55 protein-coding genes, 1 tRNA gene and 3 pseudogenes are annotated in these 51,682 nt (G+C 61.1%); 20 read left to right on the forward strand and 39 right to left on the reverse strand.

Features of this window, described 5'->3' with window-relative positions; genetic code table 11:
- Positions 1-46: 46 nt before the first annotated feature.
- Entirely contained in the window at positions 47-1,306 is a 1,260-nt protein-coding gene (locus tag HJC04_RS07915; protein WP_221145601.1) for an ABC transporter substrate-binding protein, read from the reverse strand.
- Positions 1,307-1,834: 528 nt separating this feature from the next.
- Here HJC04_RS07915 and HJC04_RS07920 point away from each other — a divergent pair.
- Genes HJC04_RS07920 through HJC04_RS07935 form a run of 4 tightly spaced genes read left to right on the forward strand, consistent with a single transcriptional unit; the run spans position 1,835 to position 4,229 of the window.
- Positions 1,835-2,719, forward strand: a complete 885-nt coding sequence (locus tag HJC04_RS07920; protein ID WP_210630567.1) for an N-acetylglucosamine kinase — start codon at positions 1,835-1,837, stop codon at positions 2,717-2,719.
- Complete coding sequence (locus HJC04_RS07925; protein ID WP_210630566.1) at positions 2,716-3,480, forward strand: GntR family transcriptional regulator; 765 nt, start codon at positions 2,716-2,718, stop codon at positions 3,478-3,480. The genes HJC04_RS07920 and HJC04_RS07925 overlap by 4 nt, the downstream gene beginning before the upstream one ends.
- A 59-nt stretch (positions 3,481-3,539) precedes the next feature.
- Positions 3,540-3,794 carry a type II toxin-antitoxin system prevent-host-death family antitoxin gene (locus HJC04_RS07930; protein ID WP_210630565.1) on the forward strand — a complete coding sequence of 85 codons (255 nt, stop codon included), beginning with the start codon at positions 3,540-3,542 and terminating at the stop codon, positions 3,792-3,794.
- A gap of 6 nt (positions 3,795-3,800) precedes the next feature.
- Positions 3,801-4,229, forward strand: a complete 429-nt coding sequence (locus HJC04_RS07935) for a hypothetical protein (protein WP_210630564.1) — start codon at positions 3,801-3,803, stop codon at positions 4,227-4,229.
- A 159-nt stretch (positions 4,230-4,388) separates the two neighbouring features.
- Here the strand turns inward: HJC04_RS07935 and metH are convergent, their stop codons facing one another.
- Positions 4,389-8,162, reverse strand: coding sequence for a methionine synthase (metH, locus tag HJC04_RS07940; protein WP_221145603.1), 3,774 nt, complete (start codon positions 8,160-8,162; stop codon positions 4,389-4,391).
- Between the two features lie 168 nt (positions 8,163-8,330).
- Between metH and HJC04_RS07945 the strand changes: the two genes are divergently transcribed.
- Positions 8,331-9,590, forward strand: coding sequence for an AGE family epimerase/isomerase (locus HJC04_RS07945; protein ID WP_210630562.1), 1,260 nt, complete (start codon positions 8,331-8,333; stop codon positions 9,588-9,590).
- A 63-nt stretch (positions 9,591-9,653) separates the two neighbouring features.
- On the opposite strand, the gene HJC04_RS07950 is transcribed toward HJC04_RS07945, so the two are convergent.
- The 8 genes from HJC04_RS07950 to HJC04_RS07985 form a co-directional block, all read right to left on the reverse strand.
- On the reverse strand, positions 9,654-10,277 hold the full coding sequence (locus tag HJC04_RS07950) for a DUF2799 domain-containing protein (protein WP_210630561.1): 624 nt from the start codon (positions 10,275-10,277) through the stop codon (positions 9,654-9,656).
- A 133-nt stretch (positions 10,278-10,410) separates the two neighbouring features.
- On the reverse strand, positions 10,411-10,905 hold the full coding sequence (locus tag HJC04_RS07955; protein WP_221145605.1) for a heme-degrading domain-containing protein: 495 nt from the start codon (positions 10,903-10,905) through the stop codon (positions 10,411-10,413).
- 80 nt (positions 10,906-10,985) lie between these two features.
- Positions 10,986-11,597, reverse strand: coding sequence for a flavin reductase family protein (locus tag HJC04_RS07960; protein WP_221145607.1), 612 nt, complete (start codon positions 11,595-11,597; stop codon positions 10,986-10,988).
- A 3-nt stretch (positions 11,598-11,600) separates the two neighbouring features.
- Positions 11,601-12,344, reverse strand: a complete 744-nt coding sequence (locus HJC04_RS07965; RefSeq protein ID WP_221145609.1) for an aspartate/glutamate racemase family protein — start codon at positions 12,342-12,344, stop codon at positions 11,601-11,603.
- A 1-nt stretch (position 12,345) separates the two neighbouring features.
- Complete coding sequence (locus HJC04_RS07970; protein WP_210630558.1) at positions 12,346-13,167, reverse strand: ABC transporter permease; 822 nt, start codon at positions 13,165-13,167, stop codon at positions 12,346-12,348.
- A 1-nt stretch (position 13,168) separates the two neighbouring features.
- Positions 13,169-14,083, reverse strand: a complete 915-nt coding sequence (locus tag HJC04_RS07975) for an ABC transporter permease (protein WP_221122648.1) — start codon at positions 14,081-14,083, stop codon at positions 13,169-13,171.
- Between the two features lie 156 nt (positions 14,084-14,239).
- The gene (locus tag HJC04_RS07980; RefSeq protein WP_221145618.1) at positions 14,240-15,538 is read right to left on the reverse strand and encodes a PotD/PotF family extracellular solute-binding protein; all 1,299 of its coding nucleotides are present in this window, start codon (positions 15,536-15,538) and stop codon (positions 14,240-14,242) included.
- 45 nt (positions 15,539-15,583) lie between these two features.
- A complete protein-coding gene (locus HJC04_RS07985; protein WP_221145620.1) occupies positions 15,584-16,672 on the reverse strand; it encodes an ABC transporter ATP-binding protein in 1,089 nt (362 codons plus the stop codon).
- Positions 16,673-16,941: 269 nt separating this feature from the next.
- On the opposite strand from HJC04_RS07985, the gene HJC04_RS07990 reads away from it, so the two are divergent.
- Entirely contained in the window at positions 16,942-17,652 is a 711-nt protein-coding gene (locus tag HJC04_RS07990; RefSeq protein ID WP_210630554.1) for a GntR family transcriptional regulator, read from the forward strand.
- 28 nt (positions 17,653-17,680) lie between these two features.
- On the opposite strand, the gene HJC04_RS07995 is transcribed toward HJC04_RS07990, so the two are convergent.
- The gene (locus tag HJC04_RS07995; RefSeq protein ID WP_210630553.1) at positions 17,681-18,091 is read right to left on the reverse strand and encodes a DUF4174 domain-containing protein; all 411 of its coding nucleotides are present in this window, start codon (positions 18,089-18,091) and stop codon (positions 17,681-17,683) included.
- Between the two features lie 315 nt (positions 18,092-18,406).
- Positions 18,407-18,790 (reverse strand): hypothetical protein, encoded by a 384-nt coding sequence (locus HJC04_RS08000; protein ID WP_038690240.1) that lies wholly within the window; start codon positions 18,788-18,790, stop codon positions 18,407-18,409.
- Positions 18,791-19,143: 353 nt separating this feature from the next.
- Here HJC04_RS08000 and HJC04_RS08005 point away from each other — a divergent pair, with 353 nt between their 5' ends.
- The 3 genes and pseudogenes from HJC04_RS08005 to HJC04_RS31655 all read left to right on the forward strand — a co-directional run.
- Positions 19,144-19,350, forward strand: coding sequence for a hypothetical protein (locus HJC04_RS08005; protein WP_210631590.1), 207 nt, complete (start codon positions 19,144-19,146; stop codon positions 19,348-19,350).
- Between the two features lie 25 nt (positions 19,351-19,375).
- Positions 19,376-19,615: a DUF2934 domain-containing protein gene (locus tag HJC04_RS08010; RefSeq protein WP_210630552.1), complete on the forward strand. Its 240-nt coding sequence runs from the start codon at positions 19,376-19,378 to the stop codon at positions 19,613-19,615.
- Between the two features lie 209 nt (positions 19,616-19,824).
- Positions 19,825-19,976, forward strand: a pseudogene (locus HJC04_RS31655) (GIY-YIG nuclease family protein); the annotation flags it as partial.
- Positions 19,977-20,418: 442 nt separating this feature from the next.
- Here HJC04_RS31655 and HJC04_RS08015 read toward each other — a convergent pair.
- Positions 20,419-20,613, reverse strand: coding sequence for a hypothetical protein (locus tag HJC04_RS08015; RefSeq protein WP_221145622.1), 195 nt, complete (start codon positions 20,611-20,613; stop codon positions 20,419-20,421).
- Between the two features lie 122 nt (positions 20,614-20,735).
- Between HJC04_RS08015 and HJC04_RS08020 the strand changes: the two genes are divergently transcribed.
- The 3 genes from HJC04_RS08020 to HJC04_RS08030 all read left to right on the forward strand — a co-directional run bounded on the left by HJC04_RS08020 (position 20,736) and on the right by HJC04_RS08030 (position 22,525).
- A complete protein-coding gene (locus HJC04_RS08020; protein ID WP_210630551.1) occupies positions 20,736-21,461 on the forward strand; it encodes a LuxR family transcriptional regulator in 726 nt (241 codons plus the stop codon).
- A gap of 210 nt (positions 21,462-21,671) precedes the next feature.
- On the forward strand, positions 21,672-22,337 hold the full coding sequence (locus HJC04_RS08025; RefSeq protein WP_210630550.1) for an acyl-homoserine-lactone synthase: 666 nt from the start codon (positions 21,672-21,674) through the stop codon (positions 22,335-22,337).
- Positions 22,334-22,525: a hypothetical protein gene (locus HJC04_RS08030; RefSeq protein ID WP_020921840.1), complete on the forward strand. Its 192-nt coding sequence runs from the start codon at positions 22,334-22,336 to the stop codon at positions 22,523-22,525. The genes HJC04_RS08025 and HJC04_RS08030 overlap by 4 nt, the downstream gene beginning before the upstream one ends.
- Positions 22,526-22,656: 131 nt before the next feature.
- Here the strand turns inward: HJC04_RS08030 and HJC04_RS08035 are convergent, their stop codons facing one another.
- On the reverse strand, positions 22,657-23,022 hold the full coding sequence (locus HJC04_RS08035; protein WP_221145624.1) for a response regulator: 366 nt from the start codon (positions 23,020-23,022) through the stop codon (positions 22,657-22,659).
- A gap of 195 nt (positions 23,023-23,217) precedes the next feature.
- Here HJC04_RS08035 and HJC04_RS08040 point away from each other — a divergent pair.
- A tRNA-Ile gene (locus HJC04_RS08040) sits at positions 23,218-23,293 on the forward strand.
- 12 nt (positions 23,294-23,305) lie between these two features.
- Positions 23,306-23,452, forward strand: a pseudogene (locus HJC04_RS32080) (DUF1236 domain-containing protein); the annotation flags it as partial.
- 45 nt (positions 23,453-23,497) lie between these two features.
- Here the strand turns inward: HJC04_RS32080 and HJC04_RS08045 are convergent.
- The 3 genes from HJC04_RS08045 to HJC04_RS08055 form a co-directional block, all read right to left on the reverse strand.
- The gene (locus HJC04_RS08045) at positions 23,498-24,655 is read right to left on the reverse strand and encodes a glycosyltransferase family A protein (protein ID WP_221145626.1); all 1,158 of its coding nucleotides are present in this window, start codon (positions 24,653-24,655) and stop codon (positions 23,498-23,500) included.
- 532 nt (positions 24,656-25,187) lie between these two features.
- Positions 25,188-25,814 (reverse strand): outer membrane protein, encoded by a 627-nt coding sequence (locus HJC04_RS08050; RefSeq protein ID WP_210630547.1) that lies wholly within the window; start codon positions 25,812-25,814, stop codon positions 25,188-25,190.
- 139 nt (positions 25,815-25,953) lie between these two features.
- Positions 25,954-26,148, reverse strand: coding sequence for a hypothetical protein (locus HJC04_RS08055; RefSeq protein ID WP_085778846.1), 195 nt, complete (start codon positions 26,146-26,148; stop codon positions 25,954-25,956).
- 250 nt (positions 26,149-26,398) lie between these two features.
- On the opposite strand from HJC04_RS08055, the gene HJC04_RS08060 reads away from it, so the two are divergent.
- Complete coding sequence (locus HJC04_RS08060; protein WP_168296739.1) at positions 26,399-26,542, forward strand: hypothetical protein; 144 nt, start codon at positions 26,399-26,401, stop codon at positions 26,540-26,542.
- Between the two features lie 33 nt (positions 26,543-26,575).
- On the opposite strand, the pseudogene HJC04_RS08065 reads toward HJC04_RS08060, so the two are convergent.
- Positions 26,576-26,827: pseudogene (locus tag HJC04_RS08065) on the reverse strand (GNAT family N-acetyltransferase); the annotation flags it as partial.
- 3 nt (positions 26,828-26,830) lie between these two features.
- Here HJC04_RS08065 and HJC04_RS08070 point away from each other — a divergent pair.
- Positions 26,831-27,004 carry a hypothetical protein gene (locus HJC04_RS08070; RefSeq protein ID WP_210630546.1) on the forward strand — a complete coding sequence of 58 codons (174 nt, stop codon included), beginning with the start codon at positions 26,831-26,833 and terminating at the stop codon, positions 27,002-27,004.
- 261 nt (positions 27,005-27,265) lie between these two features.
- On the forward strand, positions 27,266-28,003 hold the full coding sequence (locus tag HJC04_RS08075; protein WP_221145628.1) for an SIMPL domain-containing protein: 738 nt from the start codon (positions 27,266-27,268) through the stop codon (positions 28,001-28,003).
- 300 nt (positions 28,004-28,303) lie between these two features.
- Here the strand turns inward: HJC04_RS08075 and HJC04_RS08080 are convergent, their stop codons facing one another.
- The 5 genes from HJC04_RS08080 to HJC04_RS08100 all read right to left on the reverse strand — a co-directional run bounded on the left by HJC04_RS08080 (position 28,304) and on the right by HJC04_RS08100 (position 31,368).
- Positions 28,304-28,645, reverse strand: coding sequence for a hypothetical protein (locus HJC04_RS08080; RefSeq protein ID WP_221145630.1), 342 nt, complete (start codon positions 28,643-28,645; stop codon positions 28,304-28,306).
- A gap of 174 nt (positions 28,646-28,819) precedes the next feature.
- Entirely contained in the window at positions 28,820-29,125 is a 306-nt protein-coding gene (locus tag HJC04_RS08085) for a hypothetical protein (protein ID WP_221145632.1), read from the reverse strand.
- A 308-nt stretch (positions 29,126-29,433) separates the two neighbouring features.
- On the reverse strand, positions 29,434-29,856 hold the full coding sequence (locus HJC04_RS08090) for a secondary thiamine-phosphate synthase enzyme YjbQ (protein ID WP_221145634.1): 423 nt from the start codon (positions 29,854-29,856) through the stop codon (positions 29,434-29,436).
- Between the two features lie 114 nt (positions 29,857-29,970).
- On the reverse strand, positions 29,971-30,582 hold the full coding sequence (locus HJC04_RS08095; protein ID WP_259668818.1) for a DUF922 domain-containing Zn-dependent protease: 612 nt from the start codon (positions 30,580-30,582) through the stop codon (positions 29,971-29,973).
- A 66-nt stretch (positions 30,583-30,648) separates the two neighbouring features.
- Positions 30,649-31,368: a Crp/Fnr family transcriptional regulator gene (locus HJC04_RS08100; RefSeq protein WP_221145638.1), complete on the reverse strand. Its 720-nt coding sequence runs from the start codon at positions 31,366-31,368 to the stop codon at positions 30,649-30,651.
- Positions 31,369-31,500: 132 nt separating this feature from the next.
- Between HJC04_RS08100 and HJC04_RS08105 the strand changes: the two genes are divergently transcribed.
- Positions 31,501-31,746, forward strand: a complete 246-nt coding sequence (locus tag HJC04_RS08105) for a DUF6894 family protein (protein ID WP_085778853.1) — start codon at positions 31,501-31,503, stop codon at positions 31,744-31,746.
- Between the two features lie 216 nt (positions 31,747-31,962).
- On the opposite strand, the gene HJC04_RS08110 is transcribed toward HJC04_RS08105, so the two are convergent.
- The 15 genes from HJC04_RS08110 to dnaG form a co-directional block, all read right to left on the reverse strand.
- Positions 31,963-32,193: a DUF6894 family protein gene (locus tag HJC04_RS08110; protein WP_221145640.1), complete on the reverse strand. Its 231-nt coding sequence runs from the start codon at positions 32,191-32,193 to the stop codon at positions 31,963-31,965.
- An 87-nt stretch (positions 32,194-32,280) separates the two neighbouring features.
- A complete protein-coding gene (locus tag HJC04_RS08115) occupies positions 32,281-32,679 on the reverse strand; it encodes a DUF427 domain-containing protein (protein WP_221145642.1) in 399 nt (132 codons plus the stop codon).
- A gap of 81 nt (positions 32,680-32,760) precedes the next feature.
- A complete protein-coding gene (locus HJC04_RS08120; RefSeq protein ID WP_221124044.1) occupies positions 32,761-33,459 on the reverse strand; it encodes a B3/4 domain-containing protein in 699 nt (232 codons plus the stop codon).
- 2 nt (positions 33,460-33,461) lie between these two features.
- Positions 33,462-34,352, reverse strand: a complete 891-nt coding sequence (locus HJC04_RS08125) for a DMT family transporter (RefSeq protein ID WP_221145644.1) — start codon at positions 34,350-34,352, stop codon at positions 33,462-33,464.
- Positions 34,353-34,589: 237 nt separating this feature from the next.
- A complete protein-coding gene (locus tag HJC04_RS08130) occupies positions 34,590-35,384 on the reverse strand; it encodes an AraC family transcriptional regulator (RefSeq protein ID WP_221145646.1) in 795 nt (264 codons plus the stop codon).
- Between the two features lie 164 nt (positions 35,385-35,548).
- On the reverse strand, positions 35,549-36,334 hold the full coding sequence (locus HJC04_RS08135) for an APH(3')-II family aminoglycoside O-phosphotransferase (protein WP_259668819.1): 786 nt from the start codon (positions 36,332-36,334) through the stop codon (positions 35,549-35,551).
- Entirely contained in the window at positions 36,331-36,492 is a 162-nt protein-coding gene (locus HJC04_RS08140; protein ID WP_221124041.1) for a hypothetical protein, read from the reverse strand. The genes HJC04_RS08135 and HJC04_RS08140 overlap by 4 nt, the downstream gene beginning before the upstream one ends.
- Positions 36,493-36,595: 103 nt before the next feature.
- Positions 36,596-37,756, reverse strand: coding sequence for a DUF930 domain-containing protein (locus HJC04_RS08145; protein WP_405047647.1), 1,161 nt, complete (start codon positions 37,754-37,756; stop codon positions 36,596-36,598).
- Positions 37,757-37,848: 92 nt separating this feature from the next.
- The gene (locus HJC04_RS08150; RefSeq protein WP_011426192.1) at positions 37,849-38,142 is read right to left on the reverse strand and encodes a GYD domain-containing protein; all 294 of its coding nucleotides are present in this window, start codon (positions 38,140-38,142) and stop codon (positions 37,849-37,851) included.
- Between the two features lie 243 nt (positions 38,143-38,385).
- Positions 38,386-40,443 (reverse strand): RNA polymerase sigma factor RpoD, encoded by a 2,058-nt coding sequence (gene rpoD, locus HJC04_RS08155; RefSeq protein WP_210630535.1) that lies wholly within the window; start codon positions 40,441-40,443, stop codon positions 38,386-38,388.
- Positions 40,444-40,916: 473 nt separating this feature from the next.
- Positions 40,917-41,261 (reverse strand): GFA family protein, encoded by a 345-nt coding sequence (locus HJC04_RS08160; protein WP_210630534.1) that lies wholly within the window; start codon positions 41,259-41,261, stop codon positions 40,917-40,919.
- 10 nt (positions 41,262-41,271) lie between these two features.
- Positions 41,272-42,309, reverse strand: coding sequence for an L-threonine 3-dehydrogenase (gene tdh, locus HJC04_RS08165; RefSeq protein WP_210630533.1), 1,038 nt, complete (start codon positions 42,307-42,309; stop codon positions 41,272-41,274).
- Positions 42,310-42,524: 215 nt separating this feature from the next.
- Positions 42,525-43,712: a glycine C-acetyltransferase gene (locus HJC04_RS08170; RefSeq protein ID WP_221145648.1), complete on the reverse strand. Its 1,188-nt coding sequence runs from the start codon at positions 43,710-43,712 to the stop codon at positions 42,525-42,527.
- Positions 43,713-43,802: 90 nt separating this feature from the next.
- Positions 43,803-45,671: a DNA helicase RecQ gene (gene recQ / locus HJC04_RS08175; RefSeq protein WP_221145650.1), complete on the reverse strand. Its 1,869-nt coding sequence runs from the start codon at positions 45,669-45,671 to the stop codon at positions 43,803-43,805.
- Entirely contained in the window at positions 45,671-47,668 is a 1,998-nt protein-coding gene (dnaG, locus tag HJC04_RS08180) for a DNA primase (RefSeq protein ID WP_221145652.1), read from the reverse strand. The genes recQ and dnaG overlap by 1 nt, the downstream gene beginning before the upstream one ends.
- A 667-nt stretch (positions 47,669-48,335) precedes the next feature.
- Here dnaG and HJC04_RS08185 point away from each other — a divergent pair.
- Entirely contained in the window at positions 48,336-49,226 is an 891-nt protein-coding gene (locus tag HJC04_RS08185; protein ID WP_221145654.1) for a hypothetical protein, read from the forward strand.
- A 3-nt stretch (positions 49,227-49,229) separates the two neighbouring features.
- On the opposite strand, the gene HJC04_RS08190 is transcribed toward HJC04_RS08185, so the two are convergent.
- Positions 49,230-49,685: a GatB/YqeY domain-containing protein gene (locus tag HJC04_RS08190; RefSeq protein ID WP_210630528.1), complete on the reverse strand. Its 456-nt coding sequence runs from the start codon at positions 49,683-49,685 to the stop codon at positions 49,230-49,232.
- 269 nt (positions 49,686-49,954) lie between these two features.
- On the opposite strand from HJC04_RS08190, the gene carA reads away from it, so the two are divergent.
- Positions 49,955-51,160: a glutamine-hydrolyzing carbamoyl-phosphate synthase small subunit gene (gene carA, locus HJC04_RS08195; RefSeq protein WP_210631588.1), complete on the forward strand. Its 1,206-nt coding sequence runs from the start codon at positions 49,955-49,957 to the stop codon at positions 51,158-51,160.
- Positions 51,161-51,682: the final 522 nt, after the last annotated feature.

The following is a 51,682-nucleotide window of genomic DNA, read 5'->3' on the forward strand; positions in this document are numbered from 1 at the left end:
GCTAAGCCCCTCCCCTTGTAGGAAGGGGTTGGGGAGGGGTTTCACATCACTTGGCCGGCTTGTACCAGCTGTCGAGGCCCTTCTGCAGCTTCTCGGCGGCGACCTTCGGCGTATCCGTGCCGTTGATCACATTGGCCGATTCGACCCAGGTCTCGTTTTCAAGGTTCGGCGTGCCGCGCGACAGGATCTGGTAGGTCGAACGCACGGTCGACTTGTACGGGCCGCGCCAGGAGACGAATTCCTGAGCAAGCGGATCGGACATCTTCACCGGGTTGGAGTTCAGGCTGAAGAAGCCCGGCAGTGCATTGGCGTAGATATCGGCGAACTCAGGCGAAGCGACCCAGCTGAGGAACTTCTTGGCTTCCTCGGCATGCGTGCTCTTCGCGTTCAAGGCGACGCCGATATCGGGATGGTCGGAGATGTAGCCCTGGTCACCGGCCTTCGGAACCGGCGGCGGGAAGGCGCCCATCTTGAACTGCGCCTGCGTGTTGAAGAGCGCAATTTCCCAGGAACCAGCCGGATAGATCGCGGCGCGGCCGAGCGTGAAGAGGTTCTGGCTGTCCGAATAGGTCTGGGCTTCGAAACCGTCACCGAGATAAGGCTTCCACTTGGCAAGCTCCTCAAACGGTTTGACCCACTCCGGATCGGTCAGCTTCTGCTTGCCCGCGATCAGGGCTTCGCGGCCCTCTTCACCCTTCCAGTAGTTCGGGCCGATGTTCTGGTAGCCCATGGTGGCGGCTTCCCAGAGATCCTTCGTGCCCATGGCAAGCGGAATATAGGTGCCATCGGCCTTGATCTTATCGAGGGCTGCGTAGAACTCGTCCTGCGTCTTCGGCACGGAGATGCCGAGCTTGTCGAAGGCATCCTTGTTGTAGATGAAGCCGTGGATGACCGAAGCCATCGGCACGCAGAAGGTCGACTTGCCGTCGTCGGTCGTCCAGGCGGCCTTGGCGACCGGCGAGAAATTCTCCATGCCCGGCAGGCTGGTGATATCGACGAGCTGCTTCTTATTGAAGAGTTCGAGCGAGGCATCGAACGGACGGCAGGTGATGATATCGCCTGCGGAACCGGCATCGAGCTTGGCGTTCAGCGAAGCGTTGTATTCAGTCGGCGCGGTCGGCGAGAAGACGACTTTGATACCGGGGTTTTTCGCTTCGAACGCCGGAATGATCTTTTCCTGCCAGATCTGCAGGTCGTCGTTACGCCAGCTTTCGACGGTCAGCGTGACATCGGCGGCATGGACGAGACCTGTCGACGTCAGCAGGCTTGAGGCAAGCAGCAGGCTTTTCAGAGCAGTGTTTTTCATTTCCCTCTCCTGTTTTTAGCGCCGGAAAGCGCCGTTTTCGATCTGAAACAAGCAATTGGCGTGTATGAGGAAACACCCAACGCCCCTTGGAGGACCGCCAGCGGCTGCCGGTCCCGAAAGCTCGACGGACACGAAGGCGGATCGCCTGCGGCCGGACTGCGCGCTTTTCGGTGACTGCACCGGACGCGCCGAAAATCATGGGAAAGCCAATGGATGCCTGAATTCCATCGCCGGACCAACAGGGCCGCTGGCATTCTGGCAATCATCCTCGAAGCGGTTCCGGCTTGGCTCTGGTGCCGGTTTTCGTGGGCTTCGAAACGCTGTTCCCTTTTGTCGAATTAAGGCCAAAAAAATACCAATTGTCCAGACGAATTTTAACTTTTTGGCCTCCACGGCTTCATTAAAAATTTTTATTAAGTAAAATCAAATAGATAAAAAGGCGCAATTTCTCAGCCATTCCCACTTGGTAAATGGTATTTTTTTGGTATTGTAGGAAAAACAGGTGGGAACGGCGTATTCGGAGGTCCGATGACAGAGCTTGCAATCGGCATAGATGGCGGCGGAACGAGCTGCCGGGCCGCGGTCGCGGACAGAAACGGCACTATCATCGGCCGCGGCAAATCGGGGCCTGCCAATATCCTGTCCGATCTGGACAATTCTCTTCTCAATATCGTCGACTCCGCCCGGCAGGCTTTGCGCGATGCCGGGCTCGCCGCGGAAACAATTTCCTCCGTCGCAGCGGTCGTCGGCGTCGCTGGCGCCAACGTCACGGATTATGGCCAGCGAATCGAAAAGGCCCTGCCCTTTGCCGAAGGCCGCGTTGTTACCGACGCGCTGATCGCGCTCCAGGGCGCGCTCGGCGATGGCGACGGCATTGTCGGTGCTTTCGGCACCGGCTCGGTCTATAACGCCCGGAAAGACGGTCGGCTGAACGGCATCGGCGGCTGGGGCTTCGTCGTCGGCGACCAGGCAAGCGGCGCCCGCCTGGGCCGCGACCTCATGGAACGATCGCTGCTCGCCCATGACGGCGTGCGCCCGGCTTCCGCGATCACCGAAGCGGTCATGGCCGAATACGGCAATGATCCCGAGCGCATTGTCGAATTTGCGCATTCGGCAAGACCGACGGATTTTGCCCGTTACGCGCCTGCAGTCTTCGAACATGCAACGAGGGGCGATACGGTCGCGGTCGCCATCGTCACGGACGCGGCAACGGCGATCGGCGAAAGCCTTGAAGCGCTGCTCTGGCCCGGATGCCCGTCAATCTGCCTGCTTGGCGGTCTTGCGGTAGCCTATGAGCCCTGGCTTCCCCAACGCTACAGGCCGCTGCTTGCCAAACCGAAAAACGATGCCCTTCAAGGCGCGGTGGAACTTGCGGTCAAGCTCCTGAATGAGCGACAGAGAGGTGCGGCATGACCGATGATCTCGCCACAATCCTCTCCCTGGAACGCCTGCAGGCGGCCGGCACCGGCCCGCTCTACGTCAAGCTGCGCCGCACGCTCGAAGAGGCCGTGCGCGCCGGCACGCTTGGTCACGGCGACGCGCTGCCGCCGGAGCGCGACATCGCCGAACTTGCCGCCGTCAGCCGGGTCACCGTGCGCAAGGCGATCGACGAACTCGTCGCCGACGGCCTGTTGGTGCGCCGCCACGGCTCGGGCACCTTTGTCGCCAAGCCGGTCTCCAAGGTCGAGCAGCGCCTGTCGCAGCTCACCTCTTTCACCGAAGACATGGCACGCCGCGGCATGTCCTCCCGCTCGGAATGGCTGCATAAGGGCATTCATACCCCCTCGCCCGACGAGATGATGATCCTTGGCCTCGCCGCGGGCGTGAAGGTTTCGCGCCTCTCGCGCCTGCGGATCGCCGACGACCAGCCGCTGGCAATCGAGAATGCCAGCGTCTCCGGCGAATTCCTCCCCGATCCCTCCTCCGTCACCAATTCGCTCTACGCCGAACTCGAACGCCTCAACGTCCGTCCGGTGCGCGCCGTCCAGCGCATTTCGGCGACCAATATGAAGGAAGCCGACGCCCAGCTTCTCGGCGTCTCCGTGGGTGCGGCCGGCCTGTCGATCGAACGCATCTCCTATCTCGGCTCCGGCCGTGCCGTGGAGTTCACCCGCTCGCTCTATCGCGGCGATGCCTACGACTTCGTGGCCGAGCTGACGATCGGGGTGAGCTGACGGCTTGAGCTTATCCAAATTATACGTATAATCCGCGTATTGAAGTTTGGAATCCTATCATGACTCGAACCACGTCTCTGGAGTTTCAGCGAAAATTCGGTGAGTTTCAGCATCAGGCACAGCGCGAGCCTGTCGAAATCACCCGTCATGGCCGCCGCGAATTCGTGCTGATGTCGGCCGAGCACTATGATTGGCTGAGGGCCGCCGCGCAGCGGACGCACGTCACAGCCGACGCCTTGTCCGTCGTCATCGATGCCGTCGAAAGAGCGGAGATGGATGCCGCGCATGCCCCTCTCGATGAACTGCTGAAATAAAGCCGCATGGCCGCAATTCCCGAACCTAAGCCCGGCCTCGTCGTGCGCTATGATTACCTCTGGTCGCGCGAAGCATCGGCGGGTCGCGACCAAGGCAAGGACAGGCCCGCCTGCCTCGTCGCGGCAAGCGATAGCCTCGCCAATCCGCGCTACGTCGTTCTGCTGCCGATCACGCATACGCCGCCATCCGGCGACACGGTCGGAATAGAAATCCCGCCGAAAGTGAAGCAGGCAATCGGTCTGGACGACGCGCCGAGTTGGGTCATCGTCTCCGAACATAATATCGATGAATGGCCGAATGGCGGGCTTTCGCCCGTACCGGGCAGCGAGGGAATATTCGCCTACGGCTTCATTCCGCCCAGTCTTTTCGTAACGATCAAAGGGAAATTTCTTGATCTTGCCAAAGCCAGGAAGAGCGATCCCGTCCGCCGCTGATGCCTATCGCTCAAGAGCGGCTTTCGAGGGACGACATGCGGCAAAATCAAAGCTGCAGCATAGTTTTCACGTTCAATTTCAAAAGCATGAAGCCGGAAACTGAATCACTTTCCGGCTTCATCGTCTCTTGATTCATTGTATTAACAGCGGCGAACGTCTCTACGCCGCGTCCTCAATCTCCTCATCCGCCTTGCGCGGCACATAATTCAGTACCGGCCCGAGCCAACGCTCGACATCGGAAACCTCCATGCCCTTGCGCTTGGCATAGTCCTCCACCTGATCGCGCTCGACCTTGGCGACGCCGAAATAATAGGAGTCGGGGTGGCCGATATAGATGCCGGATACGGAGGAGCCGGGCCACATCGCATAGCTTTCAGTCAGTTTCACTCCGGCGGCTTTTTCCGCATCGAGCAACTTGAAGAGCGTTGCCTTTTCCGTGTGGTCGGGCTGGGCGGGATAACCGGGCGCCGGACGGATGCCGGCATAGGCTTCGCCGATCAGATCCTCGTTGCTGAGGTGCTCATCTCTTGCATAGCCCCAATATTCGCGCCGCACCTGCTCATGCATGCGCTCGGCAAAGGCTTCGGCGAAGCGGTCGGCCAGCGCCTTGACGAGGATTGAGGAATAGTCGTCGTTCGACCGCTCAAACCGTTCGGCAATGGCGATTTCCTCGATGCCGGCCGTTACCACGAAGCCGCCGACATAGTCCTGAACGCCGCTGGTGACAGGCGCCACGAAGTCCGAAAGCGCCACGTTCGCCCGCCCGTCCCGCTTCGAAAGCTGCTGGCGAAGCGTGTAGAAAGTGGCAAGCTCCTTGCTGCGGCTTTCATCCGTGAAGAGGCGGATATCGTCGCCGACAGCGCCGGCCGGCCAGAAGCCGATGACGGCGCGCGGGCGGAACCACTTCTCGCCGATGATCTTCTTCAGCATGGCCTGCGCATCGGCCCAGAGCGCACGCGCCGCCTCGCCCTGCTTCTCGTCTTCGAGAATGGCCGGGAAACGGCCGCGCAATTCCCAGGTCTGGAAGAACGGCGTCCAGTCGATATATCTGGCAAGCTCGGCCAGATCGTAATCCTCGAACACCCGCGTGCCGAAGAACTCAGGCCTCGTCGGCTTGTAGGCCGACCAGTCGACCTTATGCGCATTCTCGCGGGCTCGTGCCAGCGGCAGGCGCACCTTCTCCGCTTCGCTCCGGGCATGAGCGGCGGCCACCTTGGCATATTCGGCTCTTACATCGTCGACGTAACCCTGCCGCGTTTCTGGCGAGAGCAGCGCCGAGACGACGCCGACGGCGCGGCTCGCATCGGTCACGTAGATCGCCTGTCCCTTGTCGTAGCCGGGATGGATCTTCACGGCGGTATGCACGCGGCTGGTCGTGGCACCGCCGATCAGCAGCGGGATCTCGAAGCCCTGCCGCTCCATTTCGGCCGCGACATGCACCATCTCGTCGAGCGACGGCGTGATCAGGCCGGAAAGGCCGATGATATCGACCTTTTCGGCGATCGCTGTTTCGAGGATCTTCGTCGCCGGCACCATGACGCCGAGGTCGACGATCTCGTAATTGTTGCAGGCGAGCACGACGCCGACGATGTTCTTGCCGATATCGTGCACATCACCCTTGACCGTCGCCATCAGGATCTTGCCTGCCGACCGCCGTTCCTCGCCGCCGTTGAGGCGCTTTTCCTCTTCCATGTAGGGCAGCAGTACGGCGACCGCCTGCTTCATGACGCGCGCCGACTTGACCACCTGCGGCAGGAACATCTTGCCCGAACCGAACAGGTCGCCGACGACGTTCATGCCGGCCATCAGCGGTCCTTCGATGACGTGCAGCGGCCGGGCGGCCTGCCGGCGCGCCTCTTCCGTATCGGCCTCGATATATTCGGTGATGCCGTTGACCAGCGCATGTTCGAGACGCTTCTCGACGCTCCATTCGCGCCAAGAGAGATCCTGGACACGACCCTCCTTTGCCCCGGCGCCGCGGAAACGCTCGGCCACTTCGAGCAGCCGCTCGGTGCTGTCGGCGCGGCGGTTGAGCACCACGTCCTCGCAGGCCTCGCGCAGCTCGGGATCGATGTTGTCGTAGACGGCGAGCTGGCCGGCATTGACGATGCCCATGTCCATGCCGGCCTGGATGGCGTGGTAGAGAAACACCGCATGCATCGCCTCGCGCACCGGCTCGTTGCCGCGGAACGAGAAGGACAGGTTGGAGACGCCGCCAGAGATATGCACGAGCGGCATGCGCTCACGGATCGTCCGCGTCGCCTCTATGAAGTCGACGCCGTAATTATTGTGCTCTTCGATGCCGGTCGCGACCGCAAAGATGTTCGGGTCGAAGATGATGTCCTCGGGCGGAAAACCGATCTTCTCGGTCAACAGCTTGTAAGCGCGCGTGCAGATCTCGACCTTGCGGTCGTAATTGTCGGCCTGCCCGGTTTCGTCGAAGGCCATGACGACGACGGCAGCGCCGTAATTGCGCAGGAGCCGCGCTTGGGCGAGAAAGTTCTCCTCGCCTTCCTTCAGCGAGATCGAGTTGACGATCGGCTTGCCCTGCACCCGCTTCAGGCCGGATTCGATGATCGAGAATTTCGACGAGTCGATCATGACAGGCACGCGGGCAATGTCGGGCTCGGCGGCGATCAGGTTGAGGAACTCGACCATCGCCTTCTCGGAATCGATCAGGCCCTCGTCCATGTTGATGTCGATCACCTGCGCGCCGTTTTCGACCTGGTCGCGGGCGACGTCGAGTGCCGCCGTGTAATCGGCATTGGTAATCAGCTTGCGGAACTTCGCCGAGCCGGTGACGTTGGTGCGCTCGCCGACATTGACGAAAGGAATGTCCTTGGTCAGTTCGAAGGGTTCGAGACCCGACAGCGACATGAAGGGGCGATGCTCCGGGATCGGGCGCGGCTTGTATTTCGCAACGGTCTCGGCAATCGCCCTGATATGTTCCGGCGTCGAGCCGCAGCAGCCGCCGACGATATTGACCAGGCCTTCACGCGCGAAGCTGTCGATCTGTGCCGCCATCAGCTCCGGCGTTTCGTCGTACTGGCCGAACTCGTTCGGCAGGCCGGCATTCGGATAGGCGCAGATAAAGGTATCGGCGACGCCCGAAAGCTCCTGCAGGTGCGGGCGCATCGCGTTAGCCCCGAGCGCGCAGTTGAGGCCGATCGTGAAAGGATTGGCGTGGCGCACCGAGTTCCAGAAAGCCGACGGCGTCTGGCCGGAGAGCGTGCGGCCGGAAAGGTCGGTGATCGTGCCGGAGATCATCACCGGCAGGCGCACGCCCTTGGCCTCGAAACGCTCCTCGCAGGCGAAGATCGCGGCCTTGGCATTCAGGGTGTCGAAGATCGTCTCGATCAGGATGATGTCGGCGCCGCCGTCGATCAGCCCGTCGATCTGCTCGCCATAGGCTTCCCTGAGGTCGTCGAAGGTGACGGCGCGGAAGCCAGGATTGTTGACGTCGGGCGAGATCGAGGCGGTGCGGTTGGTTGGACCGATGGCGCCGGCGACGAAACGACGGCGGCCGTCCTCGCGTTCGGCGCGGATCGCCGCGCGGCGGACGATCTCCGCACCTTCCTTGTTCAGCGCATAGACCTCGCCTTCCATCTGGTAATCGGCCTGGGCGATGCGGGTCGAGGAGAAGGTGTTGGTCTCGAGGATATCGGCGCCGGCCTTGGCGTATTTGTAATGGATTTCTTCGATCGCATCCGGCTGGCTCAGGATCAGAAGGTCGTTATTGCCCTTCTGATGGCAGGCGCAGCCGATGAAGCGGGTTCCGCGGAACTGGTCTTCGTCATAGCCGAGCCCCTGGATCTGCGTGCCCATGGCGCCGTCGAGAACAAGGATGCGCTCGCTCGCGGCCTTTTTCAAAGCGGCGAAAACTTCACTGCCGTCACGCTTGCCCGTTTCCGGACCAAAGAGATTGTCAAACACGGGCGGGCTCCTTGACGTCGTAAGACCAGACTTTCAGATCACATAAAGATATCTTTATGTCAATATATGACTATCGATTTCGTGCTTCGCAAAGCTTCGCCGATGACAGGCTCGCCCGAGCCCTATATAGGCCTTTGCCAGGCTTGTGCACGAAATCGGAGGAGTATCATGGCATCCGCAACCGGCAACGCCGCGCTTGGAAACTGGACAAGCCGCGCCTATCACCGCAGCTGGCTGCTGGCGCAGGCTAATGGTCTCTTCGATTTCTTCCAGCATGATTCGATCAATCCCAAGGGCGGCTTCTACGATCTCGACGACGCCGGCCGGCCCCTCGATGCCGAGGGCCAGGTGCGCGGCATCCATATCGCGGCGCGCGCGGTCCATTGTTTTTCGATCGGCGCCCTGCTCGGCCGTCCCGGCGCCTCCAATGTCGTCGACCACGGCATGGACTATCTCTGGAACCACCATCGTGACCGCAAGAATGGCGGCTATTTCTGGTCGCTCGACAATAATGGTCCGGTCGATTCCAACAAGCAGGGTTACGGTCATGCTTTCGTGCTGCTCGCCGCCTCGTCGGCCAAGACGATCGGCCATCCGCTTGCCGACGGCATGCTCGCCGATATCACCGAGATCCTGAACACCAGGTTCTGGGAGCCGCGCCACGGCGCCATCGCCGAGGAATTCACCGCCGACTGGCAGCCGCTCGAGGGCGGCGCCTATCGCGGCCAGAACTCCAACATGCACCTGACCGAGGCGCTGATGGCCGCCTTCGAAGCCACCGGTGACAAGGAATACCTCGCCAAGGCCGAAAGCATCGCCGATCTCGTCATCCGCCGCGCGGCCGGTTCGGTCGACTGGCGCGTCGCCGAACATTTCGATGCCGAATGGAACCTCGATAAGGATTACTATCATCCGAACGAAATGTTCCGTCCGGCCGGCACGACGCCCGGCCATTGGCTGGAATGGGCCCGCCTCATCCTGCAGCTCTGGGCGCTCGGCGGCAAACGCATCGAATGGATGCCGGATGCGGCGAAAGCCCTTTTCGAGCAATCCATGGTCCTCGGCTGGGACAACGACAAGGGCGGCTTCTTCTACACCCTCGACTGGGCGGATAAACCGGCCAAGCGCAACAAGCTCTGGTGGCCGGCCTGCGAAGGTGCTGCCGCCGCACACTTCCTCAACGAGCACCTGCCGAGCGACTACCACGAGGAATGTTACCGCAAGATCTGGAACGTCATCGAGCGCGCCTTCATCGATCACAGGAACGGCGGCTGGCATGAGGAACTGACGGAGGATCTCATCCCGTCGCACTCGCTTTTCCCAGGTAAGGGCGATATCTACCACGCCCTGCAGGCCTGCCTCATCCCGCTCTTTCCGGCAACCGGCAGCCTGACGAAGGGCATTGCCGACGTCGGCGGCAGGCTCTGAGACATCGATCCAAAGTTCACCGTCCCCCCAGCGCGTCTGAAAAGACGCGCTGGGCTGCAAACTTCAATAGCCCGGTGCCCTCAACTCTGCGGTGGGGTTGCGCTGGAACCACTCGACATCCTCGTTTACACGGTCGAGTTCGTCCTGCACGTCGCGCTGGTCGCGACGAATGTCGTGCATGTCGTCTTCGAGATCCTCGATCCGCCGGCGTAACTCCGACCTGTCGCCGTCCTTCGCATCCTTCAGCCTGTCGGACAGCTCGTCGATTTCAGCCTCCTTGGAGCTGTAATCGTTCTGCATCGAATTGAGTCGCTCCTGTAGCCCGTGCTGCTTGCTGCCGAGGTTGAAGCCGCGCAGGAAGCCGGATGCCGTTTCGGGCGGGCAGACATTGGCGTAGCCACTGCCCGCCTGGCCGCGCGCCAGACCGCTGAGGGGCGTGCAGTAACGCACCAGGCCGGACTGGTATCCCTGGAACCAGATCGTTTGATCCGGCACGATCTTCACGCGTTCGCAGGATTTCGCATGCGCGGCGAAACGCTGCTGCGGCTCATAGCCTGCGGCCCCGTCGCTCTCGCCGATCACCCGCCAGTCGGCGGCAACACATTCCTCCTTGGACAGCGTATTGCAGGAGGCAAGCAAAAGACCGAAACCGATGGCGGCGGCAAGCGCAAAGAACAAGCGGATCATAGCGTCCCGGGAAGGTTAAGGAGGGCGGATGCCGCACCTTAACTGCAGGACAAGGCCGCGTCACCGGAGCGGCGGCGCGATTTTGCATTTTTCATGGCTTTTTTCTGTCGAAATTAGGGCGGCGCGCGCCACCTCAGAGCGGAGCGAGTCGCAACGTATCCAGATCTTTCGCCAGCATCAGCGCTAAGGCCTCGACCACAAGATTGTGGTCGTCGCGCTGCGGCAGGCCGGAGACGGTCACGGCGCCGATGCAGCCGGTGCCTTTGACGTTGATCGGAAAACTGCCGCCATGCGGCGCATAATCGGCGCCATCAAGCCCGTTATCCTCGACGGTCTTGCCATCCTTGCTGAGCTTCAGGCCGGAGGCATAGCTGCTGCGGAAATAGCGCAGAACCATGTTGCGCTTGCGGCGGACCCAGTTGACGTTGTCAGGCGTCACGCCCGGCAATGCTGCGTAGAAGACCGGCATCGAATGCAGCGTCACGTCGATCGCGATCCCGAGGCCGCGCTCGCTGGCGAGTTCCTGCAGAAGCTTGCCGAGCTGCCAGGCAGTGGTGAGATCGAAGGCGTCGAAGCTCAGCGCATTTTCCTGCTCGGCGATCCGACTGAGATCGTTGTCGATTGTCATGATAGGCGCTCCTCTCCTGCAATGATCCGCTGCAGACCATTCTCATCAGAAGAGAAAAAGTAAAGCAAAACTTGGGTCTATCAGAGCTTCGGCGTCAGCATCTCGAAACGGTCGCGGATGGTGGCGCAGGTATCGCCGCCCAATCGCGCAATGGCATCGACCGCCGCAGGATCGACATGCAGCCTCTCGGGATCGACGACGCCGTCACGATAATGCGCGTAGAGGATTTCGCCCATGACGATCTGCCGCGAGCGGCCAAGCTCCAGCGTCACATGCCGCCGGCATTCGAAGGCGGCCGGTGCCTCGGCGATGAACGGCGACACCACCTTCTCGCCCGGCACCGCCGTCAACCCGGCTTCCTTCAACTCGTCGATGCCGCGCGGGTATTTGCTGCCGCAGACATGCATTGCCTCGGCGATGGCGAAGGAGACGATGTTGACCGTGAAGACTTCGGTCATGCGGATATTGTGGCCGGTATCCTTGAACGACATATCCGCATTGTTCTCGACGCCGATCGCCAGGATCGGCGGTTCGGCCGACAGGCAGTTGAAGAAGCTGAAGGGCGCCGCGTTGATCCGGCCATGCTCGTCGACCGTCGTCACTAGCGCGATCGGCCGCGGGATGATCGTGCCGATCATCAGCTTGTAACGCTCGCGCTCCGAAAGCTCTTTGAAATCGAAGGAGACGGCCATGGGTTAGCCGATTTCCGGGGCCGGCGAGAAACCGCTCATCGCGCCCATAAAGGGTTTCGGCAGCGGCGAGGCGTAGGAGCCGCGCTTGCTGGTGGAAAGCCCGAGCGACACCAGCGCCTCGGCCTGCTTGACGGCGGCCGCCACTCCGTCGACGACGGGCACGCCGTAAATCTCCTGCAATTGCCTGGCCAGATCCGTCATGCCGGCACAGCCAAGCACGATCGCCTCGGCGCCGTCTTCGGCAAGCGCCCGCTCGATCTCGGCCTTCAGCTTGCCGATCGCGCCCGAGGCCGCATTTTCCAACTCCAGTACCGGGATGTCGGAGGCGCGCACCTTGGCGCGCTCGCCCATGCCGTAGCGGCGCACCAGATTGTCGATCAGCACCCGCGACCGCTCCAGCGTCGTCACCACGGTAAAGCGCTGCGCCAGGAAGCCCGCCGTGAACACGGCGGATTCGCAAAGCCCGAGGATCGGCACATCGGCGAAGCTCCGTGCCGCGTCGAGCCCGGTGTCGTCGAAGCAGGCGATGACGGCTGCATCGTAGCCCGCCGCCTGCCGGGCGTGGAGTTCGGAAAGCAGGCCGGGGATCGCCAGCGCCCCATCGTAATGCCCCTCGATGGAGACCGGCCCCATGGTGGATGTCGCGGCGATGATCTCGGTGCCGGATGCTGCGACCACCCGCGCGGCGGCCGCAGCCTTCTCGGTCATGGAGGCCGTGGTATTCGGATTGACGATGAGGATGCGCATATCAGTCTATCTTTGCCTGCCGCCGCCCCAGCATCGTCATGATGCCGAGCGCAATGAGAATGATGGTGAAGGAAAACAGCGTCGTCACCGTGCCGAGTGCATAGAGCACCGGCGTCGTGACATTGGTCGTCATGCCGTAGATTTCGAGCGGCAGCGTATTGTAGCTGCCCGACGTCATCAATGTGCGCGCGAATTCGTCATAGGAAAGCGTGAAGCCGAACAGCCCGACGCCGATCAGGCTCGGGGCGATCATCGGCAGCACGACATGCCGGAACGTCTGCCAGGAGGTGGCGCCAAGATCGCGGGCCGCTTCCTCGTAAGCGGGCGAGAAACGGTTGAAGACGGCAAACATGATCAGCACGCCGAAGGGCAGCGTCCAGGTCAGATGCGCCCCGAAGGCCGAGGAATACCATGCGGGCTTGAGACCGCCCTCCTGAAAGACGACGCCGATGCCGAGCGAAATGATGATCGACGGCACGACGAGGCTTGCGACCGTGGCGTAGAACAGCGCCGTCGATCCGCGGAAACGGCGGCGGAAGGCAAGGCCGGCCAGCAGCGACACGACGACGGTTACCACCATCACCATCAGCCCGAGGGTGAAGGAGCGACGGAACGAGGCGCCGAAATCGCCGACCGCCTGCTTTTCGAACAGGTTGAAGAACCAATGGGTGGAAATCCCGTTCATCGGGAAGGTCAGGCCGCCGTCCGGTCCCTGGAAGGAGAGGATGAGGATCGCCGAGAGCGGGCCGTAGAGGAACAGCACGAAGAGGACGAAGAAGGTCGCCAGCAGATAGAATTCGAGGCCGCGTTTTTCGTGGTTCATCTCAAAGCTCCTTGCGGATATCGACGACACGCAGGATGGCGGCGACCATCATGAGCACCACCGCAAGCAGCACCACGGCATTGGCGGCGGCGGCCGGATATTGCAGCAACGACATCTGGTTCTTCATCATCAGCGCCACCGAGGCGCTCTGGCCGCCGGACATCACCTGCACCGTCGAGAAGTCGGCCATCACCAACGTGACCACGAAGATCGTGCCGATCGCCATGCCGGGCTTGGCAAGCGGAATGACCACGTTCCAGAGCACCTGCCAGCCGGAGGCGCCGGCATCGCGGGCCGCCTCGAACAGCGACCGGTCGATACGCATCAGCGTGTTGAAGATCGGCGTCACCATGAACAGCGTATAGAGATGCACCATGGCGAGCACGACGGCGAAATCGGAATAGAGCAGCCATTCGATCGGCTGCGGAACGATGCCCATCTTGATCAGCGCCGAATTGACCAGGCCATTGCGCCCGAGCACCGGGATCCAGGAGATCATGCGGATGATGTTCGAGGTCATGAACGGCACCGTGCAGACGAGGAAGAGGATCATCTGCGTCGAGGTCTTGCGGATGTGGAAGGCCAGGAAATAGGCGACCCAGAAGCCGATGACCAGCGTCAGCGCCCAGACGATGGCGGTGAATTTCAGCGTGTTGAGATAGGTCTTCCACGTCACCCATGAACCGAGCGTGTCGGTGTAGTTCATGGTGAGGAAAGCGGGATAGAGGCCGGCGAAGTCGTAGTCCCAGAAGCTGACGACAGCGATCATTGCGATCGGTAGCAGGAAGAAGAAACCGAGGATGGCGATGAGCGGCGTCGCCTGGAGATAGGAGATGGCCGAGGGGGAGAGGCGGAAGGTATGGCGGTTCGCCGGCCGCGAAGCCTGATCCGTCTGCTCTGAAACGATCGTCGCCATTCCTTGCCCTTTCGGAAGTCATTCATCATCCGCATGGGAGGGCTCGAAAGACCCCTCCCCAACCCTCCCCACAAGGGGGAGGGAGTTTCTGTGCCGCGCCACCTCCGGACTCCCTCCCCTTGTGCGGAGGGTTGGGGAGGGGAAAGCGGCAACCGCTTACGCCGCGATGAACTCGTTCCAGCGGCGGACCATGTAGCGGTCTTCGTCCATGACCGAGTTCCAGCAGGCGACCGCGCCCATGCGGGCTTCGAAGGAGCCGCCGTCGCGCACAGCGCCGGCCTTCTCCATGACCTTGCTTTCGGGCGAGAGGATATCGCCCTGTGCCGGCTTGCCTTCGATCCAGTAACCCCATTCGTCTGCCGTCATGAAGTTCTTGGCCGTCTCCATGCAGGCAGAATAGTAGCCCTGGCGGTTGAGGTAGCCACCGACCCAGCCCGACGTATACCAGTTGATATATTCGTACGCCGCATCGAGTTGTGCCCCCTTGAGATGCGAGGCGAGGCCGAGGCCGCCGCCCCAGGCGCGGTAACCTTCCTTGAGCGGCTGATACTTGCAGGCGATGCCCTTGGAGCGGACGGCGGCGACGGCCGGCGACCACATCGACTGGATGACGACTTCGCCCGAGGCCATGAGGTTGACCGACTCGTCGAAGCTCTTCCAGAAGGCGCGGAACTGGCCGTCGCCTTTGGCCTTGATCAGGAATTCGATCGTCTTGTCGATCTCCTCCTTGGTCATGTTGCCCTTGTCGGCATATTTGATGTTGCCCATGGCTTCCATGATCATCGCCGCATCCATGATGCCGATCGACGGGATGTTGAGGATCGAAGTCTTGCCCTTGAACTTCGGATCCATGATGTCGGCCCAGCTGGTAATGTCTCGGCCGACGAGATCGGGGCGGATGCCGAGCGTGTCGGCATTGTAGATGGTGGGAACCATCGTCATCCACTGCGTCGGCTCCTTGGCGAACTTTTTGGCGCCCTGCGCCTCGACGAAGCCGACCGTATGTGGCGCAGTGCCCTGGGCGATGACGCTGTCCGGCTTCAGCTTGCCGTTGATGAACAGCGGCACGATCTTGTCGTAATATTTGAGCTTCTTGACGTCCATCGGCTGCAGCACGCCTGTTGGAAACACCTTCTTGGCGATCCAGTATTCGATGTCGGCGATATCGTAGCTGTCGGGCTGGGTGACGGCACGCTGGGCCGCGGCGTCGGAATCAGTCGCCGTCATCTCCAGCGTGATGCCGAGGTCGGCTTTGCACTTTTCAGCGATGGCATTGATGTTGGAAACGCCGGTGCCGAACTGGCGAAGCGTGATGTTCGTCTTCGCCCAGATGGTGGGAAAGCCGGAGATAGCTCCGGAGCCGGCGATGGCGCCGACGGCGGCAGCACCCGTCTTCAAGAGCGTGCGGCGGGAAAGACCCTTTTCCGCCTTGGTCGATGTCGTTTCAGTCGTCATGTCAGTTCCCCTTTTCTTGATGTGGAAGTTGATGTTTTTGAATGCTCATGCAGAGGCGCGGCCGAGAAGCACCGCATCCTCACGTTCCCAGCTGAGTGAGACCGCGTCACCGACGGCGACCGGGCGGGCGAAATAGTCGCTATCGTCAGATATGACGGTGAAGTCGTCGCTGCCGGCGCCGAGAACGGTGATCTTCACCGAGGAGCCGCGATATTCGACGTTAGCGACGATGCCGTTGAAGCCGAGTGTCCACTCAGTCGCCACCTGCAGGCGCACGCGATCGGTGCGGATGCCGATATCGACCGACTCGCCGACTTCCCTGCCCTCGCCCCGCACGGAAAAGCTCTGCCCCTCCGGCACGGTCATGACGAGCATGCCGTCCCCGCTCGACGTCACCCGGCCGGACAAGACGTTGTGATCACCCATGAAGCGGGCGACGAAGGCGGTTGCCGGCTTCTCGAAAACCTCGCGGGGTGCCGCCGCCTGCTCGATCCGGCCGTCATTCATGATGACGATGACGTCGGCGAGCGCCATCGCCTCTTCCTGGCTGTGGGTGACGTGGACGAAGGTGATGCCGAGCGACTTCTGCAGCTTCTTCAGTTCGGCGCGCATGCGGATCTTCAGGAACGGATCGAGCGCCGACAGCGGCTCGTCGAGCAACAGCGCCTCCGGATCGGTAATCAAGGCGCGGGCCAGCGCCACACGCTGCTGCTGGCCGCCGGAAAGCTGAGCCGGACGCCGGTTGGCATAGGGCTCCATCTGCATCAACTTCAGCATCTCGAGCGCCTTGGCCCGCCGCTGAGGCTTGTCGACGCCCTTCATCTTGAGGCTGAAAGCGACATTGTCGACCAGGTCAAGATGCGGGAAAAGCGCGTAGGACTGGAACATCATCGCCGTGCCGCGCCTGGCTGGCGGAAGATCGGTGACGACTGTTTTGCCAAGCCTGATGTCGCCCGAAGAAATGCTCTCATGGCCGGCGATCATTCGCAGCGTCGAGGTCTTGCCGCAGCCCGACGGGCCGAGGAAGCAGCAATAGGAACCGGCCGGAATCTTCAGGCTGATCCCATGCACGGCCGTCGTCGTTCCGTAAACCTTCGAAACGGATACTATATCGATCTCTGCCGCTTTCGACATCATGCCTTCCCCTTGTTCGGGAAAGACGATGCATCTGCCGTGCCAATCGCATCCAACCTCGACTAACCTATTAACAGGAAAGGATTTTAATACTCGAGACCGTGCAGGCACATTTTATGGGCACCGCATCGTCTGCACATCATTTAGGCTATTGTCTGCAATTTACGCAGAAAATCGTATACAATTTAACCGGCGTTTCGATGACAAATTCCGTTTAACTTTTGCCGCGAAGCCGGGTATGGTTTGCCCGCCATCAGGGAATAGTCTTCATGAAATCCGCCGCCAAGGCCATCCAGGCCGAAGAAGTCGCCGAAACCGGCGCGCACCAGATCCGCGACGCCATTCGCGAGGCAATCGTCGAGCGCAGGCTTTCCCCCGGCACCAAGCTTTCCGAAGGCGATGTCGGCAAACTTTTCAACGTCAGCCGCACACTTGCCCGCGCGGCGCTGCAGGCGCTTTCCTATGAGGGCCTCGTCAGCGTCGAAAAGAACCGCGGCGCCTTCGTCGCCTATCCCTCCCCTGATGAGGCGCGGCAGATCTTTTCCGCCCGGCGCCTCGTCGAGCCCGGCATATTGCGCGAGGCGGCGGCTCGGATCACCCCCGATGACATCAGGAATCTGCGAGAGCTTTTGCAGGAAGAAGGCCGCCTGATGAACGAGCGCGGCCAGACGGCGCGGCGCGCCGAGATCAAGGCATCCGGCGATTTCCACCTGATGCTGGCGGAAATTTCGGGCAACGCCATCATGCAGCGTTTCATGGAGGAGCTCGTCGCCCGCTCATCCCTCGTCATCGCGCTCTACGGCCAGTCGACCGCTTCCAGTTGCGGCCATTCCGAACATGGCGACATCATCTCGGCGATCGAAGGCAACGAACTCGACCGCGCCTGTCGGCTGATGCTGCATCACATCGCCCATATCGAGTCCGATCTTGACCTGCGCGAACGCAAGAGCCTCGGTCTCAAGGAAGCCTTCGAACTCTGAACGGGTGGGCGCACGTCGCCCGCAGCTATCACGACGCCTTCTTCGGCAGCTTGTCCAGCGCGGCGAAAATTTCTTCCACCGTGCGCGGCTCGCCCGAACGCAGCTTCACCGAGCCGTCACGCCCGATCAGGATCAGCCCGAACTCGCTGTAAGGCGGTCCCTGCAGCCGCTCGCGAATATCGTCCGCATCAAGCTCCCAAGCATCGTCGAACAGCGAGAAGGCGCCGCCGCCGGCGATGATGAAAACTTCGACGTCTTCCTCGATGAGGCGCATCTGTGCGTTCCGCAACCATTCGTCCTGGATTGCTGGGCGGTCGTCCTGCGCATCGGCGAAGATGATCAGCACCCGTTTGCTGCCTCGAAACTGCTCGAGCGATTGCGGGAGTTCCGGCTCACGTCGCGGTGTGCCGATGATTTCATGAACGATGGATCTCAGCATGGTGCTATTCCTCGCCCGTCATCTCACGGGCTGTGACTGCGCATTCCAGCGGCCGCGTATTTCAAGACGAGCAAGAACGCTGTAACGCGCTGAATAACTGAATAATTCCCAAATCCGATACGAACTGGGATCATGCAGTAAACGGCTGGAATTGGGGGAGGTTCCGACGAAGCGGAAAAGGATCGCAGCTCCTAAAGCGCAACGCGATCTTTCAGATTCGCTTCTTGCGCTTTAGGTCTTTGTTTGACGCATGTCCTTATCGCAAAACCGCAGCACACTTTTGCGCGACATGCTTTGGCCGCGATTTCTTTCCCGTCAATCGCGGCTCTGGTCCTCGGCCGCATGCGCCGAGACGGCCACGAGGTCCGCTGTGCCGTTCGCAAGGAGGCGTTTGCGCACCAGCACGCGCATGACGCGTGCCGCCGTCGAGAAGGTCATCTGGTCGAGCGGACCTTCGCCCTCCCACGGCTTGGTCAGCCGCTCGGTGACGGCGCCGACGATATTCATCGGCACGATATCGGTGCATTCGCGCATGGCTTCGAAAACGAAGCTTATCGGGATGACCCTTCCTTCATGGGTCACGATCGGTTCGGTCAATTCGCTGTCCCACTCCTCGAAGGCGTAAAGTGCTTCGCGAAACAGCTGCTGGAGGGTAAACGGCGCGTGGCCGTTATGAAGTGGCGGCAGGGCATTCATCATGTCTGTCTCCTCTTGATGGATTAAGCCAAAATCCTCCTGGATCGGTCGGCATGAACGCGGGGAACACAGCGTCTTTTTTGCCCCTGCGGACCGAATAACACGATTGATTCTATAGAGTAACCTTTCGTGAATAAAGCCCATTTCTCGGCCGAGGTGGCACCCGTTTTCCTAAACGCATGAAATTCCTGCATGTTTTAGGCGAAATTTTCTCAGTACGCCGCGTTCATGAAAATCCATGCCAGCCGCGTGAGCATGGTGCGGGAGGCGGAAAAAACCCTGAAAAATCACGGAACTTTTGCGGCTGTAATCTGTTTTGTTCGCGCACTTCGCAAAAGCAGATGGGGTTACCAGCAATGACGCAAATCCGTGAACCGGAGCGGCGGGCCAGAGTCCTGCGCGGCCGTCCTTACAGCCTTGATGAATTCGCCTCAAAATATGGCCTGCGCAGCGACCAGGCCGAGAGCCTGTTTACCCGTTTCGGGCCTTCCTCGATCGAACTCGATTTGCTGATGGCAGCCAAGCGCCGCGCGCCTGTTCTGCCGGACAGAATTGCCGAATAACGCCTTTCACGGACGGAACCGACGGATGAGCGACAGACGCCACGAATGGATTAGCAAGCGGGCCTATGCGATCTGGGAGGAACAGGGCCGCCCTGACGGCCGGGATAGCGAACATTGGCGCCAGGCGGTCGCCGAGCGGGACGCGCTGGAACGCACCCAGGCCTCCGTCGACGGACGTGAAGTGCTGGTGAAGTTTCGCCCGAAGCCGCCACGGCCGGAACTGCCGCGCGACGGCTGGCTCACCCCGCCGGCCAAGGCCGGTTGACCCCAGCGGCCAGCCGCGAGATTTTGCACGGCGCCGTTCAATTGCACTGCATCCCCGGATGCCGATGCCCTCGCTCTTCGAGCCGCGACGGGGCACATCAGGATATGGGCGGAGATAGGGTGCGGCTTGCCTCACCGGCGCGGGAGCACCCTGGCGCCGGCGCGCTGCGCTCGCCATGCTAGCCTGCCGCCAGGGAAGTCACCGTCTGTATCCTACACTGCAGCGACGGCTCCCATTATACCGGGCTGACCAAGCAGGAGATCGAGGCACGCGTGTGGAGCACAATGCCGGGACCCATGCCGGCTACACTGCCAAGCGCCTCCCGGTCGACCTCGTCTTTACCGAAACCTATGACCGTATCCCCGTCGCGCAACCCGTTTATACACCAACGGCAACGGACAAGGATGAGGGCGGAGAGAGGGGCAGCTTGCCTCACGGATGGCGGAGAGAGGGATGCGGTGCCTCAGCCGAGGGCGGATAGAGGGCGCGGTTTGGCTCACCGGAGAACGGCGCACGGCGGAGCGTCAATAAATGGCACAGTCCAACCTCCTTCCCCGAACGCCGCTGTTTCCGCTTGAAACACTTCGTCAAGCATATTGGCACAAATCCACGGAGTACGGGTTTTTCTTTCACCCGCCCCCGACATTGCCCCTCGACACTCTCCTCGCAAAATCGGAAACGGAACGGGGATGAAAAACTGCGCATGCGCGAAGCGTGGTTCCATCCGGCCGCGGCGCTGATTGATGCCCGGCCGAGCCTCTCATGTCGGGGAAGCCTCACGCCGCCCGCCGGGGCGGGCCATGTCAGAAGGCGTTGTTTTCCTGGCAAAGTGCCCGGTGGACCTCGGTCCAGAACAGTGCCAGCGGGGTGTCGCCGTTGCGCTCGGCAACAAGGGCGCGGATCAACGCTTCGGAACCTGCCATGTCCTGCCAGCTGGATTTCAGGCCTTCGGCGGCCTGTCGGCATTCGGCAATCTCGAACGGTCTCTTGCTGTCCATATGAGGTCTCCTCATGAAGGCGCTAGCAGGCGGCGGCCGGATTGTCATTCCCCGCATATGTGGGGATGCCTTGTATTTATGACGGTCCTCACGGTAGGATTGAGGGAACTGGGACAACGGAAATGATCGAGAATACCTACAGCGACAAGTTCGAACCCGCTTTCGAACAGATCAAGGCCGCAACCAATGTGGATGCCGCCATCCGTATTCTCCAGGCGGAATATGGCCTCGATTTCGTGACTTACCATCTCGCCCAGACGATCGCGAGCAAGATCGATTCCCCCTTCGTGCGCACCACCTATCCGGATGCCTGGGTCTCCCGCTACCTCTTGAACAGCTATGTGAAGGTCGATCCGATCGTCAAGCAGGGCTTCGAGCGCCAGCTGCCCTTCGATTGGAGCGAGGTCGAGCCGACGCCGGAAGCCTATGCCATGCTGGTCGACGCCCAGAAGCACGGCATCGGCGGCAACGGCTATTCCATTCCCGTCGCCGACAAGGCGCAGCGCCGCGCGCTCCTGTCGCTGAACGCCCGCATTCCGGCCGACGACTGGGCCGAGCTCGTGCGCCGCTGCCGCAATGAATGGATTGAGATCGCCCATCTGATCCACCGCAAGGCCGTTTATGAGCTGCATGGCGAGAACGATCCGGTGCCGACATTGTCGCCGCGCGAGATCGAGTGCCTGCACTGGACGGCGCTCGGCAAGGATTACAAGGATATCTCGGTCATATTGGGCATATCGGAGCACACGACGCGCGACTACCTGAAAACTGCCCGCTTCAAGCTCGGCTGCGCCACGATTTCGGCCGCGGCCTCGCGGGCCGTGCAATTGCGCATCATCAATCCCTGAGAATCGGAATCGATTTCCGAAAATACGTGTTGATTCAACAGCCGGAGGATCGCGATCCTTCCCGGCCGCGCCTCGTCTTTGCCCGTTGCCACCCAATCCTGATACTTTTGGGCTAATCCCCCCATCTGAGGGGGCCCATCTGAGGGAATTTCCGATCCGGCCCGCCTGAACCATTGTGCTCTCCACGAACTGCAAACGCTGGAGGGCAAAATGTTCGTTATCATTCAGGCACATGAGTATCAGAAACACGCCGCCGTACTCGAGCAGATGTTCCGCCTGCGAAAGAAGGTCTTCGCCGACCAGCTCGGCTGGGACGTTCCTGTCATCGGCCCTTACGAACGCGACAGCTACGATTCGCTTTCACCGGCCTACCTCGTCTGGTGCAACGACAGCCGCACCCGCCTTTATGGCGGCATGCGGCTGATGCCGACGACCGGTCCGACGCTTCTCTACGACGTCTTCCGTGAGACCTTTCCAGCTGCCGCCGATCTCGTCGCCCCGGGCATCTGGGAAGGCACGCGCATGTGCATCGACGAGGAGGCGATCGCCAAGGATTTCCCCAATATCGATGCCGGGCGCGCCTTCTCGATGATGCTGCTGGCGCTTTGCGAATGCGCGCTCGACCACGGCATCCATACGATGATTTCCAACTACGAACCCTATCTCAAGCGCGTCTACAAACGCGCAGGCGCCGAAGTGGAAGAACTCGGCCGCGCCGACGGCTACGGCAAGTATCCCGTCTGCTGCGGCGCCTTCGAAGTGTCGGACCGCGTGCTGCGCAAGATGCGCGCCGCCCTCGGCCTGACCCTACCCCTTTATGTCAGACATGTTCCGGCCCGCTCGGTCGTGACGCAATTCCTGGAGATGGCAGCATGAAACGCCTCGTTGAAACCGCAACACCGAAAGACATCTCCGCCCTGGAGCGCCATGTCCTCGCATCCCGCGACATCGCCACGCAGATAGGGGATCCGTTCCTCTCCTATCTGCTTTCGATGGCGCTGTTCACAATCTACGAAAAGAAGGCTCAGCATGAGAATGAGGCGCTGAAGAGCAGCTTCGGCTGAGGGTGCGGTCCCCTCCGCCGCGCCTGAAGAGGGGCTCGCCTCGCAGCGCCTCGCGCGGCCGCAAAACCTGTCCCCGTTTTGCGGCCGCGCGCCCCGGTTAGCCGAGGTCGTCACCTCATCGGGGAGGACATTTATGCCATCAGGGAATCGATCGTCGCAATCAGCGTGTCGTGCAGATAGGGCTTGGGCAGGAAGGCGGTATTGGCGGGCAGCGCCATCGGATCGAGCCGCACCATGCCGGAGGTGATAATGATGCCGATATTCGGCCGCATCGCCCTCACCCGCTTGGCAAGCTGGATGCCATCCATCGAACCGGCCATGTTGACGTCAGTGAACAGGATATCGATATCCTGCCGCCCCTTCAGCACCACCAGCGCCTCATCCGCATTCGCCGCCTCCAGCGCCACATGACCGACGTCCTCCAGCACATCGAGGATATTGAACCGGATCAGCGGCTCATCCTCCACGATGAGCACCACGGCACTGTTCGAAGTCATCTGCAATCGCCCTTTCCGTGCGAAATATGATTCGAATAAGTGTATCCGCCATGCGAAGGTTCCTCTGCCCATGAAATATGCATCATCCACAGATGTTGCCCTGCCCGCTTGTGGCTCCCTGCAATATGAGCTAGAGCGAACCGATGCCGTGGGAACCATTGCCCCGGCAACCAGGCGTCGGACATCCGACGCTGAGGGCCTGTAGCTCAATGGTTAGAGCCGGCGGCTCATAACCGCTTGGTTGGGGGTTCGAGTCCCTCCGGGCCCACCATTTTTCTAGTTCGCTGTCACGCTTGAAGGTGACGTTGCAGTCGGAACGACCCTTCCTGACACAGTCGAGATCCACAATCCCAGATCAACCTGATTACGGCTATGTTGTCGTGTGCTCGTCAATCCGAAGGCCCGCGCGGTGATCGAGGTCATCCAATAAGCTGAAAGCATCGCGGGCCCGGTTCCAAGGCCCGCGATTCCTCTATCATTCCACCTTCGTCCGCGTCAGGCTCCGTTCGCTCGGGGCAAACAGTTGATTCAGAATTACATCCACCGCGGTCAGCCGCGTCAGGTGACGTCTTAACCGCGGCGTCTCCTTTGTGCATTCAAGAAACGAAGGGACAATTTGTTCGTCGAATTTCGACCTGTTCCTTCGCGGTGGATCTTCACCGCCTGCGGTGCTCGTCCGGAGACGAAGACAGTGCTGTATCCCGCGCAGACCCTTCTTTAGCACGAGCCGAACCACGTAACAGGGGTCGATTCGTAAAATCACTCCAATGGTCACGAGTGACAGATATGTTCTCCGATCTTGTCGGAATTCCCAGAACGCAAATTTTTGCGTGGCGTCGATTGCACTTCGAACCACGTATCGGGGGAGGTGCGGATTTGCGGCCAGCGAACGCCTGACGACTTCCAGAGCACCTTTGCCCATTCGCAGGTGATTGGAAGACATGCTGCCGGGATGCTGTCGGTATCCCACCAGCTGCTCGGGAACGACTTCGATGCAGTAGCGTGCCGCGAGCCTGAGCTCGAAATCAAGGTCTTCGCAGCCTCCGATACCCGTTGCTGCATATGAGCTATCAAATCCACCAATCTCAAGCGCAACGTTTCGCCGGACGAGAAGCGCGCTTCCATTGCCCACGTACTTAAAAGACAGATGCCGGGCATAGATATATCCTCTTGCGACATGGGAAGTGCCAGGGCGAATAATTTCGTCGTCCTCGTTGATGAGGCAATGCTGCGCGTAGACCGCAGCCCACCGCGAGGACAACCGGTTGAGAGCGTTCACCTGTTTTTCGATTTTCGTCCGGTGCCAGAGATCGTCGGCGTCGAGGAATGCCACAAATCGACCTGATGATGCCTCGATGCCCGTATTCCTTGCGGCCGCGACACCGCGGTTAGGCGTGGACAGGAGGCGGATCCGCGAATCCGACATCGCTATCTGCGCGACGAGTTTTGCCGTGTCGTCTGTGGAGCCGTCGTTGACGACAATAATCTCCAGGACAGTGTAGGTCTGGCGCAGGGCGGACCGAAGCGTGCGCTCAATATAGGTGGAAGCGTTGAAGGCCGGGATGACCACAGAGACCAAGGTCTGGTCAGAATTAGTGGTCCCTCGTCGATCCTCCTCTGTACATGACAGCATTGCAGATCTCTCGCCACGTCAACGACAAAGATACTTTCGTACGGATGAAGGAACTGCATTATTGATTTCCGGCGTTCTTCTACATTCACTTCGGAAGCGGGAAAATCTCAGCCGCCGACATCTTTAGACGATCGCCTTAAACGCCTACTCTCCAACTTTGATCTGCGGGCGCAACGGACTTTGGTCTGACGTAGCCCCCTCTACTTTCGTAGAAGGGATAGGTATGCCAGCCATCCGGAAGAAGATTATCTGAAAGGAAGTGCTAACCCCTCCCTCCCGTTTGCGTTGCGATGAGGTTTGATCAGTTTGGACCGAAGCGCTCCGCGACGCCGGCATGGCGCCACGTCACGCCAGGCATCCCGTCAGTGGACGATAGCAATCACAGGAATTCCGCTTCCTCTGCAGCGCGAATGAGGGCGGCAACCTCGCCAAGTGACGCCGGGTGAATATCTGAGCAAATTGGACTGCGCGGAAGCCTGTGGCCGAGATTAAGCTTGGCGGGACTCTCCTACGGCTGATCCAACGGCAGTCCTTAGAATTTTACACCGATTCCGAACTTGAGTTCGTGCTGGTTGAGGTCGACATCAACGCCGAGAATGTCTTTCTCGCCGAAGTCATTATACCGATACTCGCCACGGGCGAAGATGTTGTTGGTGATGGCAAAGTCGACGCCAGCGCCGACAGTGTAGCCGTTGAAGGTCTCCGTTTCCTTATCGAATCCCGGCAGGTCAACGTATCCACGCGCAGCGGTCCAACCGGCCGCGCCATAAAGCAGCGCTCTGTCAAAGGCGTAGCCGACACGACCACGAACTGCACCGGCCCAATCGGTGCCGACATCCGCCCCCAGCGCTTCCTCTTCGTTCCAGTTGTATTCGAGGTTGCCCTCGATGCCGACTACGATGTTGTTGTCGAACTGGAAATTGTAACCCGCAAATGCACCGAAGACGCCACCGTTGAAATCCTGGGAATCGCTGGCGCCGCCGGCGCTGAAGTCACCGTTTAGCCAACTGGCGCCGCCATCGATTCCGAGATACGGGCCCGACCAGGTGAAAACTGGCGCAGCCGCAACAGGTGCGGTCGGGACATCCTGCACGGCATCCGCTGCAAAGGCGGTCGTTGCGGCAAGTGCTAGAAAAGTTGTGGCGATCGTGAGCTTCATGTTCGTGACCCCATGTCTTGCAACACAACTGGAGGGTACAGCCTAGTTCAACAAATAGCTGTAACGCCAAAGACACACTCGCATAACTGCACGGTAGAGAACATATCCGCCGAAGCGGTCATGGCAAGTAGCGCACCCTCTAATAACTGCATGAACGCCCATCGCTTGGCCTGAACCCACCACCGCAGGCCGGATTGAGCGGCTGACTCTCGTAGTAGTAACCGCCGTCGATCGACGAAGTCTGGTCGATGTATCCTGATGATGTGCAGGCCGAAATGAGCGTGGCAAGGCTGATCAGCGTTCCGGTCGCGATCAATGCGAAAAATCGGTTCATCTGAGCTTCTCCTTCGGGCATGGCTTCAACCCAAGCCGTACAATTTACACGCCGCGGTGCAGAGAGCATTGATCTGCGGCAATCGACTGCCTCCGGTAGGTTCTTGTCACGCTAAAGTGATCGCCTTTCAGCCCATCTTTTCAAGACTATGCGCTGTCACATAACTGTCATGCAAAATTGCCCGTTGTTAAGGCAGCCTGCGCAAAATATATGCCGCCAGCTAACAAAAAAAAAGAATGAGTGAACTGCCATGAGCCTACAGAAACTTTTCAACCGCAACCTCCTGACCCGTTTTGTCGCCGGTCTCGGTGCGGTTCCCCAGCGCATTCGCGAAGCGCGCGAAGAGCGCAAGCCCGCGATTCATCCCTCCTTCATGGATGATTTCGGCGCCTGACGCGCGGCGCAAAGCCGCCGCTGACCAATCTTTTCAAGCGGCGGATAACTCCTTCCTGAACCAGATTCTGTCGATCGGCCGGCCTTCGGCGTAGCCGCCAATCCTGCCGAATTCGATATAGCCGAGCTTCGGATAGAAGCTCGGCGCCTGGGTCGAGAGCGTGTCGACGCAGGCCACGACTGCGGCGCGGCGGCGCCCCTCCTCCGCCGCCGCCATCAGCTTCGTGCCGATGCCGTTGGGCCGTTCAGATTGCGTGACCCATAGATTGCCGATGAAGAGAACCGCCGATTGTCCTCAGAAATCGTGGAACTGCCGACCAGGCCCACAAAGTTCGTGCCGGTCTCGGTCCTGGAGGCGGGCGCCATATGTCGGCAGATCGTCATGCCGTTCTTCAACGGTGTTGCGCCAATCATCGGCCCGAAGGTTGCTTCGGAGCCGGAAAGCCGAGCCATCGGCGATTGATCAGCGCGTCACCCTCAACCTCCCTCATTCCTGTGCTCGTCAGGAATGAGGGATGAGAAGGAGGGGACCTTCACCCCAACCAACCTCCCCATGAGGAACCTAATGACGGGGCGAGACCCTAGCGGGGCCGGGGCAGCACCCCTCTCCTCCCGCACCCTCACATTTTTCTCCCGTTCCGCCACCGCTCCTCCCTTCCGCCGCAATAGCTTCACAATCAACCGACAGAAAGCTCATCGGGAAACGACAACTAGGGAATGAAACATGGCGCCGATTTTTTCCAAGACACTTGTGATGACTGCCCTTCTTGCTCTGCCGCTCGGCAGCGCCGCGCCTGTATTGGCGCAGGAGGCAAAGCCGCGTGAGGCGGTGATTTCGGTGACTGGCGATGGCGAATCGTCCTTGGCGCCGGACATGGCGGTCGTCAACCTCGCCGTCGTCAAGCAGGCGAAGACCGCCCGTGAAGCGCTCGATGAGAACAACAAGGCGATGAACGACGTGCTGAAGGCGCTGAAGGACGGCGGAATCGCCGAGCGCGATCTGCAGACCTCAGGCTTCTCCATCCAGCCGCAGTTCAATTATCCGCAGCCGGTCGACGGCCAGCAGCAGCAGCCGCAGCTGATCGGCTACCAGACGATCAACTCGGTTACCGTGCGCCTGCGCGACCTTTCCAAGCTCGGCCAGGTGATCGACCAATCCGTTACCCTCGGCATCAACCAGGGCGGCGACATCCAGTTCACCAACGACAAGCCGGAGGCGGCGCTCGAAGAGGCGCGCAAGAACGCCGTCGCCGAAGCCGTCAAGAAGGCGAAAACGCTGAGCGAAGCCGCCGGCGTCAAGCTCGGCCGTATCATCGAAATCAACGAGAATGAGCCGCGTCCGCTGCCGCAGCCCGCTTATCGCGCCACGATGATGAAGGAAGCCGACGCTGCCGTTCCCGTCCAGGGCGGCGAGAACAATTACACTGTCAGCGTCACCGTGACCTTCGCCATCGAGCAGTAAACGGAAGCGCCGCGCGTCTTTTTTAGAGGCGCGCGGCATGCTGACTGCTGGCGTCGCCTGCGAGCGCCGACTGCTGCGCCTCACCCTAACCCTCTCTCCCGCCAGAGCGCGGAGAAGGTGCCGGCAGGCGGATGAGGGGCTGCTCTCGTTATTTTCATCGGCAGGACAGCCGCGGCACAAGGCCCCAGGAAAGGGAGCTCCTGCCATTAAACTGAAAGCCGCACGTCCTTCCAGGCGCGCGGCTTTGGAATCTCACAAAGAAACCGCCCGTGCCGGTTCAGCGAGACGGGCGCTGGACGATCAGCGGCGCAAAGCGGGGCAGCCGCGGACGTTGGCGAAGCTCATTTCATCGGGGCCACGGCGGGTCCAGCCCTGGACGATGACGCGGCGCGGGGTGATGTCGACGACGCGCGCGCGGCGGAAACCCCAATCGCGGGCGAGATCTTCCGCCAGACGCGGGTCGCAGCCGCGCGGGCGCCGGCCGAAGCCCGGCGGCGGAGGCGGACGGCGATAATCGCGCGGCGGATCACGATCCTGATCGCCGATAATGATACTAAACTGGGCGGCCGCCGGGACCACCGTGCCGGCAAGTGTGCCGGCGATCAGCATGGCGGCAAGGCCCGCCTTTGCCAGAAACTGCATCGTCGAAAAACCTTTCGTTCTATAGTCGGTTGCGGTCGAGCCGCTTTCCCCACTCTCCGCATCACGCCGAAGCGTCAGTGGAATCACTTAGACAAACCTGAGAAGAGACGGCTGAAAGTGCCGCCGTCAAGGCAAAAGGGGCGGCAAGCGCCGTCGGTGCCTGCCGCATCATCGTCAGCGCCGGATCAGCGGGCAACCGCGAACATTGGCGAAGACCATCCTGTCCCAGCCGCGCCGGTCGCGCCCGGCGACGACGACGACACGTGGCGACATGCGGGTGATATGGGCTCGGCGCAAGCCGAAATCGCGCGCCTTGTTCACGGCGTGCATCGGCGAGCAGCCGCGGATTGGACGATAATATTGCGCCTCGACGATGAAGTTCGTCTGCGGCCCCGCGGCTGCCGCCGTGGAAACAGTGGCCGGAATGGATGAGAGGGCGAGCACTGCGGCAAGGCAAGCCTTGGCGAGGAAATGCGTCATGGAGTGTCTCCGTCGATTGGTCTTTTAAGCTCTCCCTTCAGGGATTGCCTCGACACTAAACGCGGCAAGCTGAATGCTGTTCAAACCGGTCATTCAGTTTGCATTCACAAGAAGATGAGCGGTTTTCGACGGCTCTCCTTTCGGATTCGCATGATCGCCCGTCCGTGGGAGACCGTTCATCATCCGCCCCCCGTCCTTCGATGCTGCGGCCTATGGCCTCGGCGTCTCAGGATGAGGGCTGATCGGTATGCCGTGTGGCTGGTGGGTTGATCGATATGCCATAGCCTCGGCGAGGGCGCGGGGCGCTCTCAGCTCCCGAGATGCAGCACGATTTCGCGCCGGTGCGGCTGGTCGCGATGTTCGAAGAGATAGAGGCCCTGCCAGATGCCGAGCGTCAGACGCCCCCTGGCGACGGGAATGCCGATCGACACCTGCGTCAGCGCCGCCTTGATGTGCGCCGGCATGTCGTCCGGCCCCTCGGCCCTGTGCAGGACCCAGCCCATCGACGGATCCGAGGTCGGCGGTACGAGGCGGCGGAAGAAGGCGAGAAGGTCGCTGCGCACGTCGGGATCGGCATTTTCCTGGATCAGCAGCGAACAGGATGTGTGGCGCACGAAGACGGTGAGAAGCCCCTCCTCCCGTCCCGAGGCGCTGACGAAGGCCCCCGCCTGATTGGTGAATTCGTAAAGTCCCTGGCCGCGTGTGGACAGGGTGAGGATTGTCTGGGGCACGGGCGCTCTCCGTCTCGCAATGACATCCCCGCGAGTTGGCGCGCCATGACTGCCAAGTCAATGGCCTCATGGGGCAGGCGCATGCTCGTGTGGGGATCCATGCCCGCCACCCTCTCAGGGTCCATTTACCAGCTTGAGAATGAGCTGCTGGATATTGCCGCCGTCGCCCATTTCGACCTTGTCGAAGTCGCGGCCGCGCTGGCGCTGCCTTGCGGAAATCTCGCCGAGCCGCCGCGTCAGCTCGACCCTGATCTTCTGGCAATCCGGATCGTCGGCGACCGTGAGGCCGACGCTCATCGCCTCGATTTCCCTAACCATGTCCTTGATGGTTTCGCCATGCACCCGCTCATGTGCGGCAACGCCTGAAATGAAGCCATCCCAGCTGCTCTTGACGTCTGCCGGCAGCGCGGCTGAAGGCTTCGGCAGCGTGTAGGTGATGATGAGCTTCGGCCGGTTGGTGACGATGACGCAGGCATTGCCCTGCGGCTCGTATTTGCGGGTCCAGGTAAGCTTGAACGTCGTATGCGCAATGACCCTGCCGGTATCGCCGGCCTTGGGGCCCTGTGCCCCGATCGATTCATACAGTTCGGCGCCGGTCTTGCCTGAAATCGAATAAGGCCGCACCTCCTCGACCGCCTGCCATTCGGTCTGCGCCGCAGCCGGTCCCGCCGCGAAAACCGCCGCCAATACGTAGGGTAGAAAAGTCTTCGTCACGCACCGCCCCATCAAGTGATTTCCGCCAGCCTAACGGCGCCGTTCCTCCCTTTCAACGCGCATGCGCTGCCGGTGATATCAGCGCGGCTCCCGGGAGATGCTGAGATAGGCGGGGTCGAATTCGGCGATCTCCTGCAGACGTTCCCAATCGACGATGGTGATCGTTCGGTTCTCCCAGGTGAAGACGCCCTCGCGCCTGAGCGCCTGCAGCGTCTTGTTGAGGTGGACCACCGATATGCCGAGCACGTCAGCCATCTCGATCTGCGTCAGCGGAAACTGAAAGCTTTCGCCCTGGGTCCGCCTGACGACCTTCAGCCGCAGGAAGAGTTCGCAGACGAGATGGGCGATCTGGGCGCGTTTGGAGCGCCGCCCCATGGCGACGATCCATTCCCGGTGAATAGCGCCATCGACCAGCGTGTCGAGCCAAAGCAGCCGCGTCAAATGCGGCATGCGCTCGGTGATCGCCCTCAAGTCGGCATGATCGGCCAAGGCGACGTGGCAGGGTGAGAGCGCAACGATGCCATGATCCATTACCTTGACGGGAAAAGCATGAAGGTCAACAAAGTCGCCGGCAACATGAAGAGCGGTGATCTGCCGGCTGCCGTCCGCCATCACCTTGTAGCGCGCGGCGAACCCATCGAGCAGCAGCGTGCTGAAGGGCGGCCGGCTGCCTTGGGAAACGAGATCTTCTCCGACGGCGAATTGCCTGTCCTTGACGAGGATCGACCGAAGAAGGTTTTCCTCTTCGCTCGACAGCACATCACGGCTTCCAAGGTTCAGCAACAGGGACTCAATCACGGTCCTGTCTCCCGCTATCGCGATGGCTCGGGACCCTCTCGGTGCGACCTGTATTTTCTATAAAAATCAACGTCTAGCCTCGGGAACAATTGTCTTCATTGGTTATTTCTTCTCTGACGCGCAGGAAAGAACATGGCTCGCTACTATTTCGATCTACATAACGGGGAAGGTCCGACCCGCGACGAGCACGGCACCGAGCTCAAATCTCGTGAAGACATCCCCAAAGAGGTGACCCGCATCCTGCTGGACGTGGCCCGAGACGAGTTGCCCGCAGGTGACCGCATGACGATTGCCGTCACGGTCCGCGACGAGCGCGGCGATCCTGTCACAGTCGCCAGTCTCGTCTTCAGCAATGAATGGCTCGACGTCATCCGATGACGGCCTCTGGTTGCCGCCGGGTCCCCTATAGGCATCACATCGACTCGGTCGATAGATGCGCTCTAGCTCCTTGCTTTCATGCATGTCGTCATCCGCACACTTCCGTGCGACATGCATTAAGACCCCGCGCCGGCAGGCGGCAATTAAATTTGACATAGTTCCGCGATTGCCCGGGAGGCGTCGACAGCCATTCCTCCTGTCGAATTCCGATCGCTTCTATTTCGAGATCTCTTCCAGAATCAGCCGAATTTCGGCAAGCGGTTTGCGGCTTTCGTCGAAAAGTTCGACCGAAAGCATGTTCAAAGGCGCAGTCGGCAGGCCTTCGGCTGCCATTTCCGCGAGGACCCTTCGCGCCTCTGCCTTGGCAGCCTCGACGGATTCGAATTCGTATCCGGTCTCGGTGCCGACACCATCGCGATCGAAGAGCTGGAAGTGGAATTTCGGCACGGCATGCTCCTTCGATGATGCCCCTAACGATGCTGGAGGCGACAGGTTCCGCCCGAACGATTTTCAGCGCCCGCCGTCCGGCAATCCTCAGAAGGCGCCGGCCTCGGGCGAAGCCAATTCCTCGATTGCGTCGACACGGTCGGGATAAAAGGCGAGATGGTCCTTGATGTTGCTGACGGCGGCATGCGGGGCTTCGTAGGTCCACACCGCGTTCTCGGAGCGTTCGCCACCCAGAGCAATGCTATAATAGGAGGCATCGCCCTTGTAGGGGCAATGTGTGGCGTGATCGGTGCGCTGAAGCAGCGACATGTCGATATCCCTGCGCGGAATATAGTGGACCGGCGGATAGGAAGCCTCGCGCAGCGTCAGCGCGTTGCGGCTATCGGCAATCGTCCGGCCGCCGACGGTGATGACAACGCGGCAGGGATTGTGCTCAACGGTGATCGGATGGTCCGGCCCCGGAATCTTGATCGACTTGTCCAACATCGGGTTCGTCTCCAGAAGATGGCGATGCCCCTGAGATAGGGCGCGCATGCCGCCGGCCCAAGCCCCTGACCTTTCCTCCCCTCATGCCTGGAATTCGAAACGCGGTGATGCGTGGCTGAGGGCGGCGGTCGCCACTGTCACCGACCAGTGACGCGCGAGCGCATCCGCGAGCGTCGCAACCAGCCTGGCGCTTTCCTCGCCGGCGCCGGCGTGCAGCGCCTCGGCGACGACCAGCACCGAGCGCGTCCTCGCCCGCACCGCCGAAAGCCCGCTCTGCCGGTTCGTCCAGCGGCGCGCATGCGCTCTGCCTTCGCTATCCGCGAAGATCACTTCGTCAGGCTCCGGATGTTCGCTTTGACCGCCGAAAGTGAGATAGGTCTCATGTCCCGTTGCGTGCCGCACCTGCAGATCGCCGACAATTTTTTCCGTGTCGAAGACGGCGACAGGAATGGCAAAGGCGAGTGAAATCGCGTTGCAGAGATCGACGAGCGGATGAAGGCGCGGCAGCGCGCGCTCCTGACGGAAGCGGCGCAGCAGCGCCTCGGAGGCCGAGCGATACTGCGTCGGCTTCAAGCCCATGCGGGAAAAGCCGCGCCGCCAGGCCTGGATCTCCGGGAACTCGCTTTCCTGGGCTTCAGCGAGGCGAGCATCGGCAATCGCGCTGAAACTTGCGACCGCCTCTTCGACGTCTGCCGACGCATGAATGCCTTCGGCATAAAGCGCTCCGGCGCGAAGCTGCGGAAAAGCCTGCCATATCGCGTTGGAATGGCTGAACTGCATGATCATTTTCCTTCGATGAATTTCCTGTGGTTTCCTACAAAGGCGAGCCCGAACACGGCCGCCAGCACGCAGGCGATGCCGGCAATCTGGCTGAAGCCGACCTGCTCGCCGAGAATGACGAAAGCGAGCATGACGGCCGAAACGGGCGCAAGCGCGGTGAAGAGCGCGGCTTCCATGCCGCTCACCCTCTCTGCCCCTGCATACCACAGCAGGAAGCCGCCGACGGTCGGCACCAGGGCGTAATAGACGACGGCAGCGGCAGCGCTTCCGGAAAACCCATGAAGGGGCGCCTCGAAAATCGCCGGAACGATCGAGACGACGAAGCCGATGCCGGTCATCAGCATCGACTGGGCAACGGGCGGGATCTCGGCCGTCAGCCGCTTGTTCAAGAGAATGAACAAGCCCTCGCAGATGACCGCGAGGAAAATCAGCAGATTGCCGGCAAGCGAGCCGCCGGTCGCCCCCGGCGTGAAGGCGATCGAAAACAGGCCGGCGCTTGCCAGCGCGACCGCCAGCAGCAGGGCGCGACCCGGCCGTTCGCGCAGCAGCAGGATCGAAACCGCCGCCGAGACCACCGGCAGCGTGCCGATAATGACGCCGGCATCGGCGGCCGAGGTCAGGCTGAGACCCGATATCAGCAGCGTCGTATACCCGACACTGCCGGCGCCGGCCTGAATGACGAGAATGAGACGGTCATGCCCGGAGAGCTTCGGCAACCGCGCACCGCTTGCCCGCATCAGCAGGAAAAAGACGGGAAGAGCGAAGGCGAAGCGCAAGCCGGTGGCGGTGAAGGGCGGCAGTCCTGACGCGATGATCTTGCTCGCAATGACAGTGCTGCCGACCGTCAGCATGGCCAGCGCCAGATAGAAATAACCTTGAACCTGTCTCGACATTCTGTGCCTCCGATTGGATGCGCCGAGGAAACAGCAGCGACCGGTCGGGGTCTTGAACGAAATTGCAGGCGTACGAACCAAAGCAAGGTGGCCAGCCCCGTCCTTCGAGGCCCCTTGCAGGGCACCTCAGGATAAGGCTGGAGTGAGGTCGCGGGCCGCGGCACCCACGACCAGTCCTCTGAGGCGCGCAGGCCGAAGCACCTCGAAGGACGACGGCCGGTGGCTGGGTCTCACCGCTCAGAGAAAAGCGCCGGCGTAAAGCCGCGGCGACAGGCCGTATTTGCGCACGAAGACACGCGTCATGTGGCTCTGGTCGGCAAAGCCGCTGGCAAAGGCGGCTTCCGCAAGCGGCGTGCGCTGTGCGATCAGCCGCCGGGCGATATGAATGCGGGCCTGCACGAGGTAGGCATGCGGCGTCAGTCCCGTCGCCCTGGCGAAGCCGCGCAGCACCTGGAAGCGGCTGAGGCCGCTTTCCCTGGAAAGATCGGCAAGCGAGACGGCGGCAAGAGGATCGTCATCGATCAGGTCCCGCGCCGCGCGGATGGATGCCGGCACCGGCGGCCTCTCCTCGCGGTCGCCGCCTTCCCGCATGACATCGGCGACGAGTTGAAGAAGCAGTTCCTCGCAAAGCAGCCCGTCGGCAGCACTCGCGGTCGCCGCGCGAAACAGCGTTTCGAAGCGGGCGGCGACCGCCGCATCGCGAATGACGGGATGCGGGATTTCCGAGCGCCCTGGCTCGATCTCTTGCGAGAGGCCGGTGACGATCTCGGGATTGAAATAGAGGATGCGCCACGACCGACGCTCGCCGAGCGGCGCGCCGTCATGCACCTCGTTCGGATTGACGGTGATGATATCGCCGGCCTCGGCCTCCACCACGCCGCGCCCGCTCAGCGATTTCTGCGCCCCCGATGACACGAGGCCGATGCCGAACTGCTCATGCGTGTGCCTGGCGAAACTGTGAGGCGTTTCGGCTTCCACCGCTTCGACGCCTGGAAGCGCCGAGCGCAGCATCCTGAACTGGTTTTTCGGCATTTGACATCCGCAGGTCCGATGCCGGCAACTCTGCCAGCCGCGCCTTGATGACGCAACCGTCTAAAGCGCGTCGCGATCTTTCAGATTCGCTCTCCGCGCTTTAGGTCTTTGTTTTTACGCATATCGTTCTCGCAAAACCGCTGTACACTTTTGCGCGACATGCTTTAGAAGAACTCGTCGAGCAGCTGATAGTAATGGATCCTCGCCGGATCGGGCGCCGGCAGGCCGTAACGATCGAGAAATGGCTGCACCAGCGCCTCGCCGAAATTATAGGCGATGCTGCGGCAGGCGAGCGCGATATCCTGGTAGCGGTCGGCGACGCCGAGGCGGCTGCAATCGATATAGCCGGAGAATCGGCCGCCGGAAGCGACGAAATTCGGCAGGCAGGCGTCGCCATGGGTGACGACGAGATCCGCGCTGCCCGGCTTTAAGCTCTCAAGCTCAGCGAAAAGTTCGGCAGCGCTCTTGCCAAGCCGGGCCGCATCGAAATCCTCTTCATCGACGATTCCCGCTTCCATGCGCGCCTTGGCTACCGGCAGGCGTTTTTCCAGGCGGTGGTCGAACGGACAGGAGGTGATCGGCAGGCGATGAAGATCGAGCAGTGCCTCCGCCAGTAATTCGACGCGCGCAAGCGGCGTCAGCGCCGAGGCGCAGGCAAGGTCGCTTCCCGGCAGCGCGCTCACTAGCAGCCAATTGTGCTCGCCGTCGCTTTCCCGGGCGATCACCTGCGGGCATGGCAGGCGGCAAGCCTTGAGCCAGGAGAGCCGGGCCGCCTCGTCGGCAAGTTCGCCGAACGGCCCCGCCGCCTCGACCTTCAGATAAAGCGCCGGCAGCCCCTCGCCTTCCAGGCGAAAGACGCTCGCCGCCGAACGGCCGAGCGCAGCCCGCTCCATCCGGTAGCGGGCCAGCTGGGCAGCAAGCCGACGTGGCAATCTCTCGAAAGATGTCAATGCAGCGTTTCGGCGGGGGCTGCTTCGAGCAGGATCTCGAACGCCTCTTCGAGCGCCGCCACCAGGATATCGGTCAGCTCGTCACCCTTGTTTTCCAGGAACAGCGCGCTGATGGCTTCATCCTGACGCTCAAGAAAACGCTCGATCTCGTTCGACATATCATTGTCCCTTCTTCACCGTACCATCACGGCCAACGAGGAGAGGTTAGGCAGGGTTCCTTGCGCGTGGCTGGTTCCAGTGACGCCGTTGTGGATCGCGTAACTACTCACGAATGCTGTAGGTTGCGTACTGATTGCGAGGGATCAGCCCACCGGCCTCATGGGCAAACGAGACGACTTTCGTGGCATCCCCGTTGACCTCGCAACGAAAACGGATTTTGTACCAGCCTTTAGCAGTGCGGAAAGCCGCACTTTTTATGTCGAGAACTGTGCCGCGGGATAGTGGGAAAGTGGGCACTATAATCGGCTGAAAGCTAGGCGAGCCATGAAAGAGCTGTTGCTGGAGCTCGTTGCCGCAAAGCTGGGCGACACGTTTGCCGCGCGGCACCCCGCTCATCGCTATCCTCGCCACTGGATCATCGTCAGCTGTCTGCGAAAATAACGTCTTTGCTTTGGGCAGGTCGTCCTTTGCAACTTCCGCCTTCGGCGGCTCAGGAGGCTTCTGCGCCTGTGGCTTGACGACTTCAATATCAGTCTTGGCGTCACCGTTAGTTTCTGCCAAAGGCGCATTGCGCTCGTGAGAAACATCAGCCGTAGCAACCTCAGGAAGCTTTACATCCTCCGGAACCGGCCTTTCCGGCGGCGTCTCAGTCTGCGGCTTTTCTGCAGAAGTCTCAGCAAGCGCCTGTTCCGGCTGTGTGTCATGCTGAGGTGCGGCTGTCGCAGGTTTAGCGTCGCCCTGGGATGAATTCCCCGCTGCCGATATTTCGGGTCCACTGTCCCTGTCACCGAACTCAAAGACAGGCTTCAAGCTTGGCATAGGGGTAGCAGGCTTGGCCTGTTCTGCTGTCCTGTTTTCAGCCGGAGGCGGCGGTGGAGGAGGAGGCGGTGGAGGCAACTCAGCCTTCGCCTGCTCTTGCGGCTTCTCTTCCTCTTTCGGTTTCTCCTCGACCTTTTTCTCCTCCGGCTTCTGCTCCTCCGGCGGCGGGACGAGCTCGACCTTCACGCTCTCGTCCTCCGGGGGCTTCGGTTCGATCTTCGGCAAGCCGAAAATCAGAAGCGCAACGACCGGCACGTGCAGAAGCACGGACACACCGATACCCCAGCGGATTTCGGGCCGCCGTTTTGCCGTTTCGTGATTCGTCTCCACCAAGTCCACTTCGTCTGTCACAGCAGCGATGTGGCCTTTAAAGCCGGCAGCATCAAGCCGCAAAAGCAAAAAACCTCGTGATCGCGCCGAAGCCATCGCTGGCCGGTGCGCCATCCGTTCCCTCCTCAGACCCGGGCAACGGGCCACCCACGAGCGGGGCCGAGGCCGCGCCCTTGATGGGGAGAGGCGCTGAAATTCTGCATGCGTTAGCTGAGCGAGCCGATGATCTCTCGATAGGCAGCCTCCGGGAATGCCTTCAGTGTCTGGGTGCGGACATTGCCGGCCATCGCCAGCGAAAGGCCAAATCGCGCCATGACGGCATCGTCAGGCGCTTCGCAGACAGCCACCATGTCGTGGCCGCCCATCGTCAGAAAGAACTGGTTGAAGGAGCCGCCCATGTCGCCTAGCAGTTTCTTCGCCGCATCCAGCCGTTTTGACGAGTCGCGAACAGTGCGCACGCCTTGGTCCGTCCAGTTGATCAACACAATGTAAGTGGTCATCTTGCACCTCCGAACGGAGGATTCGTCCGACACGGGTATGCGTCGGTCCTCGCTCGCGCACCGCGATCGATTTCTTCCCCCGTGGCCGGACTATAATCTTGTCACCACTGAGCGACAAGAAAGCCGCCGGGATCATTGGTATTAATCACAAAAGCAAAAGCCGGGCACGACGCCCGGCTTTCCAATCATGACGGCAATTGTCGAAACCTCAGCTGTCGAGGATCGAGCGCAGCTTGCAGTTTCTTAGCTGTCCAGAAAGCTTCTCAGCTTTCTCGAGCGGCTCGGATGCTTCAGCTTGCGCAGCGCCTTCGCTTCGATCTGGCGGATACGTTCGCGGGTGACCGAGAACTGCTGGCCGACTTCTTCGAGCGTGTGATCGGTGTTCATGCCGATGCCGAAGCGCATGCGCAGCACGCGCTCTTCGCGCGGCGTCAGCGAGGCGAGAACGCGGGTCGTCGTCTCGCGCAGGTTCGCCTGGATGGCGGCGTCGATCGGCAGCAGCGCGTTCTTGTCCTCGATGAAATCGCCGAGATGCGAATCTTCTTCATCGCCCACCGGGGTTTCGAGCGAGATCGGCTCCTTGGCGATCTTCAGGACCTTGCGGACCTTTTCGAGCGGCATGGCGAGCTTTTCGGCCAGTTCTTCCGGCGTCGGCTCGCGGCCGATCTCGTGCAGCATCTGGCGCGAGGTCCGGACGATCTTGTTGATCGTCTCGATCATATGCACCGGAATGCGGATCGTGCGGGCCTGGTCGGCGATCGAGCGGGTGATCGCCTGACGGATCCACCATGTTGCATAGGTCGAGAACTTGTAACCGCGGCGGTATTCGAACTTGTCGACCGCCTTCATCAGGCCGATATTGCCTTCCTGAATGAGGTCGAGGAACTGCAGGCCGCGGTTCGTGTACTTCTTGGCGATTGAAATGACGAGGCGAAGATTCGCTTCGACCATTTCCTTCTTGGCGATTCGGGCTTCGCGCTCGCCCTTCTGCACCATGTGCACGATGCGGCGGAATTCCGAGATCGAGATGCCGGTTTCCGTCGCGAGATTCTGGATCTCCTGGCGGATGTCGCGGATCGTCGTATTCTCTGACTTGGCGAATTCCTTCCAGCCGCGGGCGGCCAGATTGCCGATCGACTTCATCCAGTTCGGATCGAGCTCGGCGCCCTGATATTGCTCGAGGAACGAGTCGCGCTTGACGCCGTAGGATTCGGCCAGGCGCAGCAGGCGGCCTTCGTTCTGCACGAGGCGCTTGTTGATGTCGTAGAGCTGCTCGACCAGCGCGTCGATGCGGTTCTGGTTGAGCGACAGCGACTTGACCGCCTTGATCAGTTCGTCCTTGAGCTCCTTGTAGCGGCGCTCCTGGGCGGAAGACAACGTGCCGGTAGCGGCCAGTCGCTGCTCGACCTGCTGGTCCTGCAGCTTGCGCAGCTTCTTATAAGTCTCGGCGATGATGTCGAGCGTTTCCATGACCTGCGGGCGCAGCTCGGCTTCCATCGCGGCGAGAGAGAGGTTGGATTCGTCCTCGTCCTCTTCCTCCTCTTCAGGAGGCAGGCCTTCGCCGCCGACATCGGTGATGTCGTCGTCGCCGGAGCGGGCGCGCCGGGTCTTTTCCTTCTCTTCCGCCGCCTTGCGGTCGGCCTCGATCTTCTCGGGGCTCTGGAACTGCGGCGCGGCCTTGGCTTCCGGACCGGAATAGGTCGTCTCGAGATCGATGATCTCGCGCAGCAGCGTCGTGCCTTCGTTGAGTTCGTCGCGCCAGATGATCAGGGCCTGGAAGGTCAGCGGGCTCTCACAGAGGCCGGCGATCATCGTCTCGCGGCCGGCTTCGATGCGCTTGGCGATCGCGATTTCGCCCTCGCGCGACAGAAGCTCCACCGAGCCCATCTCGCGCAGATACATGCGCACCGGATCATCGGTACGGTCGGTCGGCTCTTTCTTCTTGGCGGTCGCCAGCGCGGTGCCAGCCGAAGGCGCGAGTTCGCCGCCTTCGCTGTCCTCATCGCCGCCGGCGTCATCGTCATCGCCACTGCCGGAAGCACCAGCCTCTTCGGCTTCCTCGTCCTCGATAACGTTGATGCCCATGTCCGACAGCATCGACATCGTGTCTTCGATCTGCTCGGAGGTCACTTCCTCGGACGGCAGGACGGCGTTCAGCTCGTCCATCGTCACATAGCCGCGCTTCTTGGCGGCCTTGATCATCTTCTTGACCGCGTCGTCGGAAAGATCGAGAAGAGGGCCGTCGCTTGCGCCGTCGCGTTCGACTTCCGCGTCTTCGTTCTCTTTGACCTTGGTTGCCATTTATATCGTCGCCTTCCTGACGCTATCCAATCTCGCTACGGTGAATGGGCCGTCTCAGGGCCTGACGCGCCGCTCGCGTCGCCCTTCAATCACCTGAGCCCACCTAACGGGATGACATTTAAAGTCTGATTAACCACGATCGCCGGCACCGGACAGCAAAGTTTTCTTGCCTTTGGATTTCCGGCCATGGTTGCGCGATCCGCCTTGACCCTGTTCACCGCTTCAACAAGTCGAACGGTGATTCCCACATTTTTTGTTCTCGTCAAGCTTTTCCAGCAAAAAAGCCCGCGAAAACTCGGAAAAAGCCTTATCCACAGGCTTTGAACCGCGGCTGCGATTGCGAACCTTATTTAAGAAGCAGCAAACAAAAGACAAGGGCGGCCGAGATTTTGCTCGCCGCGCCCGTTGTTTCAGCTTTTTGACGCAGTTGCGACGGGGATATATTTCCCTCTTTCCGGGCGGGTATCGGCGGGCTAATGCGCAGCGCCATCATAGGGCGTCACCTTCAGTGCGCCGAGATCGACAGCGGGAATGCAGCGCAGATTGATCGAAGCCATCGCCGAGCCATTAGGGGCCACGCCCTCGCCGAAGGGTGCGATGCCGCATTTGGCGCAGAAATGATGCCGGATGACGTGCCTGTTGAAAGTATAAGTCGAGATATTTTCCTCAGGTGTCTTCAGCACCAGCTTCTCGCGCGGCACGAAGGCAAGAAGGCCGCCCCGCCTGCGGCAGAGCGAACAGTTGCAGTCGAGCGCCTCTGTGAATTCGCCTTCGACAGTGAAAGCGATGTTGCCGCAATGACAGCTTCCATAGAGCATGTCGTCCTCCTCACATCCAATCCATCACGACCTTGCCTGAATTGCCCGACCGCATCGCCTCGAAACCGTCGCGGAAATCGTCGATCTTGATGCGATGGGTAATGATCGGCGAAAGATCGAGGCCGCCCTGGACGAAGGCAATCATCTTGTACCAGGTCTCGAACATCTCACGGCCATAGATGCCCTTGAGATTGAGCATCTTGAAGATCACCTTGTTCCAGTCGATCTCGAACCCGGCCGGTGCAATGCCGAGAATGGCGATCTTGCCGCCATTGTTCATCTTGTCGATCATATCGCGGAAGGCGGGTGCTGCGCCCGACATTTCGAGCCCCACGTCGAACCCTTCCGTCATGCCGATCGCCTTCATCACGTCGGCGAGATTTTCTTTCGATGCGTCGACGACATGGTCGATACCGAGCTTGCGCGCCAGGTCCAGACGATGCGGATTGATATCGGTGATGACGACCTTGCGAGCGCCGGAACGCTTGGCGACGAGCGCCCCCATGATGCCGATCGGGCCGGCGCCGGTGACGAGCACGTCCTCGCCGACGAGATCGAAGGAAAGCGCGGTATGCACGGCATTGCCGAAGGGGTCGAAGATCGCGGCGATCTCGTCGGATATATCGTCCGGGATCGGCACGACATTGCTTTCGGGAATGCAGACGAATTCGCCAAAGGAACCCGGCCGGTTGACGCCGACCCCCAGCGTGTTGCGGCAGAGATGCCCCCTGCCCGCGCGGCAATTGCGGCACTTGCCGCAGACGATATGCCCCTCGCCGGAGACCCGCTCGCCGACATGATAGCGGGTGACCGCCGAACCGACCTCGGCGATCTCACCGGAGAATTCATGACCGACGACCATCGGCACCGGAATAGTCTTCTGCGCCCACTGGTCCCAATTCCAGATATGAACGTCGGTGCCGCAGATCGCCGATTTCTTCACCCGGATCAGCACATCGTTCGGCCCGACCTCCGGCACCGGCACATTCTCCATCCAGAGCCCGACCTCGGGCCTCGACTTGACCAGCGCCTTCATCATGTTCGACATATTTGTATCCTTGGTCAGTGCCTATTCCGGCTCCTCATCCGCCTGCTGGCACCGTCTCCCCGCGCGCGGGGCGAAGGGGATGTGCCGCACCGGTTTCGTCACCCTCAACGCTGCCTTTGCCACGTCCCCTCGCCCCGTTACGGGGGTCCGCAGGACGGATCGAGACCAGTGGCTCGACCCCGGCAAGGGTTAGGGTGAGGGGCAATCTTCCATTCTCAAATCACCCCCAACTCCCGCCCCGCCTCGGCAAAGGCTGCAATCGCCCGCTCGACATCTTGACGCGAGTGCGCCGCCGACATCTGCGTGCGGATACGGGCCTGGCCCTTCGGCACCACCGGGAAAAAGAAGCCGATGACATAGATCCCCTTCTTCAGCATCAGGCTTGCCATGTCCTGCGCGAGCTTGGCATCGCCAAGCATGACCGGGATGATCGGGTGGCCCTCGCCGGCGAGCCTGAAGCCGAGCTTCGTCATTTCAATGCGGAAGAGATCGGCATTGTCGGCAAGGCGCTTGCGTAGAGCATCGCCGTTTTCGATCAGGTCGAATACTTTGAGCGAGGCGGCAGCGATGACGGGGGCCAGTGTGTTCGAGAACAGATAGGGCCGCGAACGCTGCCGCAGCCATTCGACGACTTCGGCTCTCGCCGAAGTGTAACCGCCGGACGCGCCGCCGAGCGCCTTGCCGAGCGTTCCGGTGATGATATCAATCCGGCCCTCGACGCCGCAATGTTCCGGCGAGCCGCGACCGTTCTTGCCGACGAAACCCACCGCATGGCTGTCGTCGACCATGACCATGGCGCCGTATTTCTCGGCGAGATCGCAGACGCCACCGAGATTGGCGATGATGCCGTCCATGGAGAAGACGCCGTCGGTGGCAATCAGCTTGAAGCGGCTGCCTTCGGCCTTTTTCAGCTCCTCTTCCAGCGCCGTCATGTCGTTGTTGGCGTAGCGGAGGCGCTTGGCCTTGGAGAGCCGCACGCCATCGATGATCGAGGCATGGTTCAGCGCGTCGGAAATGATCGCATCCTCTTCGCCAAGCAGCGTCTCGAACAGGCCGCCATTGGCATCGAAGCAGGAGGAATAGAGGATCGTATCCTCCATGCCGAGGAAGGAGGAAATGCGGGCTTCGAGTTGCTTATGCTCCTCCTGCGTGCCGCAGATGAAGCGCACCGAAGCCATGCCGTAGCCGTAGCGGTCGAGCGCCTTCTTGCCGGCCTCGGCCAGTTCCTCGTTGTCGGCAAGGCCGAGATAGTTGTTGGCGCAGAAATTCAGCACCCGCTCGCCGGTGGAAATCGCAATCTCGCCCGCCTGCTTGGAACTGATGACCCTCTCTGACTTGTAGAGGCCGGCATCCCTGAGCGCCGAAATTTCGGCCCGGAGATGGGAAAGAAATGGCGAGGTCATGGGCGGCCCTTCCTGACGTTTTTTATAGCAATCGGGTTAGCATATCGCTGCTTGCTTGTCTTCTCGCTGCACCAAAATCAGCAGGTCCGTTCAATCCGTGTCATGCGAAAGAATGATCTCCAGGAAAGCGTCGCCATAACGCTCGAGCTTCGATTGCCCGACGCCGGATATGCCGAGCAATTCCTTGCGGCTGCGCGGCCGCTCCGTCGCAAAGGCAATGAGCGTCGTATCGGGAAAGACGACATAAGGCGGCACGCCGAGCGATTTGGCGATCGCCATGCGCTCGGCTCTCAGCGCCTCGAAAAGCGTCCCGTCGGCGCCCGTCAGGCCCGATTTGCGCTCGCTGCGCTCGGCCTTCTTCGTGCGCCGTTCCGAGGCCGGCCGATCCTTGCGGAAGAAAACCTGCCGTTTATGCTTGAAGACGGCGCGCGCCTCCGGCTCCAGCTTCAGCGCCCCATAGGCCTCATGATCGATACGGATCAGCCCCATGGCGAGCAGCTGGCGGTAGACGGATTGCCAGGTGCGCGCCGGAATGTCCTTGCCGGCGCCGAAGACCGGCATATTCACATGGCCGAAACGCTCGGTCTTTTCGTTGATGTTACCGACCAGCACATCGATGACATGACCGGCGCCGAAACGCTCGCCGGTGCGGTAGACGGCGGCGAGCGCCTTGATCGCCGCATCCGTGCCTTCCCAGGTCTCGACCGGCTTCAGGCAGGTGTCGCAATTGCCGCATTGGCCGGCATGCGCCTCGCCGAAATGGGCAAGGATCGCCTGCCGGCGGCAGGAGGCGGTTTCGCAGATCGCGAGCAAAGCGTTGAGCTTGGCGCGCTCGATCCGCTTGATCTCGTCTGCGGCATTGCCCTCGTCGATCATGCGGCGGCGCTGGATGACGTCGGCCATGCCATAGGCCATCCAGACCTCGGACGGCAGCCCGTCTCGGCCGGCGCGCCCGGTTTCCTGATAATAGGCCTCCACCGAACCCGGCAGGTCGAGATGGGCGACATAGCGCACATTCGGCTTGTCGATGCCCATGCCGAAGGCGACTGTGGCGACCAGGCAGAGGTTCTCTTCTTTGAGGAAAGCATCCTGATTGGCGTCGCGCAGCGCCCGGTCCATGCCGGCGTGATAGGGCAGCGCACGGATGCCCTGCCCGTTCAGCCAGTCGGCCGTATCCTCGACCTTGGCGCGCGACAGGCAATAGACGATGCCGCTGTTGCCCTTGTGGCCGGAGAGGAAACGCAGGAGCTGCTGGCGCGGCTGGTCGCGCTCGACGATTTCATAGGCAATATTCGCCCGGTCGAAGCTGGTTGTGAAGATTTCGGCATTGCCGAGCCCCAGCCGCTCGATGATATCGTCACGCGTATGCGGGTCCGCCGTTGCCGTCAGCGCCACGCGGGGCACATCAGGATACTGCTCGGCGAGGCGGCCGAGCTCGCGATATTCCGGCCGGAAATCATGGCCCCATTGCGAGACGCAGTGGGCTTCGTCGATCGCAAACAGCGCGATCTTCTCACTGGCGATCAGCTCGCGGAAACCGTCCGTCAGGATGCGCTCGGGCGTCACGTAGAGGAGGTCGAGCTTTCCCGCCGAAAGCGCCCGGCGAACCTCGACGAACTCCTCGCGCGACAGCGACGAATTGAGTGCCGCAGCCCTGATGCCGAGCTGCTTCATCGCCTCCACCTGATCGCGCATCAACGCAATCAGCGGCGAGACGACGATGCCGACGCCGTCGCGGCAAAGCGCCGGAATCTGGAAACACAGTGATTTTCCCGCACCTGTCGGAAAGAGCACCACGGCATCGCCGCCCGAAACGATATGCTCGACCACCTGCTGCTGCTTGCCGCGGAAGGAGGAATAACCATAGACCTGCTTCAGGACGTCGAGCGGCGAGCGGCCGGCGGAAAACAGCGCATCGGAAGCGGAAAAGCCTGGCTCATTGCGTTCGCTGAGCGGCATCAGTGGCTCGCCGCCCCTTTGACACGGCCGGAAAGCACGCCGAAGCCGTCGATGATCGCCTCCTGGTTCTCGAGGCGTACGCCTTCAAGATGCACTTCCTGCTGCGCCCGTATCAGCTGAACGATCGCCTCGCCGTCGCCGGCTTCGGTCGCCAGCGCGATCTCGCGTTCGAGTTCCATCTTCTGCCGTCGCAGCGCCTTCGCCCGTTTGTGGAAGGCGAGCGCCTGACGATAGCCCTCACGGGCATCCTCCATCGCCGCCTCCTCGGTCGCCGTCCACAGCCTCGCATTGCGCACCTGCTGGTCGAGGCTCTTGATAAGCGGACCGAAGCCTTCGAATTCCAGCCGTTCAGTCAGATATTCGCGCGTCAGATGCGGCCCGGCGACGGCAGCGGCTGCGCCGAGCATCGCCGACCAGAGCCGCTGCAGCTCCCGGCTGTCATATTCAATCGCGGCGATCTCGTCATAATCGTCGATCATCAGGGCCGGATGATTGACGATGGTGAGCGCCAGCACGCTCTCGCGCAGCGCCGTATTGTCCCGGTGTCCGCGCACGGGGCCCGAGCGGGCGAGCCGGTCGGAAATCAGGCTGGGGCTTTTCGGTCCTGCCTTGGCCGCATTGTCACGGCCGTTCCGGGAATTGCCGCTGAAACCGCGCCGCTCGCCATTGTTGCGGTTCTGGAACTGCGGCTGGAAGAAGGCGTTCAGCCGGTCGCGAATATCCTGCTGGTAATGGCGGCGCACATTTTCGTCGGCGATGACGGCCACAAGCTGCTTCAGCCGCGCTTCGAGCTCGGCGCGCGCCTCGGGCGTATCGAACTTGCCGGTGTTGATCTCCCGGCTCCACAACATCTCCGAAAGCGGCTTTGCCTGGCTCATCACCTTGTCGAACGGCGCGCGCCCCTCATCGCGTACGAGATCATCAGGGTCCTTGCCGTCGGGCAGAAGCGCGAAGCGGACCGAGCGCCCGGGCTTCAGATGCGGCAGCGCCAGTTCGGCGGCGCGATTGGCGGCGCGGATGCCGGCGCCGTCGCCATCGAAGCAGAGCACCGGCTGCGGCACCATCTTCCAGAGCAGCTCGAGCTGGTTTTCGGTGAGCGCCGTGCCGAGCGGCGCAACGGCGTTTTCGATGCCCGCCTGATAGAGCGCGATCACGTCCATATAACCTTCGACGGCGATGATGGTGCCGCTCGCATTGTCGTCCTGATCGCCGCGGCCAAGCCCCTGTATGGCGCGACGCGCGCGGGCAAAATTGTAAAGGACATTGCCCTTGTGGAAGAGCTCGGTTTCGTTGGAGTTCAGATATTTCGCGGGTGCATCTGATGACATGGCGCGGCCGCCAAAGGCGATCACCTTTTCCCGCGACGAGAGGATCGGAAACATGATGCGGTCGCGGAAGCGGTCGTAGGAGACCGGCACGTTTTCATGAACGACCAGGCCGCAGGCCTCGATCTGCTCCTTGGAAACACCCTTGCCGGCGAGGAATTCCTTCAGCGCATTGCGGCTGTCAGGCGCATAACCGAGACGGAAGGTCTCAATGGTTCGCCCCGTCAGCCCGCGATCGCGCAGATAGGCGCGCGCCTTTGCGCCATGGGCCGTCTGCAGCTGGTCCTGGAAGAAGCTGGTCGCCATTTCCATGACGTCGATCAGCGAGCCGCGCTCCTTCTCGCGCTTCTCCATCGCGGCATCGACAAGCGGCATCGGCATGCCCGCCATGTCGGCAATCTGCTGCACGGCCTCGGGAAAACTCAAGCCCTCCAGCTCCGTCAGGAAGCGGAAGTGATCGCCGGTGACGCCGCAGCCGAAGCAGTGATACCGACCCTTTCGGTCCTCGCAGTGGAAGCTCGGCGATTTCTCGCCATGGAACGGGCAGCAGGCCCAGTAGTCGCCACGCGAGACATTGGTCTTGCGCTTGTCCCAGCTGACGCGGCGCGCGATCACGTTCGAAATCGGAACGCGGTCGCGGATCTCATCGAGAAAGGTGTTGGAAAAGCGCATTTATCCCTCTTGGCCAAACTCCATATAAGCTGCTTTGCCGCACCATGCCACGAAACTCGTCGGGAAAACCCGCTATTCACAGGCAAGTGCATCCAACGGTGGCGGCGTCGGTTATCCAATCAACAACGCGTGACCACCCCTGCGACAGGGGTGCGACATTATAGTCGCCGAACAGCCTGGGGTCGGCCACCGCAACAGTTGCGACATAAGTGCTGGCGAAACACGAAATCGAATTTAAATGTTTCAAAACAGGCTTTTATCACCAAGGTCGATCGCGCCTCTTGATCCGCGCGGCGCCAACCGAACCTTCGCCTCAAGGTCGCTCGAAGCGCCGTTTCCGGCAATCATTATTTTTTTGTAATTTGAACGGAGAACCGCACCGCCATAGGTTCGATCCCAACAAAGCGATCCCCGAGCGAAGCACCATCCCTACCCCCGGCGCCGCTTCGCAAGGGTGCCTTTGCAAAACCCTCCGGCTTGGGCCTCAGCCTGCGTTGCCGGCGGGAGCAAAGAGCAAGAAGGCAGGAGCGCCCCCAGCTCCTGCCTTCTTAAATTTTAGGCTCTGTTTGCCAACTCTCCCTTTGAAATTAACCGCTTATCGACAAAACCGTTGACAGACGGCGCGTGCATGAAAGATGTGTGCGCCGAACCCCTGGACCCTTCCCCAATGGCTTTCACCGCGGAAAATCTTGGAGCAGACGATCGCTTTCTCGCTGCGATCCTACAGTGCGCCAATCAACTGCTTGCGATCTATCGCGAGAGCCCGCGCATCGCATCGATTTTCGCCGCGCAGCAGCGCTGGCTGATGGCCCATGCCGGCTTCGCACTTCATTACGGTTATCCTGACGACGGCCAGAGCGGCGGCCTCTATTCCGGCCGCTTTGTCGATTTCGCAGTCAAGAATGACATTGCCAGCCGCAACACGGCCGCAGCCTTCATGCAGGAAATGCTGGCCTATCGTTTCCTGCGTGTGGTGCCCGGACCTGACAAGCGCACACGCTATCTGGAACCGACCGAAATTGCCGAACAGCATTTCACCCGATGGCTCGTCACCCATATGATGATCCTCGACAGCCTCGACGGCGGCGAACGCGCCGACCAGATCACCGCCGCCCCCTCCGCAACAATGGCTGCGATTCAGCCGCGGATCGCAAGGGCGATCATCGGCAGTGAGTCCGTGCGCAATCCCGGCCCCACCTTCAACCTCTTCAACCGGGCGAATTCCGGCGGACTCGTGATGGATTACCTGATCTCCCGCCTTCCGCAATTTCCTCGCACGGCCGAGCGCGTCATTATCGGTCCCCTGTCGCTCCGGGAGCTCCGCGAACAATTCATGATTTCCAATACCCACCTGAAGCGGCTTCTGACCCAGGCCGCGACCATGGAAAGCGTCGGCTGGACAGAACCTTCGCGCAAGGGTGACCTCTGGCTGTCGCGCCGCTTCATCCTCGAATATTGGAACTATCAGGCGGCGAAGTTTGCCATCGTCGATGCCGCCGCCGAGGCCGTGCTCGGACCTGCGGTCCGTCGAGAGCCGCAGGCGAGACGGGCCATCTGATGCTTATCCGTTCAAAAGCTCCTTGACGGTTGCCGATGCCTTGGCGAAATCCATTTGGCCGGCATAACGCTCCTTGAGCGCCGCCATCACCTTGCCTATGTCCTTGACTCCGGCGGCACCCGTCTCCGCGATGATCGCCGAGATATTGGCGCGCACTTCGCCGTCGGAAAGCTGCTTCGGCATGAAGTCCTGAATGACGGCTATTTCCGCACGCTCCTTGGCAGCGAGCTCCGGTCGGGAATTCTCCTCATAGATCTTTGCCGATTCGTCGCGCTGCTTTACCATCTTGGCGAGGATCTGCAGGATCTCGTCGTCACTCGCCTGCTCCTTGCCGGCGCCGCGATTGGCAATGTCGCGGTCCTTGATGGCCGCCTGAATCAGCCGAACGGTCGACAGCCGCTCCGAATCCTTGGCCTTCATCGCCTCTTTCAGCTGGGTGGCGAGTTGATCGCGCAGCATGTCTTCACTCCTTTTTTGATGCCGCTTCATAAACCACGCCGATGCGACGGATCAAATAAATTGCGCGGTCGTCGCGATAAAGCGCAGGAAAACGGCCGCAATCCCGGCTACAAAGATTGACGCTGAGCGATTGCGTGGCTATTTACCGCCACCTGCACCAAAATTCGTGATCAGGCCTGAAGCGCGCGGCATTGCCGTGCCCACACGCCTGCGAGATCAAATGGCGACGAGCGCGGCTAGGCGCATCGGCCGCCGGAAACGGGATGAAGATGACCGCAACAGCACCCTGGACAACTGAAAAGCCGACCGCCCTGCTCGTTCTTGCCGACGGCACGGTGATCGAAGGCAGGGGCATCGGCGCCACCGGCAAGGTCCAGGCCGAAGTCGTCTTCAACACGGCGCTTACCGGCTACGAAGAGATTATGACCGACCCCTCCTATCTGGGCCAGATCGTCACCTTCACCTTTCCCCACATCGGCAATATCGGCACCAACGACGAAGATATCGAGGACCTGACCCCTGCGGCCCGCCACGGCGCCGTCGGCGTCATCTTCAAGGCCGACATTACCGACCCCTCAAACTACCGCGCCGCTAAGCATCTCGACCAGTGGCTGAAGGCCCGCGGTATCATCGGCCTTTGCGGCATCGACACGCGTGCGCTCACCGCCTGGATCCGCGAGAACGGCGCTCCGAACGCGGTGATCGCCCACGACCCCAACGGCGTCTTCGACATCGAGGCGCTGAAGGCCGAAGCCAAGGCCTGGAGCGGCTTGGAAGGTCTCGATCTCGCCAAGATCGCCTCGTCCGGCCAGTCCTCACAATGGGCGCAGACGCCGTGGGTCTGGAACGAAGGTTACGGCGAACTCGGCGCGGCGGATGCGAAATATCACGTCGTCTGCCTCGATTACGGCGTCAAGCGCAACATCCTGCGCCTGTTTGCCGGCCTCGACTGCAAGGTGACCGTCGTGCCGGCAACAACGAGCGCCGAAGACGTGCTCGCCTTGCAGCCGGACGGTATCTTCCTGTCGAACGGTCCCGGCGATCCAGCGGCAACCGGCGAATATGCCGTGCCTGTCATCAAGACGCTTGTTAAGACCGATATCCCGGTCTTCGGCATCTGCCTCGGCCACCAGATGCTCGGCCTCGCATTGGGCGCGAAGACCGAAAAGATGCATCAGGGCCATCACGGCGCCAATCACCCGGTCAAGGATCACACGACGGGCAAGGTCGAGATCGTCTCGATGAATCACGGCTTCGCGATCGACTCGAAGTCGCTGCCCGATGGCGTTGAAGAGACTCATATTTCGCTTTTCGACGGCACCAATTGCGGCCTGCGCGTGCTCGGCAAGCAGGTTTTCTCCGTCCAGCACCATCCGGAAGCCTCACCCGGCCCGCAGGACAGCCACTATCTCTTCCGCCGCTTCGTCAACATGGTGCGCGAGAAAAAGGGCGAACCGGCGCTCGCAGAGCGGTGATTTCGAGAGTGCCGATTTGGCAGGGGCGCGTTAAACCGGCAGCCACTAGAGCTTTTCCGGGTTAGATTGAAGCATTCTGTTGGCTCAAACGGAGTCGGATGGTCGACCGGCCGGCGCGTGTCGTAGCCCAGTTCTACGGCCAAGCGGGCCGGTCGATCAGCCGGCCCGTTTCAGCCAACCCTCCCGCAGATTTGCCTGGCAAATCTGCAAGACTTTGGAATCGCCGGACGCACTTGTCGCTTCGCCCACGGCGAAGCGGTGCGGCCGGTGGGCCGGGCATGCTTCCGCCAGGATCAAAGGCGATTGGCTCGGACGTACCTGGGTATGCCCGTCGCCAATCGCCTTTGCCCTGACGAAAACCTGCTCCGGCAGATGCTTCAAGCTGACCAGAAAAGGCTTGTCTTATGATTTCCACGCTTCTTGTTGAGATAAAGAAGCGCCGGAGAGGACGGCCATCCTTCTCCGGCGATGGGGGACGGATCGTGAAATGGCAGGTCGACGTTCTTGCGAATGCCGGGCCGA

The sequence above is a fragment of the Rhizobium sp. NLR8a genome, assembly GCF_019685235.1.
Classification (GTDB): domain Bacteria; phylum Pseudomonadota; class Alphaproteobacteria; order Rhizobiales; family Rhizobiaceae; genus Rhizobium.

Coding starts and splice junctions, on each gene's coding strand:
- HJC04_RS07970 (WP_210630558.1), bottom strand. CDS start 13,167: ATGAACCACGAAAAACGCGGCCTCGAATTCTATCTGCTGGCGACCTTC.
- tdh (WP_210630533.1), bottom strand. CDS start 42,309: ATGTCGAACATGATGAAGGCGCTGGTCAAGTCGAGGCCCGAGGTCGGG.
- HJC04_RS08145 (WP_405047647.1), bottom strand. CDS start 37,756: ATGGCGCACCGGCCAGCGATGGCTTCGGCGCGATCACGAGGTTTTTTG.
- HJC04_RS08030 (WP_020921840.1), top strand. CDS start 22,334: ATGAAACGCCTCGTTGAAACCGCAACACCGAAAGACATCTCCGCCCTG.
- HJC04_RS08045 (WP_221145626.1), bottom strand. CDS start 24,655: ATGCTGTCATGTACAGAGGAGGATCGACGAGGGACCACTAATTCTGAC.
- HJC04_RS08140 (WP_221124041.1), bottom strand. CDS start 36,492: ATGTCGAACGAGATCGAGCGTTTTCTTGAGCGTCAGGATGAAGCCATC.
- HJC04_RS08010 (WP_210630552.1), top strand. CDS start 19,376: ATGAGCGACAGACGCCACGAATGGATTAGCAAGCGGGCCTATGCGATC.
- HJC04_RS08000 (WP_038690240.1), bottom strand. CDS start 18,790: ATGATGAATGCCCTGCCGCCACTTCATAACGGCCACGCGCCGTTTACC.
- HJC04_RS07980 (WP_221145618.1), bottom strand. CDS start 15,538: ATGACGACTGAAACGACATCGACCAAGGCGGAAAAGGGTCTTTCCCGC.
- recQ (WP_221145650.1), bottom strand. CDS start 45,671: ATGCCGCTCAGCGAACGCAATGAGCCAGGCTTTTCCGCTTCCGATGCG.
- HJC04_RS08115 (WP_221145642.1), bottom strand. CDS start 32,679: ATGTTGGACAAGTCGATCAAGATTCCGGGGCCGGACCATCCGATCACC.
- HJC04_RS08025 (WP_210630550.1), top strand. CDS start 21,672: ATGTTCGTTATCATTCAGGCACATGAGTATCAGAAACACGCCGCCGTA.
- HJC04_RS08085 (WP_221145632.1), bottom strand. CDS start 29,125: ATGACGCATTTCCTCGCCAAGGCTTGCCTTGCCGCAGTGCTCGCCCTC.
- HJC04_RS07960 (WP_221145607.1), bottom strand. CDS start 11,597: ATGGCCGTCTCCTTCGATTTCAAAGAGCTTTCGGAGCGCGAGCGTTAC.
- HJC04_RS08105 (WP_085778853.1), top strand. CDS start 31,501: ATGGCTCGCTACTATTTCGATCTACATAACGGGGAAGGTCCGACCCGC.
- HJC04_RS08020 (WP_210630551.1), top strand. CDS start 20,736: ATGATCGAGAATACCTACAGCGACAAGTTCGAACCCGCTTTCGAACAG.
- HJC04_RS07915 (WP_221145601.1), bottom strand. CDS start 1,306: ATGAAAAACACTGCTCTGAAAAGCCTGCTGCTTGCCTCAAGCCTGCTG.
- HJC04_RS08095 (WP_259668818.1), bottom strand. CDS start 30,582: ATGGGGCGGTGCGTGACGAAGACTTTTCTACCCTACGTATTGGCGGCG.
- HJC04_RS07965 (WP_221145609.1), bottom strand. CDS start 12,344: ATGCGCATCCTCATCGTCAATCCGAATACCACGGCCTCCATGACCGAG.
- HJC04_RS08015 (WP_221145622.1), bottom strand. CDS start 20,613: ATGGACAGCAAGAGACCGTTCGAGATTGCCGAATGCCGACAGGCCGCC.
- HJC04_RS08160 (WP_210630534.1), bottom strand. CDS start 41,261: ATGCTCTATGGAAGCTGTCATTGCGGCAACATCGCTTTCACTGTCGAA.
- HJC04_RS08125 (WP_221145644.1), bottom strand. CDS start 34,352: ATGTCGAGACAGGTTCAAGGTTATTTCTATCTGGCGCTGGCCATGCTG.
- HJC04_RS08050 (WP_210630547.1), bottom strand. CDS start 25,814: ATGAAGCTCACGATCGCCACAACTTTTCTAGCACTTGCCGCAACGACC.
- HJC04_RS08190 (WP_210630528.1), bottom strand. CDS start 49,685: ATGCTGCGCGATCAACTCGCCACCCAGCTGAAAGAGGCGATGAAGGCC.
- HJC04_RS08170 (WP_221145648.1), bottom strand. CDS start 43,712: ATGACCTCGCCATTTCTTTCCCATCTCCGGGCCGAAATTTCGGCGCTC.
- HJC04_RS08055 (WP_085778846.1), bottom strand. CDS start 26,148: ATGAACCGATTTTTCGCATTGATCGCGACCGGAACGCTGATCAGCCTT.
- dnaG (WP_221145652.1), bottom strand. CDS start 47,668: ATGCGCTTTTCCAACACCTTTCTCGATGAGATCCGCGACCGCGTTCCG.
- HJC04_RS07995 (WP_210630553.1), bottom strand. CDS start 18,091: ATGCTGAGATCCATCGTTCATGAAATCATCGGCACACCGCGACGTGAG.
- HJC04_RS08130 (WP_221145646.1), bottom strand. CDS start 35,384: ATGCCGAAAAACCAGTTCAGGATGCTGCGCTCGGCGCTTCCAGGCGTC.
- HJC04_RS07975 (WP_221122648.1), bottom strand. CDS start 14,083: ATGGCGACGATCGTTTCAGAGCAGACGGATCAGGCTTCGCGGCCGGCG.
- HJC04_RS08060 (WP_168296739.1), top strand. CDS start 26,399: ATGAGCCTACAGAAACTTTTCAACCGCAACCTCCTGACCCGTTTTGTC.
- HJC04_RS07950 (WP_210630561.1), bottom strand. CDS start 10,277: ATGATCCGCTTGTTCTTTGCGCTTGCCGCCGCCATCGGTTTCGGTCTT.
- HJC04_RS08035 (WP_221145624.1), bottom strand. CDS start 23,022: ATGACTTCGAACAGTGCCGTGGTGCTCATCGTGGAGGATGAGCCGCTG.
- HJC04_RS08080 (WP_221145630.1), bottom strand. CDS start 28,645: ATGCAGTTTCTGGCAAAGGCGGGCCTTGCCGCCATGCTGATCGCCGGC.
- HJC04_RS07920 (WP_210630567.1), top strand. CDS start 1,835: ATGACAGAGCTTGCAATCGGCATAGATGGCGGCGGAACGAGCTGCCGG.
- HJC04_RS08120 (WP_221124044.1), bottom strand. CDS start 33,459: ATGCAGTTCAGCCATTCCAACGCGATATGGCAGGCTTTTCCGCAGCTT.
- HJC04_RS07930 (WP_210630565.1), top strand. CDS start 3,540: ATGACTCGAACCACGTCTCTGGAGTTTCAGCGAAAATTCGGTGAGTTT.
- HJC04_RS07985 (WP_221145620.1), bottom strand. CDS start 16,672: ATGTCGAAAGCGGCAGAGATCGATATAGTATCCGTTTCGAAGGTTTAC.
- HJC04_RS07945 (WP_210630562.1), top strand. CDS start 8,331: ATGGCATCCGCAACCGGCAACGCCGCGCTTGGAAACTGGACAAGCCGC.
- HJC04_RS07925 (WP_210630566.1), top strand. CDS start 2,716: ATGACCGATGATCTCGCCACAATCCTCTCCCTGGAACGCCTGCAGGCG.
- HJC04_RS08075 (WP_221145628.1), top strand. CDS start 27,266: ATGGCGCCGATTTTTTCCAAGACACTTGTGATGACTGCCCTTCTTGCT.
- HJC04_RS07990 (WP_210630554.1), top strand. CDS start 16,942: ATGAAATCCGCCGCCAAGGCCATCCAGGCCGAAGAAGTCGCCGAAACC.
- carA (WP_210631588.1), top strand. CDS start 49,955: ATGACCGCAACAGCACCCTGGACAACTGAAAAGCCGACCGCCCTGCTC.
- HJC04_RS08005 (WP_210631590.1), top strand. CDS start 19,144: ATGACGCAAATCCGTGAACCGGAGCGGCGGGCCAGAGTCCTGCGCGGC.
- HJC04_RS07955 (WP_221145605.1), bottom strand. CDS start 10,905: ATGACAATCGACAACGATCTCAGTCGGATCGCCGAGCAGGAAAATGCG.
- rpoD (WP_210630535.1), bottom strand. CDS start 40,443: ATGGCAACCAAGGTCAAAGAGAACGAAGACGCGGAAGTCGAACGCGAC.
- HJC04_RS07935 (WP_210630564.1), top strand. CDS start 3,801: ATGGCCGCAATTCCCGAACCTAAGCCCGGCCTCGTCGTGCGCTATGAT.
- HJC04_RS08150 (WP_011426192.1), bottom strand. CDS start 38,142: ATGACCACTTACATTGTGTTGATCAACTGGACGGACCAAGGCGTGCGC.
- HJC04_RS08185 (WP_221145654.1), top strand. CDS start 48,336: ATGGCTTTCACCGCGGAAAATCTTGGAGCAGACGATCGCTTTCTCGCT.